This window comes from Sphingorhabdus sp. (assembly GCF_046292425.1).
GTDB lineage: Bacteria > Pseudomonadota > Alphaproteobacteria > Sphingomonadales > Sphingomonadaceae > Sphingorhabdus_B.
The window spans coordinates 1-48,181 of the sequence record NZ_JBKBQV010000016.1 but is presented as its reverse complement, the minus strand read 5'-3'; the positions used below and the strand labels follow the sequence as shown (position 1 = coordinate 48,181).

General features: G+C 53.9%; 38 protein-coding genes and 1 tRNA gene. 11 read left to right on the top strand and 28 right to left on the bottom strand.

What is annotated here, in order from left to right:
- The 7 genes from ACK4S7_RS05330 to ACK4S7_RS05300 all read right to left on the bottom strand — a co-directional run.
- On the bottom strand, positions 1–451 hold a 451-nt coding region (locus ACK4S7_RS05330; RefSeq protein ID WP_409644971.1), incomplete at its 3' end, for a MazG family protein.
- 81 nt (positions 452–532) lie between these two features.
- Entirely contained in the window at positions 533–1,135 is a 603-nt protein-coding gene (locus tag ACK4S7_RS05325; RefSeq protein ID WP_409644969.1) for a TIGR02281 family clan AA aspartic protease, read from the bottom strand.
- Entirely contained in the window at positions 1,132–1,908 is a 777-nt protein-coding gene (locus ACK4S7_RS05320; protein ID WP_409644967.1) for a TatD family hydrolase, read from the bottom strand. Before ACK4S7_RS05320 ends, ACK4S7_RS05325 begins: the two co-directional genes overlap by 4 nt.
- Positions 1,908–3,476 (bottom strand): methionine--tRNA ligase, encoded by a 1,569-nt coding sequence (metG, locus tag ACK4S7_RS05315; RefSeq protein ID WP_409644965.1) that lies wholly within the window; start codon positions 3,474–3,476, stop codon positions 1,908–1,910. Before metG ends, ACK4S7_RS05320 begins: the two co-directional genes overlap by 1 nt.
- 19 nt (positions 3,477–3,495) lie before the next feature.
- A complete protein-coding gene (locus ACK4S7_RS05310; protein WP_409644964.1) occupies positions 3,496–4,461 on the bottom strand; it encodes a DNA polymerase III subunit delta' in 966 nt (321 codons plus the stop codon).
- Positions 4,458–5,093, bottom strand: coding sequence for a dTMP kinase (tmk, locus tag ACK4S7_RS05305; protein WP_409644962.1), 636 nt, complete (start codon positions 5,091–5,093; stop codon positions 4,458–4,460). Before tmk ends, ACK4S7_RS05310 begins: the two co-directional genes overlap by 4 nt.
- A 162-nt stretch (positions 5,094–5,255) precedes the next feature.
- A complete protein-coding gene (locus tag ACK4S7_RS05300; RefSeq protein ID WP_409644978.1) occupies positions 5,256–6,254 on the bottom strand; it encodes a lytic transglycosylase domain-containing protein in 999 nt (332 codons plus the stop codon).
- Between the two features lie 235 nt (positions 6,255–6,489).
- Here ACK4S7_RS05300 and ACK4S7_RS05295 point away from each other — a divergent pair.
- Positions 6,490–6,579, top strand: a tRNA-Ser gene (locus tag ACK4S7_RS05295).
- 21 nt (positions 6,580–6,600) lie between these two features.
- On the opposite strand, the gene ACK4S7_RS05290 is transcribed toward ACK4S7_RS05295, so the two are convergent.
- The 5 genes from ACK4S7_RS05290 to ACK4S7_RS05270 all read right to left on the bottom strand — a co-directional run bounded on the left by ACK4S7_RS05290 (position 6,601) and on the right by ACK4S7_RS05270 (position 11,977).
- Complete coding sequence (locus ACK4S7_RS05290) at positions 6,601–6,945, bottom strand: hypothetical protein (RefSeq protein WP_409644960.1); 345 nt, start codon at positions 6,943–6,945, stop codon at positions 6,601–6,603.
- 114 nt (positions 6,946–7,059) lie between these two features.
- Complete coding sequence (locus ACK4S7_RS05285) at positions 7,060–8,364, bottom strand: amidohydrolase family protein (RefSeq protein ID WP_409644958.1); 1,305 nt, start codon at positions 8,362–8,364, stop codon at positions 7,060–7,062.
- 85 nt (positions 8,365–8,449) lie between these two features.
- The gene (locus ACK4S7_RS05280) at positions 8,450–9,100 is read right to left on the bottom strand and encodes a phosphatase PAP2 family protein (RefSeq protein ID WP_409644956.1); all 651 of its coding nucleotides are present in this window, start codon (positions 9,098–9,100) and stop codon (positions 8,450–8,452) included.
- Positions 9,101–9,267: 167 nt separating this feature from the next.
- Entirely contained in the window at positions 9,268–10,659 is a 1,392-nt protein-coding gene (gene lpdA, locus ACK4S7_RS05275) for a dihydrolipoyl dehydrogenase (protein ID WP_409644955.1), read from the bottom strand.
- Position 10,660: 1 nt separating this feature from the next.
- Positions 10,661–11,977 carry a pyruvate dehydrogenase complex dihydrolipoamide acetyltransferase gene (locus tag ACK4S7_RS05270; protein ID WP_409644954.1) on the bottom strand — a complete coding sequence of 439 codons (1,317 nt, stop codon included), beginning with the start codon at positions 11,975–11,977 and terminating at the stop codon, positions 10,661–10,663.
- A gap of 153 nt (positions 11,978–12,130) precedes the next feature.
- Between ACK4S7_RS05270 and ACK4S7_RS05265 the strand changes: the two genes are divergently transcribed.
- Entirely contained in the window at positions 12,131–12,586 is a 456-nt protein-coding gene (locus ACK4S7_RS05265) for a universal stress protein (RefSeq protein WP_409644953.1), read from the top strand.
- 107 nt (positions 12,587–12,693) lie between these two features.
- On the opposite strand, the gene rnr is transcribed toward ACK4S7_RS05265, so the two are convergent.
- Genes rnr through phaR form a run of 3 tightly spaced genes read right to left on the bottom strand, consistent with a single transcriptional unit; the run spans position 12,694 to position 17,088 of the window.
- A complete protein-coding gene (gene rnr / locus ACK4S7_RS05260; RefSeq protein WP_409644952.1) occupies positions 12,694–14,964 on the bottom strand; it encodes a ribonuclease R in 2,271 nt (756 codons plus the stop codon).
- 3 nt (positions 14,965–14,967) lie between these two features.
- Positions 14,968–16,497, bottom strand: a complete 1,530-nt coding sequence (gene proS / locus ACK4S7_RS05255) for a proline--tRNA ligase (RefSeq protein ID WP_409644951.1) — start codon at positions 16,495–16,497, stop codon at positions 14,968–14,970.
- 36 nt (positions 16,498–16,533) lie between these two features.
- Complete coding sequence (phaR, locus tag ACK4S7_RS05250) at positions 16,534–17,088, bottom strand: polyhydroxyalkanoate synthesis repressor PhaR (RefSeq protein WP_409644950.1); 555 nt, start codon at positions 17,086–17,088, stop codon at positions 16,534–16,536.
- A 285-nt stretch (positions 17,089–17,373) separates the two neighbouring features.
- Here phaR and ACK4S7_RS05245 point away from each other — a divergent pair, with 285 nt between their 5' ends.
- Positions 17,374–20,607 carry a TonB-dependent receptor domain-containing protein gene (locus tag ACK4S7_RS05245; RefSeq protein WP_409644949.1) on the top strand — a complete coding sequence of 1,078 codons (3,234 nt, stop codon included), beginning with the start codon at positions 17,374–17,376 and terminating at the stop codon, positions 20,605–20,607.
- A 386-nt stretch (positions 20,608–20,993) separates the two neighbouring features.
- Positions 20,994–24,020 carry a TonB-dependent receptor plug domain-containing protein gene (locus tag ACK4S7_RS05240; protein WP_409644948.1) on the top strand — a complete coding sequence of 1,009 codons (3,027 nt, stop codon included), beginning with the start codon at positions 20,994–20,996 and terminating at the stop codon, positions 24,018–24,020.
- A 98-nt stretch (positions 24,021–24,118) separates the two neighbouring features.
- Here the strand turns inward: ACK4S7_RS05240 and alr are convergent, their stop codons facing one another.
- Together alr and ACK4S7_RS05230 are read right to left on the bottom strand one after the other, a co-directional pair.
- Entirely contained in the window at positions 24,119–25,162 is a 1,044-nt protein-coding gene (gene alr, locus ACK4S7_RS05235) for an alanine racemase (RefSeq protein ID WP_409644947.1), read from the bottom strand.
- 31 nt (positions 25,163–25,193) lie between these two features.
- The gene (locus ACK4S7_RS05230) at positions 25,194–26,780 is read right to left on the bottom strand and encodes an MFS transporter (RefSeq protein WP_409644946.1); all 1,587 of its coding nucleotides are present in this window, start codon (positions 26,778–26,780) and stop codon (positions 25,194–25,196) included.
- Between the two features lie 112 nt (positions 26,781–26,892).
- Here ACK4S7_RS05230 and ACK4S7_RS05225 point away from each other — a divergent pair, with 112 nt between their 5' ends.
- On the top strand, positions 26,893–27,660 hold the full coding sequence (locus ACK4S7_RS05225; RefSeq protein ID WP_409644944.1) for a cyclase family protein: 768 nt from the start codon (positions 26,893–26,895) through the stop codon (positions 27,658–27,660).
- A 99-nt stretch (positions 27,661–27,759) separates the two neighbouring features.
- Here ACK4S7_RS05225 and ACK4S7_RS05220 read toward each other — a convergent pair whose 3' ends face one another.
- The 6 genes from ACK4S7_RS05220 to ACK4S7_RS05195 all read right to left on the bottom strand — a co-directional run bounded on the left by ACK4S7_RS05220 (position 27,760) and on the right by ACK4S7_RS05195 (position 35,689).
- Complete coding sequence (locus tag ACK4S7_RS05220) at positions 27,760–29,781, bottom strand: biotin carboxylase N-terminal domain-containing protein (RefSeq protein ID WP_409644943.1); 2,022 nt, start codon at positions 29,779–29,781, stop codon at positions 27,760–27,762.
- 138 nt (positions 29,782–29,919) lie between these two features.
- Positions 29,920–30,927 (bottom strand): biotin synthase BioB, encoded by a 1,008-nt coding sequence (gene bioB / locus ACK4S7_RS05215; protein WP_409644942.1) that lies wholly within the window; start codon positions 30,925–30,927, stop codon positions 29,920–29,922.
- Positions 30,924–33,065 (bottom strand): methylmalonyl-CoA mutase, encoded by a 2,142-nt coding sequence (gene scpA, locus ACK4S7_RS05210; RefSeq protein ID WP_409644940.1) that lies wholly within the window; start codon positions 33,063–33,065, stop codon positions 30,924–30,926. The genes bioB and scpA overlap by 4 nt, the downstream gene beginning before the upstream one ends.
- 9 nt (positions 33,066–33,074) lie before the next feature.
- Entirely contained in the window at positions 33,075–33,689 is a 615-nt protein-coding gene (locus ACK4S7_RS05205) for a glutathione S-transferase family protein (protein ID WP_409644939.1), read from the bottom strand.
- The gene (gene mce, locus ACK4S7_RS05200) at positions 33,686–34,153 is read right to left on the bottom strand and encodes a methylmalonyl-CoA epimerase (RefSeq protein ID WP_409644938.1); all 468 of its coding nucleotides are present in this window, start codon (positions 34,151–34,153) and stop codon (positions 33,686–33,688) included. The genes ACK4S7_RS05205 and mce overlap by 4 nt, the downstream gene beginning before the upstream one ends.
- 9 nt (positions 34,154–34,162) lie before the next feature.
- Positions 34,163–35,689 carry an acyl-CoA carboxylase subunit beta gene (locus ACK4S7_RS05195; RefSeq protein WP_409644976.1) on the bottom strand — a complete coding sequence of 509 codons (1,527 nt, stop codon included), beginning with the start codon at positions 35,687–35,689 and terminating at the stop codon, positions 34,163–34,165.
- Between the two features lie 144 nt (positions 35,690–35,833).
- On the opposite strand from ACK4S7_RS05195, the gene ACK4S7_RS05190 reads away from it, so the two are divergent.
- Both ACK4S7_RS05190 and ACK4S7_RS05185 read left to right on the top strand, forming a co-directional pair.
- On the top strand, positions 35,834–36,775 hold the full coding sequence (locus tag ACK4S7_RS05190; RefSeq protein ID WP_409644937.1) for a rhodanese-related sulfurtransferase: 942 nt from the start codon (positions 35,834–35,836) through the stop codon (positions 36,773–36,775).
- 125 nt (positions 36,776–36,900) lie between these two features.
- Entirely contained in the window at positions 36,901–37,530 is a 630-nt protein-coding gene (locus ACK4S7_RS05185) for a glutathione S-transferase (protein WP_409644936.1), read from the top strand.
- Here the strand turns inward: ACK4S7_RS05185 and gorA are convergent, their stop codons facing one another.
- Together gorA and pgi are read right to left on the bottom strand one after the other, a co-directional pair.
- Positions 37,531–38,877: a glutathione-disulfide reductase gene (gorA, locus tag ACK4S7_RS05180; RefSeq protein WP_409644935.1), complete on the bottom strand. Its 1,347-nt coding sequence runs from the start codon at positions 38,875–38,877 to the stop codon at positions 37,531–37,533. It lies immediately after the preceding gene.
- Positions 38,878–38,973: 96 nt separating this feature from the next.
- Positions 38,974–40,476 (bottom strand): glucose-6-phosphate isomerase, encoded by a 1,503-nt coding sequence (pgi, locus tag ACK4S7_RS05175; protein ID WP_409644933.1) that lies wholly within the window; start codon positions 40,474–40,476, stop codon positions 38,974–38,976.
- A 151-nt stretch (positions 40,477–40,627) separates the two neighbouring features.
- On the opposite strand from pgi, the gene lepB reads away from it, so the two are divergent.
- From lepB to era, 3 genes are read left to right on the top strand one after another with little or no spacing between them, the layout of a single operon-like run.
- Positions 40,628–41,488 carry a signal peptidase I gene (gene lepB, locus ACK4S7_RS05170; RefSeq protein WP_409644974.1) on the top strand — a complete coding sequence of 287 codons (861 nt, stop codon included), beginning with the start codon at positions 40,628–40,630 and terminating at the stop codon, positions 41,486–41,488.
- Entirely contained in the window at positions 41,485–42,153 is a 669-nt protein-coding gene (gene rnc / locus ACK4S7_RS05165) for a ribonuclease III (RefSeq protein WP_409644932.1), read from the top strand. The genes lepB and rnc overlap by 4 nt, the downstream gene beginning before the upstream one ends.
- Positions 42,150–43,043, top strand: coding sequence for a GTPase Era (era, locus tag ACK4S7_RS05160; protein ID WP_409644931.1), 894 nt, complete (start codon positions 42,150–42,152; stop codon positions 43,041–43,043). The genes rnc and era overlap by 4 nt, the downstream gene beginning before the upstream one ends.
- Positions 43,044–43,159: 116 nt before the next feature.
- On the opposite strand, the gene topA is transcribed toward era, so the two are convergent.
- From topA to plsY, 3 genes are all read right to left on the bottom strand, one after another.
- A complete protein-coding gene (topA, locus tag ACK4S7_RS05155; RefSeq protein ID WP_409644930.1) occupies positions 43,160–45,724 on the bottom strand; it encodes a type I DNA topoisomerase in 2,565 nt (854 codons plus the stop codon).
- A 91-nt stretch (positions 45,725–45,815) separates the two neighbouring features.
- On the bottom strand, positions 45,816–46,913 hold the full coding sequence (gene dprA / locus ACK4S7_RS05150; RefSeq protein WP_409644929.1) for a DNA-processing protein DprA: 1,098 nt from the start codon (positions 46,911–46,913) through the stop codon (positions 45,816–45,818).
- 5 nt (positions 46,914–46,918) lie between these two features.
- Positions 46,919–47,497 carry a glycerol-3-phosphate 1-O-acyltransferase PlsY gene (gene plsY / locus ACK4S7_RS05145; protein WP_409644973.1) on the bottom strand — a complete coding sequence of 193 codons (579 nt, stop codon included), beginning with the start codon at positions 47,495–47,497 and terminating at the stop codon, positions 46,919–46,921.
- Positions 47,498–47,618: 121 nt separating this feature from the next.
- On the opposite strand from plsY, the gene ACK4S7_RS05140 reads away from it, so the two are divergent.
- Positions 47,619–48,181: glutamate racemase (locus tag ACK4S7_RS05140; protein WP_409644928.1), on the top strand; the 563-nt coding region annotated here is incomplete at its 3' end.

The window sequence follows — 48,181 nt, the reverse complement described above, 5'->3', positions numbered from 1 at the left end:
TCTGAGCGCGCAACAATGCGGGTAGGGCGAGGGCTACCCCTGCCAAAGCGCTAGTGTCCTCGTTGCCACTGCGTTCAGCAGCCTTAATCGTTTCCCAATTGTCTGGGACATTATGGTTTACGATTTCAGTGTCGCCAAACACATGAGGATGGCGGCGGACCATTTTTTCGCAAATGCCATTGACCACATCCTGGAAGTTGAACGCGCCAAGTTCGCTCGCCATCTGGCTATGAAATACCACCTGCAGCAGTAAATCTCCCAACTCGTCTTTTAAGGCGTCGAGATCTCCACGTTCAATCGCGTCGGCAACTTCATATGCTTCCTCAATTGTATATGGAGCAATAGAAGCGAAATCCTGCTCAACATCCCACGGGCAGCCAATATCAGGATCCCGCAAGCGCTCCATAATCTTGGTGAGAGGGGTAATATCAGGAGTCATAGATCTGGCCATATGCATTAGTTCGATAATATATATTATGTTAAATAAATTTTGCTAATAGGGTTTTAGACGTAACAATCACAGCACATGTAATCACGGTTGAAGCACCATCATATTGGCTTCGACCTTCCAACTTGCCATGCTGTCCAGAAAGTTCATGCCCAATACATTAACGTCTCCGAAACTGTCCGAAACGACAACCTGATGGTTTTGTATATTGTGCGGTCCGATCGATAATGAACGCGCAACACCGCGCTTCGCCGCCACACGCCCGTTTGCCGTATTAAGAATGATCGGATAACCATTGGCGTCAACCTCAATACCAGTTTCGCTGGCCGTGTTTGCGTTGACGGCAGTGATTGTCGCGCCACTGTCGATCATGAAACGTACCGGTTTTCCATTGATATTGGCCTGAAGCCAATAATGGCCATCGTCCTGCCGGCGCAATTCGATGGCTTCGCCGCTAATAGTTTGCCCGCCTGTTCCGGCAATATCGGCCTTTACACGTTCCCAGACGCCAAGAAATTCGAAACGGAAGCTGAAAATGGCGAACAAAGCTGCAAAGATGGCCACCCAGGCTAATCCAGCTTTTGCAATATATCCGAGAGGCAACCGCCGGGCGGCGAGCGAACTGATCAATAGCAATATACAAACGACGCCCCAGATCAATGACGGGCCATCCTCCATGATATTCATCGGGTGGCTTTCGAAAATAGATTATAGAAATTGTCTGAAGTTTGCTGCGCTAGTATTTCACACGAAACGCCTCGCAGTTTTGCCACAAACCGCGCGGTATCACATACAAAAGCAGGCTCACCCGTTCTGCCGCGATGGGGAATTGGCGCCAGAAATGGCGCATCGGTCTCCACCAATAATCGATTTTCAGGCAGCCATGTCGCGACATCCTGAATATCCTTGGCGTTCTTGAATGTTACGATACCGGATAGCGAAATATAAAGGCCTAAGTCCAAGGCAATACGCGCGAATTCAGCGCTCGCAGTAAAGCAGTGAATGACGCCAGTGAACGCACCTTCCCGCATTTCTTCGGCTAAGATAGTTGCTGTATCGGCTTCAGCATCGCGCGTGTGGATTATGATCGGCAGGCCCGTTTGGCGTGACGCTTTGATATGCTCGCGAAAACCGAGACATTGCTGCGCGCGGTCGCTTTTGTCGTAATAATAATCAAGGCCCGTTTCACCAATGGCGACAACGCGCGGATGGGTGGACTTCGCGACAAGTTTCGCGCGGTCCATGCCAGCATGCTGATCCGCCTCATGTGGGTGAATGCCTACCGACGCCCACACGTCAGTTTCCTGTTCAGCTAACCCAATGACCTCATCCCACTCGCGTTCCCGCGTAGATATATTGAGCATCGCAGACACGCCACTTTCCCGGGCGCGCGAAAGCACTTCTGCTTGATGTTCTACCAAGCCTTTGTAATTTAGGTGACAGTGGGAGTCGACGAACATCAGGCGGCCGCCCCCTCCTCCGCAGGCAATTCAAGCCGCGGAAACAAGCCGACAGGCTGGGCAATCTGGAAATTGCTTTCGACCAGCGGCGAATACCAATGCGATCCCGCATTCGCAAAATTGCGCACGTCTGCGGGCACGCCCATTTGATCTAGCAACTTGGTCGCTGAGCCAGGTATGATTGGCAATGCCGCAATGGCAAGCTGCGCTATGCAAATGAACAAGGTGGCCAACACCGTTTCCATCCGCTCGGGATCGGTCTTTTTGAGTGCCCATGGAGCCTGTACGTCGACATAGGCATTGCATGCAAAAACTGCCTGCATCCAAGCCTCCAGGGCTTGTGACATGGCAAGATCTTCAAAATATGCAGGTACTTGCCTTAAAACGGCATTGCCAACCAAGTCCAACAAGGCATCGTCATCGGCGTGGTGGCCATGAACCGCAGGAAGATGGCCCCCGCAGTTTTTAAAAATGAGCGACAAAGTCCGTTGCGCCAGGTTACCGAAACTGTTGGCCAAATCCGCATTCACGCGCGTTACAATTGCCTCTGGACTGTAGCTTCCGTCTTGGCCAAAGCTGACTTCGCGAAGCAGGAAGTAGCGCAAGGCGTCGACGCCGAAGAGCTCCGCAAGCTCCATGGGGTCAACGACATTGCCCAAGGACTTGGACATTTTCTCCCCTCGGGACAGGAGAAATCCGTGGCCAAATACCATTTTCGGCAAGGGCAAGCCTGCTGACATCAGGAACGCTGGCCAGTATACGGTGTGAAATCGCACAATGTCTTTGCCAATAATGTGGACACTGGCGGGCCAGAACTTACGCCATTCCTCGGTGTCGTCGGGGAACCCAATGGCGGAAATATAGGTCGTGAGTGCGTCGAGCCAGACATACATGACATGGTTCTCGCTGTTCGGTACCTTGACGCCCCAGTCAAAACTGGTCCGCGACACCGACAAGTCCTTCAATCCGCCTTCGACGAATTTCACAGTTTCGTTTTTACGGCTATCCGGGCGGATAAAGTCCGGGTTTGCGGCATAATATTCCAGCAATGGCTTTTCATATTTGGACAGCCTGAAAAACCAGCTTTCCTCAACCGTCCATTCAACAGGCGTGCCTTGCGGAGAGAGCTTCTGTCCCCCCTCCCCATCGGACAATTCACTCTCATCATAATAAGCTTCGTCACGGACTGAGTACCAGCCTTCGTAACGATCAAGGTATAAATCGCCACTTGCCTCAAGCCGTTTCCAAATGGCTTGGCTGGCTTTATGATGATTTTCGGCTGTAGTGCGACAGAAATGGTCGGCAGAAATGTCAAGTGTCTCACACATCTGTCTGAAATAAGATGACATTTCATCTGCCAGGTCGCGTGTCGCCTTGCCCATTCCGCGCGCTGTCTGGTCCATTTTCAGGCCATGTTCGTCAGTGCCAGTCACGAAACAGACGTCGCGGCCATTTAGCCGCTGAAACCGCGCAATCGCGTCCGTGGCAATAGCCTCATAGGCATGGCCAATATGCGGCTTCCCATTAGGATATGCGATGGCGGTTGTGATGTAAAAAGGTTTGGACATGAATACTCTTAAAAAGGGGTTATGTGCGCGCTTTATGCGCTTGAACCGATGCCAGCAAGCTTCCCATTTGAAAGACGACGCTTTGCTTATCCAAGCTCAGGGCGATAGCGCGACCCGCAAGCCCACTCGCAGCCTCCCAAGCCGCAACGCCTTCGCTTACCAGCGTTGCATCTAGCGCGCGCGTGTGTTCGGCAATCATCGCAGGCGCACGGCGCAGAAAAGCTTCGTAGCGGGGCTGCGCGGCCTTTAGTGCCAGCTTATCCGCCAAACCACTGCGTAAAGCGTTGTCGCGGTCGCCAGTACGCAATATTGACGTCATGACGTCTTCAATCTCCTTGAGGTCAAGCCCAAGGAAATCAAGCGCTTGGCCGGGCGTGCCATTACCCAGACGGACGAGAGCCTGAAGTTCGACTGCACTGACCTCGGGCGCAGCGTGTTGCAATACACTCGTCATTTCTGCGTCCGACAAAGTCTCGAACCGCAAGATCTGGCAGCGTGAACGAATGGTGGGAAGCAGTCTGTCACTGGCATGGCTAACAAGGAAGAAGAACGTGCCGACGGGAGGCTCCTCTAGCGACTTCAGCAAAGCGTTCGCCCCGCCCCGTTCCAGGTCGTCCGCAGCATCGATAATGATCGCGCGTCGGTTGCTTAAACCTGGCCGCTTTGTCAGCGATTGCTGAAGCCCGCGGATTTGATCCACCGTGATACTGCGTTTGAACTCGGTAACATCGTCAATGTCTTCATCGTCTTTCAGCGCTTCTTTCGGCAGGCGTTTCACGGAAAGGATATCTGGATGCGAGCCGCGCGTGATCATGCTTCCATAGGCATTTTCAGGATCAACTAGCATCGCCGCCGCCCGCAATGCAAAGGCAGACTTACCAATCCCGCGGGGTCCTGCCAATATCCAGCCATGGTGGATTTTTCCGCTGTCGCATGCGGTCGCAAATTGCCGCCACGCCTTATCATGTCCGACATAATCTCTCATGCAGGCTCCAGCAGGTCACTTATTTCGCTCCACAAACGAGCAGTCACTTCCTGGGTATCCCCTGATGCATCGACAAGTCGAACACGCGGTTCGCGTTCCGCAAAACTGACGAAGGCGACGTCGACGTCGGAATGGAATGTCGCGGTGCGTCCCTGAATGCGGTCAGGCTGGTTCTGGTCGCGCGCAGCGGCGCGATTGGTGGCCTCTTGGGTGTCAAGGCGAAGCACCAATGTCCGGTCAGGCAACAACCCTCTACTTCCGATTTGATGCAGCGTGAGGATGTCGGCATCCGACAAGCCCGATCCCGCGCCTTGATAGGCACGGCTGCTGTCGATGAAACGATCGGAAATGACCCATTTCCCGCTAGCTAAGGCTGGCTCGATCAGCCGTTCGACATGGTCGCTTCGCGCGGCAGCAAACAACAATGCCTCAGCGCGTGGCGACCAACGCTCCGCACTTCCGCCAAGAACCATCTGGCGGATAAGCTCAGCCCCTTCCGTCCCGCCGGGTTCACGTGTCAGAACTACTTCTAAACCCTGCATGCGGATCAGTTCAGCCAGCGCCGCAATCTGGGTAGACTTGCCAACGCCCTCGCCGCCTTCGATGGATATAAACCGCCCACGCGCCGTCATTGGCGCACCGAAGCTGGTCGGGTCATTACGGGTTCCGCAGGATATGACATCAATTCTTGTGTTCCGTTATCGAATTTCGCATTTGGCAGAGCGCCTGCCCTTCCCATCCGATAGGCGAATTCAAGCGCCACGTATAGCAGGCTGCTGGTGCCGACCTAAAACTTAATTGCGTAGCTCGTCCGCCAGCAGGCCTACCGACAACGCATAGAAATTCGAACAGTTGTAATCCAAAATCACCCGGTAATTTCCGCCAAGTAGATACCCGGTCTGCCCAACACCATCAGGCTCAATCAATGTCGCCATCATGTTATCATTGGGCCAGAAGCCGCGCTGGGGCGAGACGCCCAATTGCCGCCACTCTGCGACGGTCTTCCACTGGCTGTGGCGCGCAAAGACGCGCGGGCAGCGGGGGGAGGACATCCGTGTATTCAGGGCAGTGCGATTAAGCGATGCAGGAACATTAACCGCAAAGCCCCATTCCTCGCCCCGTCGCCATCCTGCGTTGACAAAATAGTTGGCTATGGATGTCATTGCATCGACTTCGCTACGCCAGATGTCTGCGTAACCGTCACCATCCCCATCACGGGCCAAGCGCAGATAAACCGATGGCAGGAATTGTGGCTTACCGAGCGCCCCCGCCCAGCTTCCGGTGATCGCATATTGCGGGACGCCCTTATCGATCATCTTGAGAACCGCGATTAACTCGCCCTCGAACAGTGCGCGACGACGACCTTCAAAAGCCAAGGAAGCCAAAGCCTCTGGCGCGTTGAAATTGCCAGTGACGGAACCATAATTTGTTTCATGGCCGTAAATAGCGATCATGATTTCTTCAGGTACGCCCGTCTCGTCCTCAATCCGCTTTAGCAAAGGGCGAAGCTCGGAATATTTGGCGCGGCCACGGCTGATGCGCGAAGCATCGACATGCCGCGCTTTATATGGGGCAAAGTTCGGAATGGGCGCGTTTGATGTCCCTTCGGGTTGCTGCCGATCTAGCCGAACTACGCGGTCATTATATTTGAGGGACGGTAAGACGCGATCAAGCGTTGCCCCCGTCACACCTTCACGCAAGGCACGTTGGCGTACCTGCATAAGATATGACCGGAAAGCAGTTTCCTGAATATCTACCGCCTGAACTGCACTATCTACACGATCCTGCGCCATGCACGGGTTGACCAGCATAAAAGCGCCGGAGAAAATTGACACCGTCGTCAGAATCTTACCGTAAACGCCCACAGGACCCCCTAATTGTTCAGTTTGCACCTTGTGCCACAGACAACAAAGCCTGTGAAACGCTTTGGTCTCGGTGAACGACCATTTCATCGTGTGCATTGGCCAGAAAACGCGTCATCTACGCTTGCCATAGCAAAGCGCACTGGCTAGGGGACGCATCGTAAGCGGACAGGTGGCCGAGTGGTTTAAGGCAACGGTCTTGAAAACCGTCGTGGGTGGAAGCTCACCGTGGGTTCGAATCCCACCCTGTCCGCCAGCTCCCTTGTCAGCCTAGCCCTTATTTCTCCGGTGTGAGTTTTGCGCCATTTTCGACATTCTCGTTGAAGCTTGCGACAACGGAGTCCACGATCATCTGGATTTCTTCCGTAGCGAATTTTTCGGCCTCTGCCGGGCTTGAGCCGTAGGACCGCTCTGACTTGACCAATATTTCTTTATAGGCTGCGCGTTGAGTCGGGCATGCCGCGTCGGACGTTTTGATGAAATCGCTTGGGCTGGCCTTTTCAGTAACCGCTGCATTGTGCGTCTCGATCATGCAATTGTTGAATGCCTTGCGCGCCGTATCCATGGCGTCACCCTTCATGGTGGCCATGCTGAGCAGAGCGGTCGCGATGATAGTAATCATGGTTTTAAACCCCCAAATGTTCATCTTATCCCGGTTCTACGACCAGTGATATCCGCAGTTTACACTACCGCCATGCCGCAATCAATGCGCGATGGCGAGTTGCGGTCAGCGGATTTACTGAACAACCTTGCCGCCCTTGATCACTACTTTCACTGATTCAAGTTCTCGCACATTGGCGAGAGGGTCGCCGTCGACCGCAATAATGTCTGCAAAGCGGCCCACGGCAATGGCGCCGACATCCCTTTCGCGGCCAAGCGCTTGCGCTGCATTGCGGGTGGCTGCTTGGATCGCCTCAATCGGCGTCATGCCATATTCGACCATGGTCTTAAATTGACCGCCAACCAGACCGTGCGGCATCACGCCTGCATCTGAACCAAAGACCATCTTTACGCCAGCTTTGTGCGCCTTGCGAAAGTTGTCACGCTGGATCTGGGCTACTTCGCGATCTTTGCGCAAATTGTCCTCAAGAACACCATTTTTAGCGCCTTCAGCCTGCGTATATTCGGTGTTAAATATATCCATCGAAAACCAGACGGGGCGCGCACGTGCCGCGGCAAGTTTGATCCCTTCATCGTCGACGAGACTGGCATGTTCGATAGTGTCAATACCAGCCTTGATCGCCGCCTTGATGCCGTCACCGCCGTGGGCATGCGCAGCAACGCGAAGGCCCCACTGATGCGCCTCATCTGCAATCACCCGCAGTTCTCGCTCCGATAGCTGTTGTTGACCAGGCTCTGTGTTGCGTGAAAAAACGCCGCCTGTCGCGCATACCTTTATGACCTCAGCGCCATATTTGCGCTGGCGGCGTACTTGGTAGCGCAGCTCGTCCTCGCTGTCGGCAATACCCTCTTCCTTGGTGGGGCGTTCAAGGCTGGGGGGAAGGAAGGTCGAATCGCAATGTCCCCCTGTCGCGCCCAAGGAATAGCCCGCAGGAATTATTCTTGGACCAGTCGCATAGCCGTTTTCAATGGCTTGTTTCAGGCCGATATCATTTCGATTATCTGAACCCACATTACGCACAGTGGTGAATCCTGCCTTGAGCATTGCCTGCGCCGAGCCAACGGCAGTCATACCCCAGAAACTGTCTGTAAATTCAAGGCCACGATAACCACCAATGTCAGCGGGGCCGTCCAGATGAACGTGCATGTCGATAAGACCAGGCAGGATCGTCTTCCCTGACATGTCTATATGCGTGACTTCACTACCCCATTTCACGGTCCGCGCGTCCGCAATGCTGGTGATGCGCCCGTCCGCACCCACGAAGATCGCCGGAAAATCTAAGGTTTTGCCCGACAGGACGTCGACCATTTTTTCCGCAGTAATTACTGTGGTTTGTGCATTTGCCACGTTGGACAGCAAAGCTGCACTCAGCAACGCAAAAGTGCGCAAATTTCTGCCGAAGGTTACTTTCACACGCATACCGTCCAACCCCTGTTTAAATCTGTTTACGGGACGATGACAAAATACTGGTTTGGATGACAGCAAAAAGATTAGGGCTATGGATTCATGACGCAAGGATGGATGGAGCTTCGCCTTGTTTTTGATGCTGTCGGTAGGCAATGACGGCCCCTGTCCCAAGCGCAAATGATGTGCCTAGCAGCCATCCGCCCACGACATCGGTTGGCCAATGCACGCCTAACAGGATACGCGAAAGCCCTGTGAGCAATATCATCAATGCTGCGGCCATCTGCCAAAAGGGGTGACGCGCCTGAGGTACTAACATGATGAACAGGATGTAGAAAACAGCTGCATTATTGGCATGGCCGCTCGGAAAGGCCGGTGTGGTGATTGGGTCAAGCTGTTGGACGAGATCCGGACGGATACGTTCGAAATAATGCTTCATGACGTCAGACGTAAATGCGGCAATGACTGTGGTAATTCCCATTGCCAGCGCTGCCCCCCAACCCCACCAACGCCACAATGCGACGCTTAGTAAGCCGATAATTATAAACCGTTGCACGCCAGCCCCAATCCAGCTGATGCCCTGCATGAGCAAGATTAGCCAGTCGGGAGAGACGCCACGACGTAGGTTGAGTGCATTTGATACGCCGATGTCTAATGCGCGAAAGTGGCCTCCAGCAACAGCATAACCAAGCATAATTGTAAGGATCATGAGGGTGAAGGCGGCCAGCGCCAGACGATAGGGTAGTTTCATTAAGTTGTTCCGCGCATGCCGCCTGATAAACGCCAGCACCCCGAACTTGTTTCACCCTCGATGGCTGAGGTGTCAGAATCAGTTTTGTTATCAATATCGGGCCGGTTCAGAAAATTCGTCCTCAGCATTCTTTGATGACGTTTTTTGGAACGCCAACTGGCCGCATCTCACATGTGCAACATTTTGCCATAAGCGCCAAGAACACTTTCGTGCATCATCTCGCTCAATGTCGGATGCGGGAAAACTGTGTGCATGAAATCTGTTTCGACCAATTCGGCGGTCTTCCCTATAGTGTAGCCCTGAATAAGCTCCGTCACCTCCGCTCCCACCATATGCGCGCCTAGCAACTCGCCGGTTCTGGCGTCAAAAACAGTTTTGATGAAACCCTCCGCCTCACCCAATGCGATAGCTTTACCATTGCCAATGAAGGGGAAGTTGCCGACCTTGACGTCATAGCCTGCTTCCCTTGCCCTTGCTTCAGTCATGCCAACGCTGGCGACTTGCGGGTGGCAATAGGTGCAGCCGGGAATGTTGAGCGGGTCCATCGCGTGCGGGTGGCCGCCTGCGATGGTTTCAGCAGCGATCACGCCTTCATGGCTTGCCTTGTGCGCCAGCCACGGCGGTGCGGTGATATCGCCAATGGCCCAAAGACCGGAAACGTTGGTGCGGCACATAGGGTCGGTTTTCAGGAAGCCGCGGTCCATTTCGACCCCCAGCGCTTCGAGACCGATATTTTCCGTATTCGGGACAATACCAATAGCGACAATACAATGGGTGAAATCGGATTGGACGATTTTGCCGTCCTTGCCCTTGATCTTGGCGGAGACCCGTGTTGTGTCGGATGTGAGCTCTTCGACACCTGCCCCGGTCATGATCGTTATCCCCTGCTTTTTCAATGCTTTCTCAAGGAAAGTTGAGACATCGACATCCTCGACCGGGACAATACGCTCAAGCATTTCCACCACGGTCACCTCAGCGCCCATGTCATTGTAAAAGCTAGCAAATTCTATACCGATTGCGCCCGAACCAATAACGAGCAGCTTCTTAGGCATTTCCGGGGGCACCATCGCATGGCGATAGGTCCAGATACGCTTTCCATCGGCAGGCGCGAAGGGCAGGTCACGCGCCCGCGCGCCAGTAGCGATTATGATATTCTTCGCTGCCAGCTCTTCAGACTTGCCATCCTTGCTGACCGAGAGCTTGTTAGGTCCAAGCAACTTACCATCGCCCATATGGACCGTGATTTTGTTTTTCTTCATCAGGTGCGTAACGCCCTGATTGAGCTGTCTTGCTACTCCGCGCGACCGCTTTACCACCGCGTCAATATCCGCGCTGATATTCGCTGCCGTCAGCCCGTAGTCACCCGCATGCTGCATATAATGGTAGATTTCGGCCGAACGCAGTAACGCTTTGGTCGGTATGCAACCCCAATTCAAGCAAATGCCACCAAGATTTTCGCGCTCAACAATTGCGGTCCTAAGACCAAGCTGCGCCGCACGGATCGCGGCGACATAGCCACCTGGACCGGAACCTAGGACGATCAAATCATATTCAGCCATTTTACGCCACCAACCCCAACGGCTTCTCTACGAGTTCCTTAAAGACCTTCATTAACATCGCACCATCCGCCCCATCTATAGCGCGGTGATCAAATGAGCCGGTTGCGTTCATAACCGTTGCGATGGCGAGGGCGTCATCGACGATATAAGGTCGCTTTTCACCTGCCCCGACCGCAAGGATCATTCCCTGTGGCGGGTTAATGACCGCGTCGAACTGCTTGATACCCATCATTCCCATGTTGGATATTGATGCAGTGCCACCCTGATATTCATGTGGTTGTAGCTTGCCGTCCTTTGCACGGCTTGCAAGCTCGGCAACTTCAGTCGAAATTTTGGAAAGCGATTTGTTCGCAGCGTCGGTGATGATTGGCGTGATCAGGCCAGTCGGAACTGATACCGCAACGCTAATATCAGCACGGCTGTATTGCAGCATGTTGTCACCAGCGAAGCTTACATTGCACTTCGGCACCTGAACCAACGCGAGTGCAAGTGCCTTAACAAGCATGTCGTTGACGGAAATCTTGATGCCGCGGTTTTCAAGGCTGACGTTCAATTCACCGCGCAACTTTAACAAGGCATCAAGCCGAACATCGACGGTCAAGTAAATATGCGGCACCTGCTGCTTACTTTCGGTCAAGCGCCGCGCAATGGTTTTGCGCATATTGCTAAGCTTCACGACCTCATGCGGGATGTCTGTATCGATGGTCGCAGCAGTTGTCGGCGACGGCGCGGACGGAGCCGTAGGGACGTGATGCGCAGCGGTTGGCGCGGCCGCTTTGCTGGCGGCACCATCAATGTCGGCCCTAACGATGCGACCGTTCGGGCCACTGCCAGTTACGCCTGAAAGGTCAATTCCCTCGTTCGCGGCAATGCGCTTGGCGAGCGGGCTTGCTTTGATACGGTCACTGGATGAAGTGGGAGCCTTTTGCGGCGCCAGCCGTAGCTCGGAAGGCGCAGGATCAGTGGCGGGGCTGACGCCATATCCCTTGCTTTCGGGCTCAGGCGCAGCGGAGGAGGTTGGCGGAGATGTTGGAGATGGGACTGGAGCAGCAGCCTTTGGCGCCGGCGCGGCATCGTCTTCGCTTTGGATAATAGCTATAACAGTTCCAACTTTAACTCCGTCGGTGCCCTCCGCTACCAAAAGCTCGGTCACGATACCCTCATCAATCGCTTCAAACTCCATCGTCGCTTTGTCTGTTTCAATTTCAGCCAGCAGATCTCCCGATGAAACACTATCCCCTACCTTGACTAGCCACTTTGCAAGTGTGCCTTCCTCCATTGTTGGTGAAAGCGCGGGCATTTTGAGTTCGATGGACATCGGGATACTGGCCTTTGATATTCTTCAATAGCTTCTCCGAATAGCCAAGCTTTCCCAAGCGTCAAGCTTGATGAGGTTGCCAACCGTCCAAATTTCGCGCAGGCTATACGAATTCATAAAATGCTGGCGAAAAAGCTGGTGCCGGGGGGATCCATGCGGACATATTTGGTGGTCATTGACGAAACCGAGGAGGCACGGCTGGCATTGCGCTTTGCATCGCGCCGCGCTGCCAAAACCGGGGGAGCAGTGCATATCTTGGCGCTGGTTGAACAAGCTGACTTTGTCGCATGGGGCGGCGTTCAGGCTACTATGGAAGAAGAGGCGCGTGATCGCGCCGAGCAACTCGTTACTGCGGCGGCGGGTTCTATCTTTGACGAAATGGGAGTTCGACCGGCCATAACGGTAAAGCCTGGCGAGGCGATCGATGTGGTCAAGCAGATGCTTGCGGAGCACCCAGGGATAGCCGCCCTGGTACTGGGCGCAGCCGCGCAAGGAGCGCCCGGACCGCTTATCACCCACTTCACCGGGGTTAATTCCGGAACATTGCCCTGCCCGGTGATGGTTATTCCCGGGTCACTTAGCGATGCTCAACTGGATGAACTGAGTTGACTCTTGGCCTCGCAGTCAACCCGAAGCTGTTGCATGAAAGCAAAATTTCAATCGCGTGACATCTGGACACGTTCAGGATGATGTCTTTGCTTGCTTCTTAACAATATCTAACGCTTTTTCCCTTGATGCCTCACATTACTCGGTCGTCCACGCTTGCCAGCGTCATATTTTCCGGCCTTTGGTCGGCCTTTGTGCTTGAAACGATCTGACGGATAGCTCCCGCCTTCCGGCAGTTCGAATCGCAGCGAGCCCGAGACTGGGTTTGCTTCTGCCAACCGCAATTCAAGTCGCATCCCAGGACGGTACTCCTGCCGCGTCTTTTCTCCGATCAGAGTTTGGCTGGCTTCGTCATAATGGAAATAATCTTTGCCCAATGTTGAGACAGGAACTAAACCGTCACCGCCAACTCCTTCAACAGTAGCGAAAAATCCGAAATTCTGTACGCCGGTTATGCGCGCCTGTACAACTTGCCCGACCTGCGCGGATAAAAACGCGGCAATATACCGATCAGTCGTTTCGCGTTCGGCTTCCATTGCCCGGCGTTCAGTGCGGCTAATGGCTTCGGCAGTCGATCCAAGTTTCATGATCGCTGCCTCGGTCAATCCAGTCGTTGGCTCTACGTCCTTCAACTTCGGCTTCGGCATCTCAAGCCCATAAGCGCTTACAAGCGCCCTGTGCACTATGAGGTCGGCATAACGACGGATCGGTGAGGTAAAATGCGCATAGCTACCAAGCGACAAGCCAAAATGGCCGACATTTGCAGGACCATAATAGGCTTGCGTTTGGCTGCGTAGCACAGCTTCCATGATTTGCGGACGGACCTCTTCGTCGATGATTTTCTCAAGGATTGCGTTGAACGTCTCCGGCTTGATGACCTGACCAAGCGCGAAGTCGATTTCAAAGGTCTTTAGATATTCCTTCAATGCCACGAGTTTCTCGCGACTTGGAGGTTCATGCGCCCTGTAGATGAGCGACGATTTTTTGGCTTCCAGTGCCTTGGCAGCAGCAACGTTGGCCGCGATCATGAAATCCTCAACCAAGCGGTGTGCTTCCAACTGCTCGCGCTCCGCTACGCCAGTCACGCGGCCCTGCTCATCCAGTGTAATGCGCTTTTCGGGCAAGTTAAGCTCCAGAGGCCCGCGCTTATGTCGCGCCTTCGCGAGCAACCTCCAGCACGCCCATAGCGGCTTGAGCGCCGTTTCCAGAAGCGGATTTTCCATCTTCCCATCAATCGCTGCCTGCGCATCGGGATAGGGAATATTGGCTGCAATCCGGGCCACCGCACGAGTGAAGCGCCATGACGTCACTTGTCCCGTTTGCCCGATGGAGAGGTGGCAGGCTAGCACTGCCCGGTCCTCCCTTGCCCGCAAAGAACATTTGTCGGACGACAAAGCATGGGGGAGCATCGGCACGACCAGATCAGGGAAATAGACGCTGTTTCCGCGCTTAGAAGCCTCATGGTCAAGCGCGCTGCCCGGTCGAACGTAATAGCTGACATCCGCAATCGCGACTATGGCGTCAAAACCGCCAGTGTCGGCATTGGGCGTGGCCCAGATAGCATCATCGAAATCACGGGCATCGCGCGGGTCAATAGCGATAATCGGCAAATGGCGAAGATCTTCGCGATCGGCATCCGTCACGGGCAGTTCCCGCACCCTTTCGGCTTCACGTTCGGCAGCCTCTGGCATCTCGAACGGGATCCCAAATTTGTGAATTGCGATCAAGCTGAAGCTTTTGGGTGCAAACGGGTCTCCAAGTACCTGTGTGACACGAGCTGATTTCTTGTGTGCGTTGCCGGTAAGCTCGGCTAGTACAAGCTCACCTGTCTTCGCGTCGCCTACGTCGCCGATCTGGGTATCAAATCGCGCCTTCTTGTCGACAGATTTTAGCCAGAACTTGCCATTCTCGTCGCCTTCCACCACACCTAAAATCTGCTCGCTTCCTTTGGCGAGCTTTTTCGTCACGTGTGCGACCCAGCCGCTACCTCGCTCTTCAGTGCGCGCCAATATACGGTCGCCAATACCTAATGCGCCCCGCTTGCCTTTAGCTTCGACCACGCGAATTTTAGGCAAAGGAATACCGTCCGCCTCCCAATGCTCCGGCACAGCTACCGGTTGGTCTCCGTCGACAGCCACGATCTTGAGGACAGTGACCTTGGGTACGCCGCCCATTTTGTGAAAGGCACGACCCGGGGCCATGTCAATTAGCCCTTCATCGGTCATGTCCTTCAGCAGGGCTTTAAGCGCAATTTTTTCGTTGCCGCGCAAACCAAATTCCCGCGCAATCTCCCGCTTGCCCGCCGGCTCCTTGGACGTATTGATAAACGCAAGGATCTGCTCGCGCGTTGGTAGCCCCTCAAATTGCGCGTATTTGGTCATGGCCTAATAAGTCCGCCCGATCAAAATCCGTTCCACCGCAGGCTTACCGGTGAAGAAACAGGCGCCGTCAGCCGGTGAAGCGCCGATGGGGCTGTTGCGCATTGTCAGTTTTAGCGCTTTCAACTGGGCGACAATCTTATCAAGCGCCTCGCCGCTTGGCCGTGCCCACTGGACCTCTACCCAACCAGCAAAGCCAGTTTCATCGCCGGCAAAATGTCTGGTCAGGTCAACTACGTCACGGCGGATATTAGCTTCAAGACGTTCTTTTGCTTCCGCGTACAAACCGTTCTGGATTTCTACCAGCATAGCGGCTGCTGACGCAATAAACTCGCCGCGCGGTGTAAATGCCGTGGCAAGCTTGCCGTCGTCCTTATACAAGCGGTCGCGGCGTATAACGGCCGCTTTGGCCTCACCCATATCGCGAGGCCCGACCTCGACAATGATTGGAGCACCCTTCTTAACCCAAGCCCAACGCTTGTTTGACGCCTTGGCGGCTTTGGTATCAAGCAATACACGTAATGGTTCACCAAATGCACTGACCGCCAGCAGTTCATTGCGTAAACTTCGGCAATATTCTAACACTGCATCGTCGTCTTCATTATCGCGCAACATTGGCACAATAATGATCTGGTGCGGTGCAATTTGCGGCGGACAGCGCAGGCCATCATCATCGCCATGCGTCATGATCACGCCGCCAATCATGCGCGTCGACACACCCCAGCTGGTGGTATGCGCGAACTGCTGATTGCCTTCCTTGTCCTGATATTTGATTCCCGACGCCTCGGCAAAGCCCGTGCCTAGATAATGCGAGGTCCCGGCCTGCAGCGCTTTGCCGTCCTGCATCATGGCCTCGATGCTGTAGGTCGCAACGGCTCCAGGAAACCTTTCATTTTCGGGCTTCTCCCCCGCAATAACCGGAATGGCAAGCGGACCTTCGGCAAAAGCGCGGTACATCTCAAGCGCGCGCATGGTTTCCTTCATCGCATCCTCGCGATCGACATGAGCGGTATGACCCTCTTGCCACAAAAACTCGCTCGTGCGCAGGAACATGCGTGTCCGCATTTCCCAGCGCACGACGTTTGCCCATTGGTTCACCATCAAGGGCAGATCACGCCAGCTTTGGATCCAGCGGCTCATCGCCGCGCCGATTACGGTCTCCGATGTTGGCCTAACAACCAGAGGCTCTTCCAACTTCGAACCTGGATCTGGGATCAGCTTGCCATTACCATCACTTATCAGGCGATGGTGCGTGACCACCGCCATTTCCTTGGCGAAGCCCTCGACATGATCAGCCTCTTTCTCAAAAAAGGAAAGCGGGATGAACAATGGAAAGTAGCAGTTTTCGACGCCAGCGGCTTTAATTTCTGCATCCATCAGTTTCTGGATGCGTTCCCATATGCCATAACCCCAAGGCCGGATGACCATGCATCCACGCACACCGGATTCCTCGGCCAGGTCGGCCTCGGAAATCACTTCTTGATACCAGCCCGCAAAGTTCTTTGCGCGCGTAACGCTTAAAGCATGTTTTATCAAATTCTTACCTGTAAAATAATGGAAAATTCCGGGTACTTAGTCGGCCATTTTGTCGATTTTGGCCTGTAATGCAGCAATCTGTTGCTTTAATTCTGCGATCGTTTCTTCGCGTTCAGGCTTCTTGCCCGTCAAAGTCGCCAGATTGGGCATTAATGCTTCACGTGCGGAACGCATGAATTCTATATTCTGTTTCGCCAGATGCCCAAACGGTCCAGAGGTAATGGCCGTTTCAATGACATCCTGAACCTGCCGCTGGTTTTTGCGAAAATTGTCCATCGAAGTTTCAAGGAATTGAGGCACCATGCCTTGCATGGAGTCACCATACATCGCGATTAACTGCTTCAGGAAACCAACCGGCAACATTTGCTGGCCACTATTTTCCTCATCCATAATAATTTGCGTCAACACGCCATGGGTAATATCTTCATTAGATTTCGCGTCAACGACTTGAAAATCGATATCCTTGCGCGTCAATTCCGCAAGGAAATCCAAAGTAATATATTTGGATGAATGTGTATTATACAGACGCCGGTTGGCGTATTTTTTGATGATGATTGGTCCATCACCGTTTCTGCTGGCTGCGCGTGCCATAGTTGATCCTTTCGGGATTATTCCGAGCTTGTTAGCACCAAGCTATAGTGCACTGCAACATTAGTGATTACGAAGGCTTGGGTATTGGCTCTCTACCGTCATTTGCCCAATGTGGCTTTGTAGCAACATTATTGCAAAATTTTGTATTTTCTGAACGTGGGTCTTGCGCAAGCAAGACAGGTCCGCTTTATTCGATTTACAAAATGTGACACTTATCACGTTTAAATTTACGGGTCCAAAATGTCGTTTACGACATAATACAAATTGTAGCTGGGGAGCTTTATAATGAAAAAGTCACGTCTTTTGGTTGCTGGGTCGGCTATAAGCCTTGCCCTGATAGCTGCCGCACCGTCTTTTGCGCAGGAGTCATCGGTCAGCGACGACGTTGTTGAGCAGGACGAAGCATCTGATGCGAGTAACAGTACAATCACAGTTACTGGTTCGCGTATTCGGCGCCCAAATGACACTTCGACTATTCCCGTGACTACAATTGTCGGGGAGCAGTTTTTCCAGCAAGGTCAAACGAGCGTCGGTGATACCCTTAATGACCTGCCGCAATTGCGAAGCACGTTCGCTCAACAAAATCCTGGTCTTGGTATCGGTATTGCCGGATTGAACTTGCTGGACCTTCGCGGTCTGGGCACCCAGCGTACGCTAGTTCTGGTCAACGGTCGTCGCCACGTACCCGCCGACATTTTGAACAATGCTGTTTCCGTCGATACAAACACTATCCCTAACGATTTAATTGAGCGTGTAGACATTGTAACAGGTGGTAACTCCGCAATTTATGGCTCCGATGCTATTGCAGGCGTTGTAAACTTTGTCCTTCGCAACAGCTATGACGGTATCCAGATCCGCGCCCAGGCCGGTGTTGCCGAGGAAGGTTTTGGCGGAAACCAGTATATTTCAGGCATGTTTGGTAAGAATTTTGCAGACGGTCGCGGAAACGTTACGTTGCACGGTGAATATGCACGTACGGATCGTGTGTTTGCATCCGATGTTCCCGCATTTCGACGGAACGATAACTTTGTTGTGATTGACGCTGATGGCGGCCTTGGCCTGGTCAACGGCGGTGACGGTTTCGTTGATCGCGCCTTTTTCAGGAACATTAGCAGCTCGACCATCCATTATAACGGCTTGGTTCCCATCAACCAGCGCAACGTTCCAAACGCCGGCCAGTGCGGCAATGCGACAACTGCCAATAATGGCGCGCCAAATACCGCAGGAACGGCTTTTAACTGTACATATTTCTTCTCTGATGAAGGCAGACTGGTTCAACAGACTGGGACACGTCTCGGAACTGGCCTTAATCCAACAATCGTCAATAGTAACGGTCAGACGGGTCGTGAAGGACGCACAGTTTCCGTACTTCCGTTTACAGAACGCTACAATTTTAACTTTCTCGGCCGCTTTGAATTTAGTGACGCGGCAGAAGTGTTTCTTGAGGCAAAGTGGAACCGTGTAAATGCTTTGGGCAACAACGCGGGTCCGTCCTTTGTTCAGGGTACAGGCGGAACTGTTGACTTCCGTGAACGGACCCGACTGGATAACCCGTTTCTCAACCCGGCTGACCGTGCAACTCTAGCGAATTTGATTCTGACTTCAGGTTGCAACACCAGCTTGACGGTCACTTGCCCCGCTACCGGAAACCTGACCGCTGCGAACATCGCGGCAATTGCGGATGGTAGCTATCGGTTTGTCAATTCCCGTAACCTTTTGGACGTTGGCCTGCGTGATGAACGTTTCCAACGAGACACATTCCGTGTTGTTGGCGGCCTCCGGGGCACCTTCAATGACGATTGGAGCTATGAAGTTTCTGCAAATTACGGAAAATTCAAACAGGACACGACCACCGACGGATTTATCGACCGTCAGCGCTTTGCACTCGCTTTAGATGCAGGACGCAACCCAATTACAGGTGCAATACAGTGTCGTTCGCAGTTTGATCCTGCATCGGCCGTTCCGCTTGTTGGGTTTGCGGCACCTGCCTCTGCAAACGCGGCCCGGTTGGCTGCTGATATCGCAGCATGCGTTCCTTACAACCCATTCGGATCACCCAACAACAGTGCATCAGTCGCCTATTTTGCGCGTACGTTCACAGCGTCAGCTTCGTTGGAACAGTTGGTGTTTTCTGGGTTCGTGTCGGGTGACCTAAGCCAACTTTTCGAACTTCCCGGTGGTCCGGTGAGTTTCGCTCTTGGTGGTGAGTATCGTCGCGAAGATGCGTTTTATCAGCAAGACAAGTTTGTAACTGACGGCTTTACTAACGGCGTTTCCATTCCAACGTTTTCGCCGGACACATTTGAAGTGAAGGAGGCGTTTGGCGAAATCCGTTTGCCTATTCTCAGAGACAGGCCGTTTTTTCAGGAACTGACCCTTAGTGGTGCTGGACGGGTAGCGAAATATCAAGGTGCTGTCGGGACGGTTTATTCTTATAATGCCGGGATTGATTATGCGCCGGTGCAGGATCTGCGTTTCCGCGGAAATTATAGCCGTGCGGTCCGTGCGCCGAACGTGTCGGAAACTGGCTTTCCGCTTGTACCAAACTTCTCCAACGGCTTTGTTGATCCATGCAACCCTGCTGTAATCGGCACAGGTGTCCGCGCTACTAACTGCCTCGCTGACATTGGCGCAGCCACACTGGCAACCTTTACAAACATTACACAGTCGCTTCCGATCGTAAGCGGATCTAATCCAAACCTGGATGTCGAAACGTCGGATTCCTACACCGCTGGTGTGGTTATCCAACCACGTTGGGTTCCAGGGCTTAGCCTGTCTGTCGATTATTATGATATCAATGTTAAAGGGGTAATCGCCAACGTCACGCCGCAACAGATCGTTAACCAGTGCTATGATTCACCAACGCTGGCGAATATTTTCTGCGGTCAGTTTCAGCGGTTTCGCGGTCCAGGCACGGGTCCCCTTGGCGAAGATCCCGGTCGGCTTTTGGGGAACTCTTTGATTAATGCGCCATTGAACTTTGCTAACCGGACTCGTCGGGGCGTAGATGTCAATTTCGCGTACCGGAAAGATTTTGGTGATGTCGAGTTTAGCACAAACCTGATCTACACTCACAATTTTGAAATCAGCAACTTTCAGGATCCAACCAATCCAACGTTTGAATCGCGAATTTTGGGCCAGCTGGGCGATCCTAAAGATGAATTCCGCTGGGATTTCGACATTGGTATCGATGCAGTCACATTCGGCTATCGTATGCGTTATATTGGACCAATGTTCTTCAACGGTTACAATACATTGTTCCCCTTAAACGGATTGCCAGCAACCGACGTTGATGCTTTCCCGGATACCAAATTCTCGTCTGTCATGTACCATGACCTCCGCGTTGACTTTGATATCGGCCGCGATAGCAACAATGCAGAATCTCGTTTCTACGTCGGCGTTGACAATGTCCTCAATAAGGGCGTGCCTCAGGGAGCAGCCACAGCAACTGGTGCGGGTAGTGCAATTTACTCGTTCCGCGGTCGGAACTGGTATGCTGGCTTCCGTGCACGTTTCTGATTGTCGCACATAAGTTAAAAAGAAGGGCGCCGTTGTGGCGCCCTTTTTGTTGCAGAAACAGTTTCGAAGTCATCGGGTCCACCAAGTGTTTTAGCCCGAAGCTCTCTCTGTCGTCTTAAGAACGCTTCTTCGACGATGAAGGTGCCGGATATGCTGTGAGAAAGCCCGTACGCGGGCACAAATTCAAATTCTTACCTGCCCGCGGCGCCGCCCTAATGTGGCTTTGTAGCAACATTAATGCCGAAATTTTATTTTTCGTGACCACGGCCTCGCCCGATGGAACGTGTGCGACGGGCATCGATTTACCCCGCAGGCATCATTCACGCCGAATTAATCCGTCACACATGCCGTTACGACAGCATAAAACTTTAGCTGGGAACTCTATAATGAAGAAGTCACGTTTGTTGGTTGCTGGGTCTGTTGTCAGCCTAGCATTGTTTGCCGCGTCACCGTCCTATGCGCAGACTGTTCCTGCCAGTAACGATGCGGTTCAAGACGACGAAGATGAAGTAGTTCAGGAAGCAACAGAAGCAAGCTCGGATGCAATTGTTGTAACCGGTTCGCGGATCCGCCGCGATACATTTAGCACAATCGAACCGATCACCGTTGTGACAGCCGAGGAAATTACACAGGGCGGTTTCAATAGCGCCAGTGACGCACTGCAAAGCCAAGCAGTTACTGCCGGTGCAGGTCAAATCAACAATTTTTACGGCGGCTTCGTGACTGCAGGGGGTACGGGTGCTAACACACTTGGCCTGCGCAACCTCGGACCTGCCCGTACCCTCGTTTTGCTCAACGGACGCCGGCTTGCTCCTGCCGGAACGCGCGGCAACGTCCTTGCGGCCGATCTTAACGTTCTGCCCACTGCGATCGTTGAGCGGATTGAGGTCCTCAAAGCAGGTGCGTCATCTATTTATGGGTCTGACGCAGTCGCAGGTGTTGTCAACATCATTACGGACGATAAGCTGCGTGGCTTAACCATTGATGCGCAAGTTAACGTCCCGGAAGTGGGTGCTGGCGTCGACCGTCGTATCGCAGGAACATTTGGTTTTGGCGATGATCGTTTGAGCGTCATTGGCTCGCTGGAATATCGCAAGCGTAACGCATTGCGCCTGAATGATCGTGAGTTCACAAGCTGTCCAATTCCCGGCTTTAGGCTGGACGCAAATTCACCCATTGGTTCGGACGATCCGTTCCCGCTTGGTGATCCCCGTAACTGTTTCACCATCGATAACGGTGGCGTTACCATAAATACCCTTGGTCTCCCAAGCCGTTCAGCGATTGGCCGCACGAGCGGACTTCCAGGTACTTTTAACCGCTTTGTACCCTCCGCGGGGGCTGGTGGCGGCACGCCGGGTTATCTCGGCGTTGGAACATATGATCGTGATTCCTTTGACCCTGCAAGTCAGGAGGAAGAGCTGATAACACCGGTTGAAACATATACCGGGTTCTTGTCGGGAAGTTATAAAACAGATTTCCTCGGAGATGCGGAAATCTATGGCGAGGTGCTTGCTACCCGTCGCAAGTCATCGTCGCTTCTCTATCGCCAGCTCTCTCTAGATTATCTGCAGGGCAGCCCACTGGTCCCAGTTGCATTCCGGAATGGTGTATTCGCGGCTCCCGTCAACACATCGAGCGGTCAAAACGTCGCTGCGCGCGCATTTGTCGGATTTGGACTTACTGATTCTTTCCAAGAGGTCGATTATGTGCGTGCGGGCGTTGGTGTCCGTGGCGATTTTGCGTTCGAAGGCTGGCGGTATGACGCCTATGTCGGAAAATCGTGGACCGACGGTACCTACGAAATCGAGTCCTTCCTGATTGATAGGTTAGCAAATTCGCTCAACGTTGTTGAAACATCGCCAGGTGTCTTCCGTTGCGCCAGTCAGGCATCAAACCCGAGCTGCGTTGCAGCGCCCCCTTTGAATGCTGACACCATTGGTGGCCGCCTACCGCAGGCGTTTCGCGATTATATTCTTGTGAACACGATTGGTAATACGAAATTTCGGGAATCCACGGCCAGCTTCAACATAGATGGTCCGCTGTTCACTTTGCCGGGCGGCGATGTACAACTGGCGCTCGGCGCGGAATATCGTAAGCAGCGCATCGACGATACGCCTGATGAAAACTCGATCAGAGGTAACTTGCTGGGTCTCACTGCTGGTACGCCGACGCGCGGTACGGACAATGTCAAAGAGGTTTTCGGCGAAATCTTCGTGCCCTTGATTACCGATCGTCCCTTCTTCCAGAACCTGAGCTTGAATGCGTCGGTACGCTACACGGACTACGCATCCTATGGCAGTGACATTACCTACAAGGCTGCCGGTGAATGGGAATTTTTTAGAGGCTTCGGTATCCGCGGAAGTTACGGTACATCCTATCGCGCCCCTGCACTTTCCGAGCAATTTTTGGGAGCCACAAGCGGGTTCATCGCTGCCGGAAACGATCCTTGCGATGCAGATAACTTTCCGCGTGCCAACGGTCAGCCAAATCCTGGTGCTTACACGCCTGCGCAACAGCAGCGTGCAGCCAATTGCCAATCAATCGGTCTAGATCCGAACACCTTCCAACAGAATAATGGAATTACGTCATTCACACGGGGCGGTGCCGAGACAGGACTTTCGGCGGAAACATCACGCAACTGGTCGGTTGGGGCAGTATTGCAACCACGTATTTCCAGTTCGACGACGCTTGCGCTCGCAGTTGATTATTTTGACATCAAGGTTTCAAATGGTGTTTCGGCTCTTGGCGGCACAACGATTCTGAACCGGTGCTACAACGACCCTGATTTCAACCCATCCGAAGGTTTCTGTCGGTTTGTGACCCGTGATTCGAACAATATCCTTTCGGTAACGAGCGGCTTCGTGAACCTCTCGCAAGATATCGTGAAAGGTTATGAATTCACTGGTCGTTTTGCGACGGAGTTGTTTGGCGGTCGCTTTACTCTCAATGCAAATTTGACGAAGTATACAGAGCAATCGGACAAGACTTTCCCTGAGGAAATTCTACTAGATGCTAACGGTACCTTGAACGTTCCAGATTGGGTCGGTAACTTCGACGCAACCTACCGTACGGGTCCTGTTACATTCCGTTATGGGGTTTCTTGGTTCGATGGCAGCAGCGGTACAGCGCTATACAACCAGACTAGCCGTACAACAGGCGTGGTAAATCAGGGCAATGTTGATCTGCTTAATGAGTTTTACCAAATCGAAGTGCCCGATTATTTCCAGCACAGTGCATCTGTACAATTCAATGTCAATAACAGGTTCGAGATGACCTTGGGTGTCCGCAATCTGCTTGATAAGGATCCGCCAAAGGTTACCACTTATTACACTACAATCGGCAACGCGCCGCTGTATTCTGGATATGACTACACAGGTCGTCAGTGGTTCGTGAACACGAACTTCAAATTCTAATCATATCGTCACGCACGAAGGAAGGGCGCCCCAGTGGCGCCCTTTTTTTTTGCGCTACCGACCCGCAACCACATTTCGAAAAGAGCGACTTTAGACGCTCAACGCCACATGCGCTCAAATCTTGACCCAATATTGGTAAGCAACTCATATTGCGACAGTCCTGTCAGGGAAGCAGACGCAGCAAGGTCGTAGTCTATTTCAACCCAGTCGCCTTCCCGCAGTTCAGGCGCAGTAGTCAGGTCTAACGTTACAAGGTCCATGGACACACGCCCGATGACGGGAATAACCCTGTCACCCAAAAATGCTTGCCCTTTGCCGGAAAAGGCGCGCAGATAGCCGTCGGCATAGCCAAGGGAAACGGTGCCAACTCGGGTTTCGCGCTTGCAGCGATGGGTCGCATTGTACCCTACCGGGGCGCCCGCTGGCACTGTGCGCACCTGAAGCAAGCGTGCTGAAATAGTAACTACCGGCCGAATAAACGATTCCATACCATAGCGGGCGATCCCACCATAAAGACTTAGCCCGGGTCGCGTGACATCAAAGTGATAGTCAGGGCCAAGCATTATGCCCGCGCTGTTGGCGAGACTGAATCGTCTAGCGTTGATTGCCTCTGTCAAAGATTGAAATTGACGAAGCTGCTGTCCGTTCTGGTGAACATCCATGTCTGCAGAAGCCAAATGCGACAACAGCAGATCAACTTCCAAATCGTCAAAAATGCCACTGCAGATTTGATGCGACGCCAGGCCAAGACGATTGATGCCGCTGTCGAACATGATGTGACAACGACCTCCGCCTGAATCGCGCCACATGGCAACCTGTTCCGGCGTGTTCAACACTGGGATGGCTCCCAGTTGCCGCGCGCCCGGAACATCCGTCGGCGCAATTCCATTAAGCACTGATATCCATGTAGGCGGAACAATATCTGCGATCGCCGCAGCCTCGGCCCAATGGGCGACAAAAAAATTGCGGCACCCTGCATCGCGCAATCGTGCAACTACTTCACGCGCACCCAAACCATACGCATCGGCCTTTACCGCTGCTCCGGCGCGCGCCGTTCCGCTCTGCGCATCCAAAGCGTGCCAGTTGGAAACCAGCGCTTCGCCATTAAGGTAAAGTCGCAATGGGGCCTCAAAATCATTCATCCGCGGCCTTTTGCCCCTGCCCTTGGCCCTGTCAATCCAGCTTCGTCTTTCCCGAAGTTTCCGGCAACCAGATCAAAGCGACGACAAACGCCAGCGCGGTAACGCCGACGGTGTACCAAAGCCCTGAAAAGGGCTGTCCGGTTTGCGCCACGATATATTGCGAAATATAAGGTAAAAACCCTCCGAAATAGCCTGCGCCAATATGATAAGGTATCGACATTGACGTGTAGCGAATTTTGGCCGGAAACATTTCAACGAGGATTGCTGCAACCTGCCCATAAGTCATTCCTGAAAGGGCGACCATCAGGAACACCGCGAGAATAATTTTCCAGGGCTGGCGCTGAGCGGGATCTGATTTGTCTGGATAGCCAGCTTTTTCTAATGCGGTGATGTACGCTTTTTCTTCAAAGCCTTCTAACTGCGCATCGCCGACTTGGAGCGAAACGGTCTCCCCCGCCTGCTTACTATAGGCAATGCCGCGTTTTGTTAGAAAATTGAGCGCTTGGGCACATTCGCTTTCATGCACACGGTTAAGTGCATTAAAATCGCATTCGGGCATGGATAAAGTTACTGGATTGCTCTCTGTGGCCCGCGCCAAGGCTGGATTGGCGGCATCTGCCATCATCCAGAATATAGGAAATACCCCGACTATCGACAGGCCGTACCCTAGCAAGAGCAGCCGTTTACGGCCCCATTTATCCGACAGCCAGCCGCATGCAACATACGTCGGCGCGGCCAATGCTGCCCCGACTGCCATATACAAAAGCGCGTCGGTTTCCGGCACACGCGCGGTTCCTGTTAAAAAGTACAGGGTGCCAAACTGCGATGTATAATAAATGACCGTCAATCCTGCGGCGACACCGAATAGCGCGACAAATATCCGCCCGACATTGCCCGGATATTGAAAGCTCTCAAGAAATGGGTTTTTGGAAGTCGTTCCAGCCGCTTTCATCGCTTTGAAAACCGGGCTTTCCTTTAATTTAAGTCGCATATAGAGTGAAATAGCGAGCAATAATATCGATGTCAGGAACGGCACCCGCCACCCCCATGATTCAAATGCTTCCGTGCTCATCGACTGACGCGTGATGAGCACAACGATCACCGCGAGCAAAAACCCGCCTGCAACCGATGCCTGTATCCAGCTCGTGTATTGGCCGCGTTTGCCGTCAGGCGCATGCTCCGCGACATAAATCGCGGCCCCACCATACTCGCCGCCAAGCGCGAGCCCTTGAAGACAACGCATAAGCAAAAGCAGTCCTGCTGCCCAGACACCTGCTGTCTCAAAGGTTGGCAGCAGACCAATCGCCGCGGTAGCAACACCCATCAAAGTGATTGTGACAAGGAAGGTATACTTGCGACCAATTTTGTCGCCAAAATAGCCAAACAAGATCGCCCCGAATGGTCGCACCCCAAAGCCTGCGCCAAAAATTGCGAGTGACGCCAGCGTCGCCGCCGTGGGATTGTCAGCAGGGAAAAACAGCTTCCCGATCAGGGCCGCCAATATTCCGTAGACAAAAAAGTCATACCATTCGAAGACGGTTCCCAATGACGAAGCCGTTATGACGAGCCGGTCGCGTTTTGGATCAAGAATGATTTCGGTATCGGCGGCGCTTGCCATGTTGTTCCCCTAAAAACCCTTGTTTTCGTCTTAATGCCAACGCTGAAGCGTTCAAGCCGCTTGTTGCGCTTATCCACAAGCCGCATTAGCCTCATGGTCTGAGGAGAAACAAATGCCGCAATTCATTGATCTTTCGATTCCCATAACGAACGATGTGATATCCGATCCCCCCGTCATGCGGCCACAAATTCAATATATGACTCATGAAAATACGTGGGAACAGATCGCAATGTTCTTTCCCGGGCTGACAAAAGAAGATTTGCCCGACGGTGAAGGCTGGGCCGTGGAGAGCCTTACCCTGTCCACCCACAATGGTACACACATGGATGCGCCGTGGCACTTTCATTCGACCACAAATGGAGGGACGAGCCCTGCCCCTTCAATTGATGAAGCACCACTGGATTTGTTTTTTGGGCCCGGGGTGAAACTCGATTTTTCCAACTTGCCTTCCGGGCATGTCGTAAGCGCCGCAGAGGTTGAAAACGAACTGAAGCGCATTGGATATGCTCTGCAACCGCGCGACATCGTTCTAGTGCAGTCTGGCGCGGTATACGGAACGGAAAGCTTTACGGACCAGGGCGTGGGCATGGGGGCCGAAGCAACGCTTTATTTGACCAGTTGCGGCGTTCAGGTCGTCGGCACAGACGCCTGGAGTTGGGATGCACCCTTTAGCCATACCGCAAAGCGATGGGCCGAAAAACGTGATCCGGCGATTATCTGGGAGGGGCATAAGGCAGGACGAATCCAGCCTTATTACCAGATCGAAAAGTTGACCAATCTGGAAGCGTTGCCTGCGTGCGGTTTCACGCTATCATGCTTTCCGGTGAAGATCGAAAGGGCGAGTGCGGGCTGGATAAGAGCCGTAGCGATTTTGGACTAAGATGCAGGAAATGGGCTCGGAGCAAAGTTCATGCTGAACGTGCCCGATTACTGTGTTCCATAGACGGCTTTGCAGCGCAAATTAGCCTGGCCGTCCCGATCACTCCATCTCCAGGATCACGGCGTCTACGGCCAGGCTGTCGCCGGCTTTCGCGTTCACCTGCTTGACCGTCCCTGACTTTTCCGCGCGCAGGATGTTTTCCATTTTCATTGCCTCCACCACGGCCAGCGGTTGACCCGCTTCGACCTTATCACCTTCGCCGACATGCAAGGTTGTAAGTAAGCCCGGCATTGGGCAGATCAGGAACTTGGACAAGTCCGGCGGTATCTTTTCGATCATGTGATGAGCAAGATGCGCAACATGTCCTGGCAAGACACGGGCAACGTGTGTTGCACCGCGCGTCGCAAGTTTGAAGCCCGTTCGCGTTCGCATGATTTTTACGGCGAGTTCTTCGTCGCCGACTTCGGCCTCGATCAGGCGGTCGCCCGGGTCATATTCCATAGACAGGTCGAAATGTGCGCCATCCACGTGCATGTCGCCATCGATCATTTCGATTTCGTGGATGACCTGGCCGATTTTTACCTGCCAACGCGAAGGCGGCTCCAGCGTATCGCCTAATTGCCCGTCTACATGACGGGCGCGGTCGGCCTCTGCTGTTGCGACAAAGCCTGCAATAGCAGCAAGCGACTTTATCAGCTCAGGCGTCGATGCTGCACCGTGGAATCCGTCGAGATACTCCTCAGCGATAAAGCCTGTTGTCAGTTCGCCCGAGCGGAAACGCGGGTGCTGCATGATCGCGCTGACGAAATCGATGTTATGGCCAAGACCTTCGATTTCAAAACGGTCGAGTGCTGCAACTTGGAGGTCAGCGGCATCGTCGCGGGTTGGCCCCCAAGTGATTAGCTTGGCTATCATGGGGTCATAAAACATACTGACTTCGCCGCCATCATAAACACCATCGTCAACGCGAATGCCGTCTATGCCCCGACGCCCGTTTTCGGCACCGTCATCGGTCCAGCCTTCAACGGGCGGTTTATATCGGGTCAACCGCCCTGTGCTTGGCAAAAAGCCGCGATAGGGGTCTTCTGCATAAACGCGGTTTTCGATGGCCCATCCGTCGATCTTGATATCATCCTGAGTCATGGACAGCTTTTCGCCCGCGGCCACGCGGATCATCTGTTCAACAAGATCGATGCCGGTGATGCACTCGGTCACTGGATGTTCGACTTGAAGCCGGGTATTCATTTCGAGGAAGTAGAAGCTTTCGCCGCTTGGGTCGGCGCCCGATACGATGAGTTCTACCGTTCCGGCGGAATAGTAACCAACCGCGCGTGACAGAGCGACGCACTGCTCGCCCATTGCCTTGCGCATTTTGGGCGTGACGAAAGGCGAAGGCGCCTCTTCCACAACCTTTTGGTGGCGCCGCTGGATCGAACATTCGCGTTCGTTAAGGTACAGGATGTTGCCGTGCTGATCGCCCAGTATCTGGATTTCTATGTGTCGTGGGTTGAGAATGAACTTCTCGATAAACACGCGGTCATCACCGAACGAATTGAGTCCTTCGCGCTTCGTCGCCTCGAACCCTTCGCGCACGTCCTGTTCGTTGTAAGCAAGCCGCATCCCCTTGCCACCACCGCCAGCGCTTGCCTTCATCATCACCGGATAACCGATCTCTTCCGAAATCCGTACTGCATGTTCGGTGTCGTCAATCTCGCCAACAAAGCCCGGCACGACGTTGACGCCGGCCGACATCGCCAGTTTCTTCGATTCAATCTTGTCGCCCATTGCTGCAATCGCGTTTACCGGCGGGCCGATAAAGGCGATGCCTTCGGCTGCCAGCGCCTCGGCAAAGCTGGTGCGTTCGGACAAGAATCCGTAGCCCGGATGAACCGCCTCCGCGCCGGTTTGCTTGCATGCCGCGATGATCTTGTCGGCGATCAAATAAGACTGTGCGGCGGGCGAAGGTCCGATATGCACCGCTTCATCAGCCATTTGCACAAACGGTGCGCGCGCGTCGGCGTCGGAATAGACCGCGACCGTTTCGATTCCCATGCGGCGGGCCGTTTTTATGATCCGGCAGGCGATTTCGCCACGGTTGGCGATCAGGATCTTTTTAAACATATCGGTCTCCCAAACCGTCACCTTGAACTTGGTTCAGGGTCCATGGTGCCGAACGCACCCTCGGTTCTTGCTGAAAAAAAATTGTTGAAACGTCAGTCACCAGCGGTGAAACAAGTTTATCAGGACAGGAATTTGAATTCACTCCGCCGCCTCCAACGCCTTGCACGCCCGGAGCGGCTCTTCCGCCTCCATCGGCACAAGCCCAAGCTTTGCCAGCATCGCCGCGTCTTTATCATCACCTGCATTGGCTGCGGTGAGAAGCTTATCGCCCGTAAAAATGCTGTTCGCGCCAGCCATGAAGCACAATGCTTGCGTCGCCTCGGACATGCTTTCGCGTCCCGCGCTGAGCCGCACCATACTCATCGGCATGGTGATACGCGCTACGGCAATGGTGCGGACGAATTCGATATCGTCGATCTTCGCAAGCGGTGTATCGGCGAGGATGTCGCCCAGCACAGTGCCCTTCACTGGTACCAACGCGTTAACCGGCACACTTTCTGGATGTTGGGGCAAGGTTGCGAGCGTGTGGATGAAGCCAACCCTATCCGCGCGCGTTTCGCCCAAGCCTACAATCCCGCCGCTACAGACGTTGATGCCCGCGCGGCGCACTTCGGCCAGCGTATCGAGCCGGTCCTCCATGGTCCGCGTGGTGATAATCTCGTTATAACGCTCGGGCGAGGTGTCGATGTTATGGTTGTAGTAATCAAGTCCAGCCGCAGCCAGCATATCTGCCTGACTTGGCGAGAGCATGCCCAAAGTCATGCAGGTTTCCATGCCCATAGCACGTACGCCCTGAACGATTTGTACGATCGCTGGCATGTCACGGTCCTTGGGGTTACGCCAAGCGGCGCCCATGCAGAAACGGCGCGAGCCAGCATCTGCCGCCTCTGCAGCCTTTTGCAACACCGCCTGCACGTCCATCAACTTGGTCGCCTCAACGCCGCTGTCTGCCTTTACAGATTGCGAGCAATAGCCGCAATCTTCCGGACAGCCGCCGGTCTTGATGGATAGCAAAGTGCAGAGCTGAATCTGTCCCGCAGCATGATGCGCGCGATGGACGGTCTGCGCCTGATAGACCAGCCCATCGAACGGCAGGTCGAACAAGGCAGCAATTTCTGCGCGGCTCCAATCAGTGCGGACGGTCAAGCGGTTTCTCCCAAAGGCGGCATGTTGTGCCCCAATAATGTCAAAACATCCGCGGCACATTCCACCACATTGCTTCCGGGGCCGTAAATACCCTGAACGCCTGCCTCGCGCAGATAATCATAGTCCTGAGGCGGGATGACGCCGCCTGCAATCACCTTGATATCACCGCGTCCTGCTTCGCGCAGGCCCTTTACGAGGTCGGGGATAAGTGTCTTGTGTCCCGCCGCAAGGCTAGATGCGCCGACGGCGTCGACGTCGTGCTGCAGCGCAAGAACAACGGTTTCTTCGGGTGTCTGGAACAATGGCCCGCTGATGACATCAAAGCCCATGTCGGAAAAGGCAGATGCGATAACGTTCGCTCCGCGGTCATGCCCGTCTTGCCCCATTTTCGCGACAAGCAACTTCGGCTTGCGGCCCAAGCGCCGCTCAACGGACGCGACGCCATCAACGACTTGCGCCCAGCGCTTGTCAAATTCGTACGCACTTCCATAAATGCCTTCAACCGGAACTGGCGTCGTTGCGTAGCGCCCGAATACCAGTTCCATGGCATCGGAGATTTCGCCAAGCGTCGCACGTAACCGTGCGGCGTCGACTGCCAGCGCCAAGAGGTTTGCGCCCGTTTTGGCACCTTGCGTCAACGCTTTCAGCGCTGCCTGACATGCCGCCTCGTCACGTGCGGCGCGGGTGGCGGCAAGACGTGTGATCTGGCCTTGCCGGACAAAGTCATTGTCGACTTCCAACGTATCCAGATGATCTTCAATTGCCAGCTTGTATTTATTGACGCCAACAATGACGTCCTCGCCCTTGTCCACGCGCGCCTGACGCGCTGCGGCGGCCTCTTCGATAAGACGCTTTGGCATGCCGGAGGCTACCGCCTTGGTCATGCCGCCAAGCGCGTCGACTTCACCAATAATTTTCCAGGCTTGATCCACCAGTTCCGCAGTTAAAGCCTCGACATAATAAGAACCCCCGAGCGGATCGACGACCTTTGTAATCCCGCTCTCTTCGGCCAGCACGATCTGCGTGTTGCGCGCTATCCGTGCCGAAAAATCGGTAGGCAATGCGATGGCCTCATCGAGCGCATTGGTGTGCAAAGATTGCGTCCCGCCCAAGGTCGCCGCCATGGCCTCAATCGTCGTGCGGATGACGTTGTTGTAGGGGTCTTGCTCTTGCAGCGACACCCCCGAAGTCTGACAATGCGTGCGCAGCATCTTGGAGCGTTCATCCTTTGCACCAAGTTCGTCCATCACGCGGTGCCACAAAGTCCGCGCCGCACGTAACTTGGACACTTCCATGAAGAAGTTCATGCCGATGCCAAAAAAGAACGACAAGCGCCCCGCAAATGCATCGATATCAAGACCGGAGGCCATTGCGCGCTGAACATATTCCTTGCCGTCCGCGATGGTGAAGGCAAGCTCCTGCACAGCAGTCGCGCCAGCCTCATGCATATGATAGCCAGAGATCGAAATGCTGTTGAACTTGGGCATGTGCGTGCTTGTGTAGGCAATTATATCCGACACAATCCGCATAGATGGCTCAGGCGGATAGATATAGGTGTTGCGCACCATGAACTCTTTGAGAATGTCGTTCTGGATCGTGCCGTCTAGCTGAGCTTGCGAAATGCCCTGCTCCTCGCCTGCTACAATGAAGAATGCGAGTATCGGGATGACCGCGCCGTTCATGGTCATGCTTACCGACATCTGATCAAGTGGAATGCCGTCAAACAGGATTTTCATGTCCTCGACCGAGTCAATCGCGACCCCAGCCTTGCCTACGTCGCCGACAACTCGCGGATGGTCGCTGTCGTATCCACGGTGGGTGGCAAGGTCGAACGCGACGCTTAAACCCTTCTGGCCTGCAGCAAGGTTCCTCCGATAGAATGCGTTGGATTCCTCGGCAGTCGAAAAGCCGGCATACTGACGAATGGTCCAAGGGCGACCCGCATACATGGACGCGCGCACACCGCGGGTAAATGGGGCAAAGCCCGGAAGACCGGGGTCGATCCCCTTCCCGCTTGCATCTTCAGCAGTGTACAGCGGCTTCACAGCAATACCCTCGGGCGTGTGCCACGTCAGGTCCCTGTCCTTGACCTCTTTTGCCGCTGCTGCGGCCCAGTCTGTAATATCTGACTTAGTCATGAACTATCCTTAAGCACGCGCGCTTGGTCTGGCCGACATGTCGTCGTGCCAGCGACGCAAATTGGTCAGGCTTTCAGGCATCGCAAGCCCGATAAACGCAGCGAAATCGATAGTCGACAGCAACACTATATCTGCCATTGAAATTCCTTCGCCGGCAATGAATTTGCTGTGCGTCAGCGCAGCGTCAAATACGCCCATCGCAGCCATCGCGTGCGGGACATTGGCATTGCCGAATTCCTCAAACCGTTCCGGCACAACCTGTGCGGTAAACGGATGGACGTTGACCCAGTAATTACGCACCGGTCCGCCGAGCGTAAATTCTGTACGCCGGATCCACATTTCGATTTGGGCAATTTCAAGTGCGCTGACGCCAAACAAAGGAATCTCTGGATAAGCCGCTTCCAGATAACGACAAATTGCAACGCTTTCCGATATTGTCGTGCCGTCGTCCAATTCGAGCACTGGCGCCTGGCCAAGCGGATTACGGGCGAGATGTTCGGCGCTTTTATGTTCGCGCGCCATCAGCGAAACGGGTTGCAGCGGCAGATTGATGCCCTTCTCTGCCGCAAACATGCGCACTCGGCGTGGATTGGGGGCCGGACTTGGCGTATCGTATAGGATCACGATCCGGTTCCGTTTGCGTGGGCCGCTGCACCGTCGGCGTGGACTTCCATGATTTCCGTCAGAACGCCTTGCATATCCTTGGGATGTACAAAGAATATAAGCGTCCCGTGGGCCCCGATGCGCGGTTCGCCCAGCACACGCTTGCCCATGGCCTCAAACTCCGCCTTGGCGACGTGGATATCGGGCACTTCGTAGCAGACATGATGCTGCCCACCTGCCGGGTTCTTCTCCAGAAACGACGTAATGGAGACATTGCCGGGTAGTGGCTCAATCAGTTCGATCTGAGTGCCATCAAGCGCCCCATCGGCACCGGGCGTGTCGACAAAGCATACTTTTACACCTTGATCGGGCAAATCGAACGGTTCGTGGATTTTGGTTGCACCCAGCACATCGCGATAGAACGCAATGCTGTCGGCAATAGACGGCGTTGCTACGCCAAAATGGTTTAGGCGGCCGAGTTTCATGTTAGCTTCTCACAACGGTATGTTGTCATGCTTCTTCCAAGGGTTTTCCAACGCCTTGTTTCGCAATTTCCGTAAGCCCAAAGCAATCCGCTTGCGCGTCGAATGTGGGTAAATGACCTCGTCGATGAAGCCTTTGCTCGCGGCAACAAACGGGTTGGCGAAGCGGTCTTCATATTCCTTGGTTTTCTCGGCAATTCCGTCGGGATCGAGACCACGAAAGATGATCTCGACTGCGCCCTTTGCGCCCATTACGGCGATTTCGGCGGTGGGCCATGCGTAGTTTAGGTCACCGCGTAAATGCTTAGACGCCATCACATCATACGCGCCGCCATAGGCCTTGCGCGTTATGACGGTGATTTTGGGCACGGTCGCCTCAGCATAAGCGAACAGAAGTTTTGCGCCATGCTTAATAATTCCGCCATATTCCTGCGCCGTGCCTGGCAAAAATCCCGGGACGTCAACGAAAGTGATGATCGGAATTTCGAACGCATCGCAAAATCGCACGAAACGCGCGGCTTTTTTGGAACTGTTGATGTCAAGCACGCCAGCCAGCACCATTGGCTGATTGGCAACAATACCTACAGTCCGTCCTTCAATACGGCCAAACCCGATAATGATGTTTGCCGCGTGCGTCGGCTGAACCTCAAAAAAATCGGCTTCGTCAACCGTTTTGCGGATCAGTTCATGCATATCATAGGGTTGGTTTGCGCTTGGCGGGATCAATGTGTCGAGGCTGGGTTCAATCCGGTCCCAGCAGTCTTCCGTTGGCCGCTGGGGGACCCCGGTTCGGTTGTTTTCAGGCAAATAGTCGAAGAAGTCGCGGACCGACAGCAAAGCTTCGACGTCATTTTCGAACGCATTGTCCGCAACACCAGATTTTGTGGTGTGCGAAATTGCTCCGCCCAGTTCCTCTTGCGTCACCACTTCATTGGTCACTGTCTTGACCACATCAGGGCCAGTGACGAACATATATGACGAATCCTTCACCATAAAGATAAAGTCGGTCATTGCTGGACTATAAACCGCACCACCCGCGCACGGGCCCATGATAAGGCTGATCTGGGGCACAACCCCAGAAGCGAGCACGTTCCGTTGAAAAACCTCTGCATACCCGCCGAGTGATGCCACGCCCTCCTGAATACGCGCGCCGCCACTGTCGTTAAGGCCAATAACGGGTGCGCCGACCTTCATCGCATTGTCCATCACTTTGCAAATTTTCATTGCATGGGCCTCGGACAACGAACCGCCAAACACTGTGAAATCCTGGCTGTAAACATAGACCAAGCGACCATTTATCGTGCCGCTGCCAGTAACGACGCCGTCGCCAGGAATCTTCTGGTCGGCCATACCGAAATCGGTGCAATTATGCGTTACATAAGCATCGAGTTCCTCAAAGCTGCCTTCGTCGAGCAAGATATCGAGCCGCTCGCGCGCAGTCAGGCGGCCCTTCGCATGCTGCGCATCGATGCGCTTTTGCCCGCCACCCAATTTGGACGCAGCGCGCCTCAGTTCCAGTTCAGCGATATTTGCCGACATGGCATTCCCCATAAGCAATTTTGTTGCGCGAAGCTTTGGCATCGTGATGCGGCAATTGCAAATTAATCGTGCGATTAAATCGCATTTCTCAGAGGTGATATTGGAAGCTGCAAAAATGATAAAAGCTCGTTATAGGGCCGCGTCATGGAAGATATTTATCCCATCAAGGTTGCTGCGCTCTATCGATTTGTTTCGTTTGAAGCGCCTGAAGAATTGCAACCGCGTATACAGCAGCAATGTGCCGCTGGAGGAATCAAGGGCACGATATTGCTTGCGCATGAAGGCATTAACGGGACGGTTGCCGGTGATCCCGCAACAATTGACGCGCTGATCGCGTTTTTGCGCGATATTCCGGGCTGCGCTGAGCTCGACGTGAAATATTCGCATGCCAAGGAAATGCCGTTTTACCGGATGAAGGTGCGGCTCAAAAAAGAGATCGTAACCCTTGGCGTTGAGGGCATCGACCCAAAGCGCGAGGTTGGGACTTATGTGCAGCCAGAGGATTGGAACGCTCTGATCTCCGACCCGGACACCGTTCTGATTGACACGCGGAATGATTATGAAGTGGCGATTGGCACCTTTGAAGGCGCGATCGATCCCCGCACAAAATCCTTTAGCGAATTTCCTGAATGGTTTCGCGCACATCGCGCTGAACTGGCGGCAGGCAAAACAAAGTTTGCAATGTTCTGCACGGGCGGCATTCGCTGCGAAAAATCGACCGCATTTTTGAAAGCTGAAGGCATAGAGGAGGTCTATCATCTTGAAGGCGGAATATTGCGCTACCTCGAAAATGTGCCGGAAGCCGAAAGCAAATGGCAGGGCGAGTGCTTCGTTTTCGATGAGCGTGTCTCCGTTAAGCACGGACTGGAGCTTGGCGAAATGGAGTTATGCCATGCGTGTCGCCGCCCGATATCTCAAGAGGACAAGGCGTCGGAGCATTTTGTCGAAGGCGTATCCTGCCCAGCCTGTTTTGCCGAACGTACGGATGAAGACCGGGCGCGGTTTGCCGAGCGGCAGAGACAAATTGCATTAGCTAGAAAGCGCGGCAAACAACATATCGGCGTTAACCCGCGTGATCATGGATAAAGCGCGTTTCCAGGGCCTCTCGGCTACGCTCGGCCCGATCGGTTCTGGCGGGATATTACTTACTTTCCCGATCGTGTCGAGCATAGCCGAGATGTCTTTAAATCAATCGCGCGTGCAAAAGTAAAATGACCCAACTCCCCATACTATATAGCTTCCGCCGCTGCCCGTACGCGATGCGCGCGCGGATGGCGGTTGCCGTGAGCGGTACTCGGGTGGAGCTGCGCGAAGTTGTGCTGCGGGACAAGCCACCTGAAATGTTGGAGGCGTCGCCGAAAGGCACTGTTCCGGTGCTGATTCAGCCAAACGGCATTGTTTTGGACCAAAGCATCGATATCATGCGCTGGGCGCTCGCTCAGAGTGATCCGGAGGGCTGGCTAGGGTATGAGGGGCTTGACCTAGTTGATGCTAATGACGGCCCTTTTAAGCATGCGCTAGACCGCTACAAATATCCGCATCGTTATGGACTAATCGACGGCAGGGAACATCGTGATGTTGCCCTGTCCTATCTGTTGCAATGGAATGTCCGATTGGGCGCGACGCCTTTTTTGGGGGGCGTCAATCCCGCTTTTGCCGACATTGCGTTATTTCCATTCGTTCGTCAGTTTGCCGCCAGCGATGCAGACTGGTTTGCGGCACAGCCTCTGCAAGCGCTTCAAATATGGCTTGCCGCGCTGACGGACAGTACACTTTTCGCAAAAATCATGGTCCGCTACCCGCAATGGAAAACCGGCGACCCCCCGACCATCTTTTCCTGATCATTTCATCAATACCAGTTCTTCGGACATGCTTGGGTGCAAAGCGACAGTGTCATCAAAATCCTGCTTGGTCAGTTTTGCCTTTACCGCAATTGCCGCTGCTTGAAGAATCTCTCCGCTGTCGGGGCCAATAAGGTGAAGGCCGATAACCGTCTCGTCTGGTCCAGCCACTACCATCTTGTACAAAGCGCGTTCATTACGATCGGCCAGAACGTTTTTCATCGCACGAAAATCGCTTTTGTACACCTTGACGTCATCATAGTTGGCTCGTGCCTCAGCCTCGGTCATGCCGACACTGGCGATTGGCGGGTTGCTGAAAACAGCGGTCGGAATATGGTCATAATTGACCGTGCGGGGGTTATTTCCAAAAACGCTATCGGCAAAGGCATGACCCTCTCGGATCGCAATCGGAGTTAATTGCACACGGTTGGTGACGTCGCCTACGGCATAGATGCTGGGTATGTTGGTGCGGCTATCGTCAGTGACCTTCACAGATCCGTCAATGCCAAGTTCCACACCAACGTCAGCCAGATCAAGCCCAGTGCTGTTGGGGGTGCGGCCAATAGCCCACAACAGCAAATCGGTCTCTAACGTCTCACCATTTTCGCCCTCGATTAATAAGCTGCCATCATCTTGCTTGGTCACCGCTTTAATGGAAAAGTGGAAGCGGATGTCGATGCCTTTTTGGCGGCTAATGTCGACCAGTCGATCAACAATCTCGTCGTCATAGGAGCGCAATACGCGGTCACCGTGGGTCACAAGCTGAACTTTAACGCCCAATTCATTGAAAATACCTGCAAATTCATTAGCGATATAGCCGCCACCGGCAATCACTGCGCGCTTGGGTAGTTCGGGTAAGCTGAACACTTCGTTAGACGTAATACCGTGGCCAGCCCCCGGAATTTCGGGAACCGATGGCCAGGCACCAGTTGCGATCAGGATATTTGTCGCAGTGATCTCACGCCCGCTTGCCAACTGAACTGAATTGGGACCCGTCAATATCGCGCGTTCGCGGAAAGTCTCGACTTTGTTATTCCCAAGTGTCTGGCCGTAAAGGCCTTCCAAGCGGTTTACTTCGGCGGCAACATTGTCGCGAAGGACGTTCCAATCGAACGTTGCGCCTTCGGTGTTCCAGCCAAAACGTTTCGCATCATGCAAATCCTCAGCGAAGTGGGATCCGTAAACCAACAGCTTTTTGGGCACACATCCGCGGATGACACAAGTGCCGCCGACGCGATGTTCCTCGGCGATTGCCACACGCGCGCCGTGCGATGCCGCAATCCGCGAAGCGCGCACGCCGCCGGAACCAGCGCCGATGACGAAAAGGTCATAATCATATTCAGCCATCTATCGTTCTTTCCTGTGTCACCTCGATATGGGAACACAATCATGTATTTACCAATGGGTATTCTCGCTTTGTCTTATCGCGCAATTGCCAATCGCTTAGACATCACCAAGCGCAGCCTCGATAAGGGCAGTTGTCGAAGGATCAAAGCCGATCGCGCCATTGTCGCTTATGCGTTTGGCGATTTGTTTGCCCAACTCAACGCCGAATTGATCAAACGGGTTAATCCCCAGCAAAACAGCATTCACGAACGTCCGATGCTCGTAAAAGGCAATTAACGCACCGACCGTTGAAGCCGTCACATCGTCTAGCAGGATTGTTGTTGAGGGCCGGTTGCCAACATAGTTGCGTGCAGGATCATCGGATGATTGCCCTGCCATCAACGCCGCCCCCTGGGCGAAGCAGTTGACGAGCAAGGTTTCATGATGAGCAGTATCGAAATCATGGCCGGGCGTTTTGCTAGCGATAAATTCGACGGGGATCAGATGCGTCCCTTGATGCAGCAATTGGAATACGGCGTGCTGGGCATCAGTGCCAACGCCACCCCAAGTCACCGGTGCGCTGTTCCGTCCCAACGGCGCTCCGCCTGCAGTCACCGATTTGCCGTTTGATTCCATCTCCAGCTGCTGAAGATAATCGGGCAGCAAGCGTAACCGTTCGTCATAGGCAAAAACCGCCCGCGTCTGGCAGGCCTTGGTTTGCGCATAATAAAGGTCGGCAAATGCGGCCATCATCGGCGCGTTTTCCATGACGGGCGCATTGCGGAAATGCCGGTCCATTGCCGATGCGCCCTCCAGCAATTCCTGATAAACTGCCCAGCCAAGACCAAGTGCCACTGGAAAGCCGATGGAGCACCACAGGGAATAACGGCCGCCTACCGCTTCGTTGAACGGCAATATCCGGCTTTCGTCGATGCCCCATTCAATCGCTTTTTCCGGATAAGCTGTCAGGGCGACAAATTGAGCATATGGGTCGGCAACGCCGCCGTCTGTCATCCATTCCATGGCGCTGGTAGCATTCAGCAATGTTTCGGTCGTGGTGAAGGTTTTGGATGCAACTGCGACTATCGTTTTGTGCGGGTCCATGCCTTTCACTGCCTCGGTCAGTGCGGCGCCATCTATATTTGATACGACTTTGACGTCATAACGTGCGCTATCCCGTCCCAATGCGTCTATTAGTAGCTTTGGACCAAGTGCTGACCCGCCAATTCCAATGTGTAATATGTGGCGGATGTCGCCCATGAAGCCCGCGTCGATCGCCTCCACCAAGCTGCGCATTCTGTCTTGAAGCGCACGCGCATGGGCCACGGCATCTGCGTCACCATTACCGCGTTCGGCAGGATGTTCCGCTGCACGCCCTTCAGTGACATTGATGACCGCTCCGGAAAACAATGCAGTCTTTGCAGCATCAATCTGCATATTCTGCGAGAGTTTTGAAAAACTGGCTAATGCTGCTTCATCCAGATGGGTTTTGGACAGGTCGAAACGCAATCCCGATTGCTCGATTGTCATGTTGTCGACCCGATTATCGTCTGAGGCGAACAACTCAACAAGGGGTTTCGGCTGATGTCGTTCCAGCTCGGTCCAGAGGTTATCAGTCATCATTTATTCCTTAATTGGTTGCGTAGCCGCTGCCGGTGAATCTCGGCGCTGGCAAATAACGCGCCTACGCGATAAAAGGCCAGCCAATCCGTCACCCGACGACATTATTTTGCGAGAATTTGTGACTTTAACTACCGACAATACGGGCAATTTGAACGCAACTGCGCCTCAGCCGCAGGATTCAGCCCCACCCCATTCAGAATGGCGCGAATATGGCAGCTTCCTGTTGAAGCTTGCACTGTTCGTATTTGTTTTGCGCAGTTTTATTATCTCACCTTTCAACATCCCATCGGAATCCATGCAACCACGCTTGCTGATCGGGGATTATCTTCTCGTCGCCAAATGGCCTTATGGTTATTCCAAATATAGCCTTCCTTTCTCTATACCGATTATCCCGGGTCGCATCTTTGCGAGCCAGCCAAAGCGCGGTGATGTTGTGGTGTTCAAAGCTCCGATGTCGAACGGGACCGATTATATTAAACGCGTCATTGGTCTTCCAGGCGATGTCATCCAAATGCGGAATGGTATTCTTGAAATCAACGGTGTCGCCGTGAAAAAAGAGCGCATCGCTGACTTGGTGATCCCCGTTACACAGAATATGCGCGACACCGCAGAACTGGACCGCAACCCCTTTCCATGCTGGCGTCCAGATATGGAGGAACCAGCGGTGCAGGGAGGGACGCAATGTCGCTACCCCCGTTATCGCGAAACACTGCCTGAGGGCAGAAGCTATGAGATTCTCGATCTTCAAAACGGTCTGGAGGGCGACAATACTGAAGCTTTCGTCGTCGGCCAAGGAAATCTTTTCCTGATGGGTGACAATCGCGATCGCAGCGCGGACAGCAGATGGTCCCCGGTCGACAAACCCGGAGCCATTGGGATCGTGCCGCAGGAGAATCTTGTGGGCCGCGCACTTGTGTCGGTGTTTTCAACCGACGGATCGTCACATTGGCTGCTGCCATGGACTTGGTTCACGGCTACCCGCGCCGACCGCATTGGACAGGGATTTTGACCAGCGATGAACAAGAGGCTTGGCTGTCGGAATTACTTCCGGAACAGCCAAAGGATATAGCGCTGTACCACCGCGCACTCACGCATGGCAGCACTGGGCAACCGGACTATCAACGGCTCGAATTTTTGGGCGACCGAATTTTAGGGCTCGTTATTGCTGACATGCTGTATCATCGACATAAGGACGAGGCGGAGGGCCGCCTTTCCCACAGATTGAATGCGCTGGTGTCGGGCGTGACCTGTGCCGAAATTGCCCGGCAAACTGGGATGCCGCCATTTATTCGATTGGGCAAGCAGGCGCGCGATGATGGCGCGCAGCAAAGTGACAATGTATTGGGTGACGTCATGGAGGCAATCATTGGCGCTCTTTACCTCGACCATGGCCTACCCGTGGCCCGCGAGCTTATAGAACGGCTCTGGGGGCCACTTCTTGAAACTACAAATGGCGCCCCCAAACATCCCAAATCCGAATTACAGGAATGGTGCGCCGCCAACGGCCGCAAGGTTCCCGAATATGTCATCACTAAAAAAGAAGGCCCCCCCCACGCCATGAGATTTGAAATCACAGTCACTGTGAAGGGCTATCCGCCTGTCACGGCAACCGCCAACAGCAAACAGGCTGCCGAAACTGGCGCAGCCCTTGCATTTTTGGAAGCAAACGCATGACCAGAAGATGCGGACATGTCGCCATTATCGGCGCACCCAACGCGGGCAAGTCAACTTTAGTTAATGCCCTGGTCGGCCAAAAGGTCGCGATTGTCAGTCCTAAGGCGCAAACCACCCGTACACGCATGTTAGGTGTCGCTTTGCTAGGAGAAACGCAGCTTGTACTGGTGGATACGCCGGGCATCTTTGCGGCACAGCGCAGGTTTGACCGCGCGATGGTGGCAGCCGCCTGGGATGGCGCAGGCGACGCCGATTTAATTGCCTTAATCGTGGACGGGCGTGCTGGCGCCGGCCCAAAGGTCGAAAAGATCCTTGAAGGCCTGAAAGATCGTCCGGAGCGTAAATGGCTCGTATTGAACAAAGTAGATATTGCGGCCAAAGATAAATTGCTCGCCCTGACCACCAAATTAACGGAAAAATGCGCGTTTGAACAAATATACTATATTAGCGCTGCAACGGGTGACGGGTTGGAAGAATTCAAAACTGCGCTTGCCGATAATATGCCGGAGGGCGAATGGCATTTTCCGGAAGATCAGGTGTCCGACGCGACCGACCGTTTGATTGCGTCGGAAATCACACGCGAGCAGTTGTACCTACAACTTCACGAGGAATTGCCATACGCCAGCGCCGTCGAGACGGAAAAATATAGCGAACGCGAGGATGGCTCGCTGGAAATACACCAGCAGATACTCGTTGCTCGGCCAACACAGCGCGCAATCGTGCTGGGTAAAGGCGGTACACGTATCAAGGCTATTGGCGAGGCGGCGCGGATGGAGCTTGCGAAGTTAATGGGTGTGAAGGTTCATCTCTATTTGCACGTAAAAGTGCACGCCAAATGGGATGAAGACCGCAGCTTGTATCGCGATATCGGGCTTGAATGGGTGGATTAGCCGTGGTTGAAGGTTCAGCCTAGCTGCTGGTTTTGGGCGAAGGCTGGTGCGATCATCGCTTCTCGTAACTAATAGGCGAATGGGCACCAGCCTTTGCCGGTGAGACGTTGTGCAATTTAAACCTTCGCCTTAGCCTTAGGTTTTGTAGCTGGCTTAGCCTTAGCGGCCGCCTTCTTCGGGGCTACTTTCTTTTTAGGCGCTGCCTTTTTCTTGACTTTGCCCTTTGGCGGCATGGCTGCGCGCGCATCGATTAACTGCGCAGCCTCCTCAAGTGTCAACTCGTCTGGCGAAATCGATTTCGGCAATGTCGCATTGGTTGTGCCGTCGGTCACGTAAGGACCAAAGCGCCCCTCCATCAACTTGATTTCTGCTTCCGTACGTGGATGCTTGCCAAACTCTTTTAAGGGCGCACGAGCAGCTCCACGGCCACGGCCAGGGTTGGCAAGGGCCTCCGCCAATTTCACAACGGCGCTGTTCATGCCAGTTTCAAATACTTCGGTCGTCGACTGTAGCCGCGCATATTTGCCATTATGGGCAAGATACGGCCCATATCGTCCAATGCTTGCGGTAACCGGCTCTCCGCTTTCTGGATGAATTCCCACCGTCCGTGGCAACGACAATAGCTTGATTGCCCATTCGAGACCAATGTCTTCCGCGGGAATGTCTTTCGGAATAGACGCCCTTTTTGCATCCTTGCCCTCGCCCATCTCAAAATAAGGTCCAAACCGACCGGATTTACGGCTGACTTCCAACTGCGTTTCCGGATGCTGTCCCAAAATTTCAGGCCCCGTATCTTCACCATTTTCGCCGCCGGGTTGCGCAAATTTGCGGGTAAATTTGCAATCCGGGTAATTTGAGCAGGCCACAAAAGCGCCGAATTTCCCGCCACGCAAGGCAAGCCTGCCCTCACCACATTTGGGACAAAGGCGCGGGTCGGCGCCATCTTCACGCTCGGGAAACAGATATGGCGACAGGAAGATATCAAGCTCAGCCGTCACTTCGGATGGTTTCTGCTCCATGACCTCAGCAGTCTTTGGCTTAAAATCGCGCCAGAACGCCTCGAGAAAGGTCTGCCAATCGGCACGTCCGCCGCTGATTTCGTCAAGCTGATCCTCAAGACCGGCGGTATAATCATACGCCACATATCGTTCAAAAAACCGTTCTAGAAACGCTGTGAGGAGGCGACCGGATTCCTCTGCAAAGAAACGGTTTTTTTCTACCCGAACATAAGCACGATCTTTCAAGACCTGGATTGTGGACGCGTACGTGGAGGGGCGCCCAATGCCTAACTCTTCGAGGCGCTTAACCAAGGTTGCTTCCGAAAAACGGGGCGGCGGTTGTGTGAAATGCTGGGTTTTTTCTGCTGCGTGTTTGGCCGGCGAGTCCCCAACTACCATTGCGGGCAAAATTGCGCCATCTTCGCTGTCGCTGTCGTCGCGGCCTTCTTCATAGACAGCAAGGAACCCGGGAAATTTCATGACTTGCCCGGTTGCGCGCAGTCCGGTTTGCCCGGTCCCGTCAAGCAAATCGACCGTTGTGCGTTCCATACGCGCCGATGCCATCTGGCTGGCCATCGCGCGCTTGAAAATCAGGTCATACAGCCGTCCATGGTCGCCTGATCCCACTTTGTCCCTGTCGAAATCAGTAGGCCGTATGGCTTCATGCGCTTCCTGCGCATTCTTTGCTTTGGTCTGATAGACCCTCGGTTTTTCTGGCAAATAGCCGCTATCAAATCGATCGGAGATAGATTTGCGTGCGGCCGAAATAGCGCTGTGGTCCATTTGGACGCCATCGGTCCGCATGTAGGTAATGGCGCCGTCTTCATAAAGCCCTTGCGCAATACGCATCGTGTGACTGGCAGAAAAGCCCAGCTTGCGCGCAGCTTCCTGCTGCAAGGTTGAAGTGGTAAACGGAGGCTGTGGATTACGGGTCACAGGCTTTGTTTCCACGTTTTCTACAATGAAATTGCCCGATTCCGCTGCGAGGCGCGCCATCTCCGCGTCCGCCTCGGTCTTCAGATCCATCTTGTCGAGCTTTTTACCAAGATATTGAGTGAGGCGGGCATCAAATTTTTGCCCCTTATGCTCCATCCCGGCCTTAACCGACCAATATTCCTGCGCACGGAACGCTTCGATTTCGCGTTCGCGCTCGACAATCAAGCGCAGCGCTACTGACTGGACGCGGCCAGCGGATTTTGCACCGGGTAATTTACGCCACAGTACAGGCGACAGCGTAAAGCCGACTAGATAATCAAGCGCACGGCGGGCCCGGTAGGCATCGATCAGGTCGACGTCCAAAGCGCGCGGATGCTTCATGGCATCAGTGACTGCCTGCTTGGTAATTGCGTTAAATGTTACGCGCCCGACGTTGGCAGGCAGCGCCTTTTTCTTGGCGAGCACTTCTTGCACATGCCAGCTAATTGCCTCACCTTCGCGGTCAGGGTCCGTCGCAAGGATCAGGCCATCAGCTTTTTTCGCTTCGTCAGTGATCGCCTTGAGCTGCTTCGCCTTATCGGCATAATTATCCCACAGCATTTCAAAACCATTGTCGGGGTCGACCGAACCATCCTTCGGCGGCAAATCGCGAATGTGGCCGTAAGATGCCAGCACCTTGAATCCGGGACCTAAATATTTCTCGATTGTCTTGGCTTTTGCAGGTGATTCAACAATAACTAATTGCATGATATTTTGTGCTTTTCTAAAAACTCTCGCGTACGCGTATAGGCTGATGGGGTGAAAGGGGGGTCGTCAAGACGAAAAATGCAGACTTACTTTACGCCGTTAAACGGACCTTTCCGCCAGCGCCTCGCTCTAGTTTTCCGGCAAGTTCAATTTCGAGCAGCACCATTTGGACGACAGCCTGGCTGCTGCCAGACTGCCGCACCAGTTCATCGACCGAGACATAGGTCATGCCCATGAGGTCAATAACAGCTCTACGCTCGTCGCTGCTGTCATCGCTGGATAGCGGCATGGTTGGCATCGTGAAATGCGTAACTGGTGACTGCATGCGGTCGTCCAGTGGCCGAATGAGTTCTGCAATCTCCGCTGCATTCTGCACCAAGGTCGCGCCGTCTCGAATAAGTTGGTTGCAACCGCGAGATCGCGGATCAAGCGGCGAACCGGGAATGGCCATAACCTCCCGCCCCTCTTCCGCTGCAAGTCGCGCCGTGATCAGTGATCCGGACTTCGGAGCCGCCTCGATAACCACTGTTCCAGCGGTCGCTCCCGCAATGATGCGGTTGCGATACGGGAAGTGCCTCGCGCGCGGTTCCGTGCCGGGGGGTTGCTCCGCAATCAACAATCCCCTTTCGGCGACGGATTCCTGTAACCCCTTGTTTTCAGGCGGGTAAACGACATCGATTCCGCCTGCAATAACCGCAACGGTTCCACTTTCCATCGATCCGGCATGCGCGGCTGTATCAATTCCCCGGGCGAGGCCGGACACAACCGACAACTCCATTTGACCAAGTTCATAAGCCAGTTGGCGCGCGAACTGACACGCTCCTGCGGACGCGTTTCGAGCGCCAACCAACGCGACGGCAGGGCGGGATAAAAGGGCCAGATTGCCTTTGACACACATTACGGGGGGCGCGTTATCGAGGTGAGCAAGCAGCTGTGGATAATCGGGATCGCCCAAGAAAATGTGTCTTGCGCCCACCGCTTGGACAGATTGAAATTCACGCACCATTGCGCCCTCATCCGCAAGCAAGGACTGCTTGCCGCCGCCGCGCCTGACAAGGTCGGGCAAGGCTTCAAGCGCTGCCCTGGCACTACCAAAACGTGCTAAAAGCTGACGATAGCTTACAGGTCCGATATTAGGTGAACGGATCAGACGGAGCTGATCAAGCTGAGTCTGGCTGCCCCCCACCAACGTTATCAGCTTTTGCTTTTGCCGATGCGGGGTTCCGTTCCATCAATCAAATTCTCGATATTGGACCGATGCTTCCAAAAGATGATGAGCGTGCACGCTGTAAGCAGCGCTACCAGTTCGTAATGGCCAAAAACGGCCGCGGCAATTGGCGCACACACGGCGGCGACTAACCCTGCAAGGGACGATAAGCGCGAAATGAAAAGTACGGCCACCCACGCGACTGCGTAAACTGCACCTCCCTCCCAGAACAATCCGAACAAAATCCCGGCGTAAGTCGCTACGCCCTTTCCGCCCTTGAAACGCAGCCAGACGGGATAGAGATGCCCGAAAAATGCCCCCGCCGCAGCAAGGATTTCACCGCCGGGGAGAAATCGGGTTGTGAGCCACACGGCAAAAAACCCCTTAAGCAAGTCCAGCAATAACGTGAGCGCAGCAATGCCCTTCCGCCCTGTACGCAGGACATTGGTGGCTCCAATATTCCCTGAACCAACTGTTCTGATGTCGCCCCCACCCGACAATCGAGTGAGCAACAAACCGAACGGTATTGAGCCAAGGGCATAGCCCAGCAAGAGACCGGCAACCATGTTGTACCAAAGATCATTCACCAGACGAATCCTCTAAATATCTGTATTGTGTAGCTGTTTTGTTCCGCGCGCTCAAGACTGTCGGCTTGCCAGTCAAGCCGGTCCGGTTTACCGACCAAGCATGACGATTGTTCCAAATGCCGCGCCCATTTTGTTTTTCGATTCCGGTATTGGCGGGCTTTCGGTTTTGAAGGCAGTTCAGGCAGATTTGCCAAATGCACCGATCATTTTTGCCGCAGATTATGCGGGATTGCCATATGGAACAAAGACCGAGGCAGAAATATCAGCGCGGGTGCCAGCCTTGCTTGGCCGCTTAGTGGAACGGTATAAACCGCGCTTGGTCGTTATTGCCTGCAATACCGCCTGCACCATCGCCCTGAGCCATGTGCGTGCCGCTTTGGATGTTCCGGTGGTTGGAACTGTTCCGGCGATAAAGCCTGCGGCAGAAACCACGCAAAGCGGCATTATAGGCTTGTTGGGGACCGCAGCGACGGTCCGCCAGTCCTATGTTGACAAACTTCATGCCGACCATGCACCGGGCATGACATTACTCCGCCATGCTGCCCCCGAACTTGTGAATGCCGCTGAAGCAAAAATGCGTGGCGAAGCTGTTTACCCCGCAATTTACGCGCGGGCGATGGTTGGCCTGATGGAGCAACCCGGTGGCGATCGCCTAGATGTCGC

Coding starts and splice junctions, on each gene's coding strand:
- ACK4S7_RS05325 (WP_409644969.1), bottom strand. CDS start 1,135: ATGAATATCATGGAGGATGGCCCGTCATTGATCTGGGGCGTCGTTTGT.
- ACK4S7_RS05320 (WP_409644967.1), bottom strand. CDS start 1,908: ATGTTCGTCGACTCCCACTGTCACCTAAATTACAAAGGCTTGGTAGAA.
- metG (WP_409644965.1), bottom strand. CDS start 3,476: ATGTCCAAACCTTTTTACATCACAACCGCCATCGCATATCCTAATGGG.
- ACK4S7_RS05310 (WP_409644964.1), bottom strand. CDS start 4,461: ATGAGAGATTATGTCGGACATGATAAGGCGTGGCGGCAATTTGCGACC.
- tmk (WP_409644962.1), bottom strand. CDS start 5,093: ATGACGGCGCGTGGGCGGTTTATATCCATCGAAGGCGGCGAGGGCGTT.
- ACK4S7_RS05300 (WP_409644978.1), bottom strand. CDS start 6,254: ATGGCGCAGGATCGTGTAGATAGTGCAGTTCAGGCGGTAGATATTCAG.
- ACK4S7_RS05290 (WP_409644960.1), bottom strand. CDS start 6,945: ATGATTACTATCATCGCGACCGCTCTGCTCAGCATGGCCACCATGAAG.
- ACK4S7_RS05285 (WP_409644958.1), bottom strand. CDS start 8,364: ATGCGTGTGAAAGTAACCTTCGGCAGAAATTTGCGCACTTTTGCGTTG.
- ACK4S7_RS05280 (WP_409644956.1), bottom strand. CDS start 9,100: ATGAAACTACCCTATCGTCTGGCGCTGGCCGCCTTCACCCTCATGATC.
- lpdA (WP_409644955.1), bottom strand. CDS start 10,659: ATGGCTGAATATGATTTGATCGTCCTAGGTTCCGGTCCAGGTGGCTAT.
- ACK4S7_RS05270 (WP_409644954.1), bottom strand. CDS start 11,977: ATGTCCATCGAACTCAAAATGCCCGCGCTTTCACCAACAATGGAGGAA.
- ACK4S7_RS05265 (WP_409644953.1), top strand. CDS start 12,131: ATGCGGACATATTTGGTGGTCATTGACGAAACCGAGGAGGCACGGCTG.
- rnr (WP_409644952.1), bottom strand. CDS start 14,964: ATGACCAAATACGCGCAATTTGAGGGGCTACCAACGCGCGAGCAGATC.
- phaR (WP_409644950.1), bottom strand. CDS start 17,088: ATGGCACGCGCAGCCAGCAGAAACGGTGATGGACCAATCATCATCAAA.
- ACK4S7_RS05245 (WP_409644949.1), top strand. CDS start 17,374: ATGAAAAAGTCACGTCTTTTGGTTGCTGGGTCGGCTATAAGCCTTGCC.
- ACK4S7_RS05240 (WP_409644948.1), top strand. CDS start 20,994: ATGAAGAAGTCACGTTTGTTGGTTGCTGGGTCTGTTGTCAGCCTAGCA.
- alr (WP_409644947.1), bottom strand. CDS start 25,162: ATGAATGATTTTGAGGCCCCATTGCGACTTTACCTTAATGGCGAAGCG.
- ACK4S7_RS05230 (WP_409644946.1), bottom strand. CDS start 26,780: ATGGCAAGCGCCGCCGATACCGAAATCATTCTTGATCCAAAACGCGAC.
- ACK4S7_RS05225 (WP_409644944.1), top strand. CDS start 26,893: ATGCCGCAATTCATTGATCTTTCGATTCCCATAACGAACGATGTGATA.
- ACK4S7_RS05220 (WP_409644943.1), bottom strand. CDS start 29,781: ATGTTTAAAAAGATCCTGATCGCCAACCGTGGCGAAATCGCCTGCCGG.
- scpA (WP_409644940.1), bottom strand. CDS start 33,065: ATGACTAAGTCAGATATTACAGACTGGGCCGCAGCAGCGGCAAAAGAG.
- mce (WP_409644938.1), bottom strand. CDS start 34,153: ATGAAACTCGGCCGCCTAAACCATTTTGGCGTAGCAACGCCGTCTATT.
- ACK4S7_RS05195 (WP_409644976.1), bottom strand. CDS start 35,689: ATGTCGGCAAATATCGCTGAACTGGAACTGAGGCGCGCTGCGTCCAAA.
- ACK4S7_RS05190 (WP_409644937.1), top strand. CDS start 35,834: ATGGAAGATATTTATCCCATCAAGGTTGCTGCGCTCTATCGATTTGTT.
- ACK4S7_RS05185 (WP_409644936.1), top strand. CDS start 36,901: ATGACCCAACTCCCCATACTATATAGCTTCCGCCGCTGCCCGTACGCG.
- gorA (WP_409644935.1), bottom strand. CDS start 38,877: ATGGCTGAATATGATTATGACCTTTTCGTCATCGGCGCTGGTTCCGGC.
- pgi (WP_409644933.1), bottom strand. CDS start 40,476: ATGACTGATAACCTCTGGACCGAGCTGGAACGACATCAGCCGAAACCC.
- era (WP_409644931.1), top strand. CDS start 42,150: ATGACCAGAAGATGCGGACATGTCGCCATTATCGGCGCACCCAACGCG.
- topA (WP_409644930.1), bottom strand. CDS start 45,724: ATGCAATTAGTTATTGTTGAATCACCTGCAAAAGCCAAGACAATCGAG.
- plsY (WP_409644973.1), bottom strand. CDS start 47,497: ATGGTTGCCGGTCTCTTGCTGGGCTATGCCCTTGGCTCAATACCGTTC.